Origin of the sequence: Shewanella sp. SM73 (assembly GCF_025653795.1) — a bacterium.
Classification (GTDB): Bacteria; Pseudomonadota; Gammaproteobacteria; order Enterobacterales; family Shewanellaceae; genus Shewanella; species Shewanella oncorhynchi.
Genome location: NZ_JAKKRY010000003.1, coordinates 57,672 through 115,342, shown reverse-complemented (window position 1 = coordinate 115,342; position 57,671 = coordinate 57,672). Strand labels below are relative to the sequence as shown.

The following is a 57,671-nucleotide window of genomic DNA, read 5'->3' as shown; positions in this document are numbered from 1 at the left end:
GTCGGTATGAGAGGATTCAAACCTCAGACCCCTGACACTCTATAACAGTGAACAGCTTAATCATAACCTGCTAAATTTAAACATAAATCATGTAATTTTGCACGTTTTAATTACCTCAAAAATTTATGTACAGTTACACGCAAATGCGATATCAAGGCTACAAGTACAACAAATTAAGCGTATTCAAACAAAATAACATCCCATTAGTTGTAATCAATATCGGATAACAACCAATGGGATCTAGGGAATACCTACAATCCCTGCATTTTCCCGATTCAGCAATGTGCTCTGACGCGGTGGCCATACGTGCAGGAATCACTAAGCACGTCACCTTTCATATAGATAATTCCAGTATCAGGACATAGTTAAGGGGAGCCTAAACTAGCTTTAACAGGCCAAAACAGAACGAATATTGTTCCTCCATGGCCCGATGGCTGGCAGACCACGTGGCCGCCGTGAGCTTCAGCAATTGTTTTAACCACTGCGAGGCCGAGCCCACTGCCACCACTTTTTCGAGAGCGAGACGGATCAACTCGTCGAAATGCCTCGAATATGTAGCTTGCTGCTTCATCAGGAATACCTGGGCCTTCATCTTCTACGGTTAGATAACAGCTTGCCCCCACGCTGTAGAGTCTTACAGTCAAAGTGCCAGGATCAGCATGCTGGCGTGCATTTTCCAACAGCGCCATCAGCGCCTGACGTATTCGTATAGCATCACAGTAAACTTTAAGTCTTGTATCGAGTTCCTGCTTCAGTATGAGTCCCTTAGCGTCTAACACCGCAGCGAAAGTCTCAATCACCGCACTAAGTTCCTCGGCTAAACAGACCTCATCCCGCTGTAATTCTAGATGACCACTGTCATTAAGGCTCAGCACTCGTAAATCTTCGATCAGGTGATTAAGGCCTTCTACCTGCCGTAAGAGTCCCTCGAAGAGCTCACTGCTGGGGCTAAAAACACCTTCCGCTAAGCCCTGCAACCGACCACGCAGAATGGTGACTGGGGTACGGAGTTCGTGAGCGATTGCCGCGTTCCAAAACTCCCGCTCGCGAGTCATATACTCTAGGCGCTCGGCCATAGCATTAAAGTCACTCACCAGTTGCGCCGTCTCCCCCATCGCATGTTGGTCCATTCGCGCACGCGCGTTGAGCTTGCCTTGGGCGACTTCGCGTAGGCTATATGCCACAGAGTTCAGTGGTGTAAGAATGCGCCGTGACAGGCGAATAGCAACAAATAGCGCCATCCCCAATGCGGCTATGATAGTGCAAACTATCCATAGCATTTCCATCTGAGAAGGCATCCAGGTTTCAGATATACTGCCTGGCAGATAGGCCACTGCAATGGCATAGAATACATAGGAGCCAAACACTGACAGGAAAATGATGCCTAACGTCATTACCGCTAGGGACTGGATAATTTGCCTGCGCAAACCCGGTGTTTGCCTCATACTTCACCACCAAAGCGATAGCCAACCCCCCAGACACTGAGCGGCACTCCTTGAATATCGAGGGCTTCAAGCTTTTTACGTAACTTACTGATATGACTATCTACCGTTCGTTCCTGAGTATCGCCCTCAGGCAAGCAATTAATTAACAGCTCCTCACGGCTGAAAACACGTTTCGGTGTACGCATCAAGCAAGCGAGCAGTTTGAACTCGGTCAAGGTCAGATCCAGTGCCTGCTGCTGACCGTTACAGATTACGCTAGCCTCGTGGCTATCTAAGTCGATTTGGAACTGGCCGACGCGCAACATTTGGGTATTTATAGGCGTGTTAGTGCGGGCGCGTCGCAGTACCGCCTGCACCCTAGCCACCACCTCGGCGGGATTGAATGGTTTAACCACGTAGTCGTCAGCACCGAGGCGTAACCCCATTAATTTATCGATATCCTGATCAAGCGCGGTGAGCATGATCACCGGCGTGTCACCACGGGAGCGAATTTCATTCAGTACATTCCAGCCATCGAGATTCGGCATCTGTACATCGAGCAGTAATAGATCTGGCTTAAATGTTTGGTGCATGGCTAGCGCTTGGATACCATCGATAGCATGTTGAGTTCGCAGCCCACTGCGCTGCAAATAAGCGATAAGGATATCGGCAATCTCTGCTTCATCCTCTGCAATTAATACCAGTGCCGAAGTCATAGAACTTACGGGTGCATTGAGATTAGCCATGGATTGCCCCCAACGTTAAAATTGCTGAACTTTATCACCCCCTCCATACATTCTCCACAATGTCTCGAATAATTCGCAATAGTGACTCGTCATAATTCAGCATTAGTTCTCTAGCGTTTGATAAAACGCCATTAGTGAGATCGCTGTACATTGAGGAGAGTAGATTATGTACATCAAACAGCGGCACTTAAGCTTTGTGTTAGTTGTAGGAATTACCGTGTTGGGATTGGTAGGTTGTGATTCAGCGGTACAGGATGAAGAGACAACTGCTCCGGTTCAAGTGTCAGTGATGACATTGAAAAATGAAGAACTATTGGTGACTAAAGATCTGCCCGGTCGTGTCGCTGCGGTTCGCAGCGCTGAGATCCGCGCGCAAATTAGCGGCATAGTGCAAGGTCGTCTCTTCGAACAGGGCGCCGAGATAACATCTGGCACTGTGCTGTTCCAAATAAATCCTGCGCCATTTAAAGCGGATGTCGATATTGCTGCGGCAGCGTTACTGCGTGCCGAAGCGGTATGGGTTCGGGCTCGTCAAGAAGCCGATCGCTTGGCCTCTTTGATACAAACCGAGGCCGTCAGCCAACAAATGTATGACGATGCTATTTCCCAGCGCGATCAGGCTGCCGCGGATGTAGCCCAAACCAAAGCGACGCTGGCACTGCGTCAGTTAGATCTACAGTTTGCCAGCGTCGAGGCACCAATTTCCGGACGTATAGATGAAGCATTAGTGAGTGAAGGTGCATTGGTCTCACCGACCGATACCACACCCATGGCGAGGCTCCAACAAATCGACCAAGTGTACGTTGATGTACGTTTGCCAGCATCAATGCTGGAAGCGATGCGTCAGCAGGCAAGCTCAGGACTCCCAGAGTTAGCGGTTGAGATCCTTAGCAGTAGTGGCGAGCCTCTTGGCATGCAAGGGCATATCTTATTTTCAGGTATTCAGGTAGATGCAGGTACTGGCGATGTACTGCTACGCGTACTGGTAGATAACCCGCAGCATCGTCTGTTACCCGGTCTTTACGTAAAAGCTCGCATTCCACAAACTTACTATCCTACGACGCTGAACGTGCCTCAGCAGGCAGTGACTCGCAAGGATGGTCAACCCCAAGTGTGGGTGCTTGATGAGCAAGCTAAAGTGCAACCTGTGGCCGTTAAGGTCGATGAATTGGTGGCAGGTCACTATCACGTAGTATCCGGCCTAAGCGCTGGTCAGCAGATAGTTGTTGAAGGCATCGAACGCCTAAGCCCTGCAGCACAAGTGATTGCTCGACCTTGGCAACCCTCTGTCGTTCCTCAGCAACTTAGCGCCGTCGTGCGCTAAATTTGGAGAAGTCGCCATGCCGCAGTTTTTCATCAATCGCCCAGTATTTGCTTGGGTGATAGCCTTATTTATCGTACTGATTGGCGTCATAGCCATTCCACAATTACCCATATCCCGCTACCCATCAGTGGCACCTGTGTCGGTGAGCATTTATGCCGCTTATCCAGGAGCCACGCCACAGACACTTAATGACTCTGTAGTAAGCCTAGTCGAGCGCGAATTGTCGGGAGTGAAGAATTTACTGTACTTCGAATCATCGGTGGACAGCTCGGGCAGTGCACAAATAACCGCCACCTTTAAACCGGGCACGAATGCTGAAATGGCCCAAGTGGACGTGCAAAACCGCATTAAGGCTGTCGAACCACGCCTACCTCAAGTTGTACGGCAGAGCGGTCTGCAGGTTGAATCGGCCGCTTCAAGCTTTTTGATGATGATTGGTATGACCTCACCTAACGGCCAATTCGACGAAATCGCGCTAAACGACTATTTGGCGCGCAATATTGTCGAGGAGCTGCGTCGAATCGACGGTGTTGGTCGCGTGCAATTATTCGGTGCCGAGCAAGCCATGCGCGTCTGGGTAGACCCGAATAAACTCACCGCCTATAACCTGACAATGAACGACCTTGCTACAGCTATTGAGCAGCAAAACGCACAAATAGCCCCAGGGCGACTCGGTGATGAACCTGTCTTACAGGGACAACGACTGACGGTCCCCCTAACAGTGCAAGGACAACTCAGCACGCCCGAGGAGTTCGCTGCTATCGTCCTACGTGCCGATGCCGATGGCGCAAAATTGGTTCTCGGTGATGTGGCTCGGGTCGAGCTGGGCGCTCAGTCCTATGGTTTTTCTAACCGTGAGAATGGTGTGGCGGCGACCAGTGCTGCTATCCAGCTCTCGCCAGGAGCCAACGCTGTACGCACAGCTTCTGCGGTACGTGAACGTCTAGCCGAACTGGCGCTGAGTATGCCTGCTGGCATGAACTACTCAGTGCCATTCGATACAGCCCCCTTCGTCAAAGTGTCTATCGAAAAAGTAATCTATACCCTGTTTGAAGCTATGGCGCTGGTATTTATGGTGATGTTTCTGTTCCTGCAGAACCTGCGCTACACACTTATACCAGCAATCGTCGCGCCCATAGCGCTACTCGGTACCTTCGCGGTGATGTTACTGGCTGGCTTCTCAATCAACTCGCTGACCATGTTCGGCATGGTGCTGGCCATTGGCATTATTGTTGACGATGCGATTGTGGTGGTGGAAAACGTTGAGCGACTGATGGCTACCCAAGGACTGTCGCCGCGGGAGGCGACCTCGCAGGCGATGAAGGAAATTACCGGCGCGGTGATCGGTATCACGCTAGTGCTGACCGCCGTATTCATCCCCATGGCCTTCGGCAGCGGCTCGGTGGGAGTGATCTACCAACAATTCACATTGTCGATGGCGGTGTCTATTCTGTTTTCGGCCTTCCTCGCACTGACCCTAACGCCAGCACTATGCGCCACGCTACTGCACCCAGTTAGTGCTAATCACCATCAAAAAGGCGGTTTCTTCGGTGCCTTCAACCGGAGCTTCGAGCGCCTCACCGCAGGTTACAGTGAACGCGTAGCACGATTGGTTGGACGCAGTGGACGTATGATGGCAGCATTTGCCGTACTCTGCATGGTGCTGGTCCTCGCTGCTGGGCAATTGCCGTCGTCCTTCCTGCCAGAAGAGGATCAAGGCTATTTCATGACCTCCATCCAATTACCCACAGGCGCTACCAGCGAGCGCACGCTGGATGTGGTCAAAGCCTACGAGGCGCACGTCGCCTCACGCCCTGCACTGGATGCAAATATGGTAGTGCTGGGCTTTAGCTTTGCAGGCTCCGGTCCCAATGCAGCCATGGCCTTCACTATGCTCAAGGACTGGGATCAACGAAATGGTGCTACGGCTGCCGAAGAAGCGGCACTGGCGCAGCAAGCTATGGCTGATAACGTTGAAGGCACAGTGATGAGCCTGATGCCGCCAGCCATTGACGAGCTGGGCACATCCTCCGGTTTCACTCTGTTCCTGCAGGATAGAGCTAACCGGGGCGAGGCTGCATTGATAGCTGCACAGACACAATTACTGGCACTGGCTGCGCAGAGCGAGGTGGTCAGCGATGTCTACCCAGACGGCCTACCGCCCGGTGAGAGCATTAGCCTGAATATCAATCGGTCAAAAGCCGAGGCTATGGGTCTGTCCTTTGCCACTATAAGCAATACTCTGTCGGCTGCCATGGGCTCACTGTACGTTAACGATTTCCCTAATGCCGGCCGTATGCAGCAAGTCATACTGCAGGCTGATGCCTCGGTGCGAATGCAATTGGATGACGTGCTCGGCCTGCGCGTGCGCAATGCTAGCGGGGGCATGGTGCCTCTACGGGAAGTAGTGACGGCTGAATGGAAAGAGTCGCCGCAGCAAATGATGCGCTTTCAGGGCTTCCCTGCTATGCGTATTTCCGGGGGGGCTGCAGCAGGCGTTTCCAGCGGCGCAGCAATGACCGAGATGGAACGCTTAGTGGCGCAATTGCCGCAAGGGTTCGCGGTAGCTTGGACGGGGGCATCATTGCAGGAGCGCCAATCGGCGGCGCAGGCACCGTTGCTAATGTTGCTGTCCGCTCTGGTAGTATTTCTGGTACTCGCTGCGTTGTACGAAAGCTGGTCGATCCCACTTTCGGTGATGTTGGTCGTGCCGCTGGGTCTGCTGGGCGCGGTAACGGCAGTAATATTGCGTGATATGCCTAACGATGTGTTCTTCAAGGTGGGAATGATCACCATCATCGGTCTATCGGCAAAAAATGCTATCCTCATCGTCGAGTTCGCCCGCCAATTGCATGCCGAGGGCCATACGCTGATAGATGCTGCAGTGACCGCTGCACGCTTGCGTCTGCGTCCAATTTTGATGACCTCATTGGCATTTACTCTCGGAGTAGTACCCTTAATGCTTGCGAGCGGCGCCAGCGCCGAAACTCAGCATGCAATCGGTACTGGCGTATTCGGTGGCATGCTCAGTGGCACCTTGCTGGCAATATTCTTCGTACCGGCGTTTTTTGTCTTTGTCATCGGCACACAAGAGCGCTTGAGTGCCTGGCTTGCGCGGCATAATACTGCCAAATAGCCTCACCCGCTTTGATGCTCTGTAGGAAAGTCTACCAACACAATCCTATTGAGCATTAAAGCTGATCAATATATGTGTAATAATTTTAAACGCTGGAAATGTAGGTTCAGTGATAGTAATCGTTACTGCGTATCCGGCTTAAGGTTCCGACGTTCAAATCTGTAATTGGTTCTCTAAGAAGTGGTGCAATGCTGGACTCGCCTACAGTGTATTATTCGATTCATGGAAAGAGTAAGTACATTTCGCCAATATTCCCGCGCTATTTAAAAAGATGAAGCCATCGAAAAGTGAGCAAAATCCCTGATATCTAATGCTGCCGACAAATAAAAAAGAGAGGCTACATTAGCCTCTCAAAAATAGCAGGGGAGCACTTTAACTCAAGCAATAATTTTATTGCTAATATTTACGATGAATAAAACTTGAGATGTTGTGAGAGACAATAACGAGTCTCTCACTGATTTAGCATTACTTTGTATTTAGAGCATGTTTGGCAGCATTTGTCCCTGCGATTTTACCGAAAATCACAGTATCAGCGACAGCGTTACCACCCAGTCGATTATACCCATGAACACCACCAGTCACCTCTCCCGCCGCAAATAAACCTTTGAGCGGTTGACTTTGTATATCGAGTACTTCAGCTTTAGTGTCAATGGCAACTCCCCCCATAGTATGATGGATGCCAGGAGCAACTTTTACGGCATAATAAGGAGATTTTTCTATTGATAGCGGCATCTGCTCACGGTTAAATGCCTCATCTTTACCCTGTTTGAAATAATGGTTGTAGTTTGTGATAGTTTTGTCTAAAACACTTGGGGTCATTCCTGTTATTTTTGCAAGCTCTTCAACAGTATTGGCCTTTTCAAGCATTTCTAAATGATCATACCCCTGAACCATTTTAGCTTTTTTATATAATTCATTATCAAATACTAGCCAAGCATATTGTTCAGGTTGTTTTAGAATGGCATCGGAGGCTTTATCTCGAGTCGTTAATTCATTGATAAAGCGATTGCCTTCTTTATTAACCATTATGGCCCCGACACCTCGAACCGTTTCTGAAATTAATATACGACTATCTTTTCCTACTGTTGGATGTGTCTGGATCCAATCAATATCAGTCATACTTGCACCGACTGCTTTAGCAAGTTCAATACCATCCCCAGTTGAAGTGATATTATTTGAACTTGTCATGCCTTTAAATGTAGGGCGATAAAAAGCAATCATTTCTTTGTTAAACCCATAACCACCTGTGGCTAAAACAACCGACTTAGCTGCAACCATATAGTGACCAGAGTGTTTACCGTGGATGACAACACCCACAATTTTTTGTTCATCATCAACAACCAATTTAACAACTTTGGAGTTGAGTCTTGTATCAACCCCTTCTTTATCTGATGCTTTTCTTAGTACATCAATAATATGTGGACCAACACTTAAACCACCAGATGGACGATGTGTTCTATCGACTCTAGCGCCGCCAGAGCGTTTTAAATCATCCATATTGGCGCCCAAAGATTCTAACCATTTAATGCCATCAGCAGATTGCTCCGCTAATATTTGCACCAATTTAGGGTCGTTAGCATATCGACCGCCTTTCATTGTATCTTCGACATACCATTCGATTTTATCATCGACTTTATGATCTTTTTGCTGAACTGTACCCACAGCATTATACCCGCCTGCGGCGAGCATAGAGTTACCACCACTAAATGGTGCTTTATCAAGCAATATAACGTTAGCCCCCGCCTTTTTAGCTGCAATCGCAGCATTAAACCCAGCACTACCGGCTCCAACAACAATCACATCCGTTGTTTCTTTAGGACCTGCAGCTATCGCTTTATTTATGGCTTCATTATCCCAACCTTTGTCCCACGGTTCTTTAGATTTGGCTTTATTAAAAGGCATGTCGAGCCCTTTAAATGAATGACATTCATTACAATATAATTTTGGTTGTTCATGTCCTTTATGACAAGACGTACAATTAATATCACCTAAGTGTGAAGAATGTGGGTCAATTTCTAGTTTGGGATTTGCTAGTTTTCCATAATCACCATGACAGGATTTACATTGTTTATTTTCAAATGTCTCGCTATCGCTCACTTTATTGGGTGCTGTATGGCAGGTTTTACAACCATTAACATCTTTATGGAATGATGCTAAATCATTTTTATTATCAGCAGCCCATGATGACGCCGTTAAAATCGAACAGACAATAATACTCAAGTATTTTATCTTCATGCAATTCTCCAGTTTTTATTTTGGTAAGATTTGGCGTGATGATAGTTTCTTAATTTTTTTAAATAGTGATATAGAGCAATAAATTGAAATCATTAAATATAACTTAACACACTTTAAGTTATGCTTAACTCGATGTTTTTGTTGATTAGATGTGATCTAAAGCGGAGATGTGTTTGCTTAAATCTCTAATATGGCATTGCTTTTACATTCTAAAAAGGTGATGTCGATGAAAAATACTAAATATATTGGTTTTAGTTTTATTTTAATTTGTTCAACTCCAGCTTTATCTGAGCCACTAGATTTTTATGGAAGACTGTGGCTTGGTGTGGCCAACTCAAGTAATGGTCTTTCTGGTAACGAGAAAGTTGATGGATTTTCCCTTGAAAATTATGCATCGTATTTAGGCGTTAAAGGTGAGTATAGTGTATATGATAATTTTAGCTTGTTATATAAATTTGAAGCTGGGATAGAAAGCTTTGATAACGATGATTCTAATATTTTCAAACCGAGGAACTCTTACTTAGGTTTTAAAACTAACTATGGCTCGGCTGTTTTCGGAAGAAATGATACCGTTTTTAAAAGTGCTGAAGGTAAAGTGGATTTGTTTAATATTACCTCAAGCGATATGAATATGATCATTGCAGGTAACGATAGATTAGGCGATTCGATAACATTAAATAGCGTTAAGGTCGCTGGTGTTACTATGGGTATCAGTTATGTTTTTGATAAGGATTTTAATCAAAAAAATCCAGAACTTTCTGATAAACAAAACAATTATGCAATTAGTTTTTCCCTAGGCGATGCAGCACTTAAAAAGAATAGTCACTATATTTCAATAGCCTATGCTGATGGATTGAACCAGTTAGAGGCAACAAGACTGGTGGGTGGTGTTGCTATTTCATCCGTAAAATTGGGGGCTATGTACCAGCGCTCTGAGTCAAGTATTTATGATAATATTAAAGGTAACTCCTATCTGTTAAGTATGGTTGTTCCTATTAATAAATATGATATAAAATTTCAATATTTAAAAGATGATGCTGGGCTGGGTAAAGTGACAAAAAATGCCGGAGCAGATCTAAAAACACTAAAAGAGAGTGATGCAAGTCAATATTCAGTAGGCGTTGATTTTAAGGCTCAAAAGGATCTGACTTTTGGGGTAGGTATTTCCTATTTTGATGGTGACTATACTGACGCCAAAGGACATACTGAGTTTGATGACACTCTCATTTTTGTATCTACAAGATATCTATTTTAACCTCTATAGATAAAGCGGCTAAATAGCCGCTTTATAAAAATCAGATATTTATCATGTTAATTATTTATCGTTTTAAACTATTATACTGCTAGTATAACTGATTTTCCCCTCGCGGAGCATTTGATGCGGATAACATTAAGACAATTGATGATCTTTAAAGCCATACATTCTGAGAGGCAGATCTCAAAAGCGGCAAAAGTACTTCATATGTCAACGCCTGCTGTAAGTATGGCACTTAAAGAGTTAGAAAGCTCTTTAGGCTGCAGATTATTTGAGCGAGTGGCGGGAGGTTTGGTTGTAAATGCGCATGGAGAAATAATATTGCCTTATGCTAATGAAATGCTATCCAAGGGAAAAGAGTTAGAAAATATATTTTCATTCCCTGAACATGGCATTAAGGGGACGTTAACCATTGGGAGCAGTAAGACTGCTGGTAACTATGTATTATCTAAAAAAATTCCATTATTTAAGAACCAATATCCCGATGTAAAAATAAAACTAGTCATTGATAATAGTTTAGTGATTGAAAAAATGGTTTCAGAAAAAGAACTAGACTTAGGCTTTATTGATGCTAAACCCGCGAGTAAAAATCTCATTTGTGAGCATTGGTTACAAGATAATCTTTACATTGTGAGTGGCGTAACTCATCCTGCTGCAAATGGTTTAAATACAAAATCTTGGCTTAGTGAACAATTGTGGATATTCGACCATGAATCATCGTTCTCTCGAATTCGTGCAATTCAGTTATTAAAAAGCTTAAATATCCACGTTCGTGATGAAATCTGCATGTCAACCATTGGCTCTATTAAAAGGGCAATTGGAACAGGTATAGGTTTGAGTGTATTACCACTATTAGCGATTGACGCTGAATTAGCAAGAAAAGACCTTATTTTATTACCTGTGGATGGATGGGATTATAAACGAACTTATTGGTCAATTCAGCGTGAAGGAGAAGAATTATCTGCATTAAGCATGAGTTTCCTAGCCTTTAGTAAGCTACTGTAAAATATAACAATGTATACCAGCTATTCTTACTAGGTGAATTAAATTGATATCATCAGATCTTGGAATAGGATTTTTTTTAGTCTTTTTACTATGTAGTTTATTTTATACACACACATCCTCTATTACACTTTTTAAGCAAATTTATCGTATTTTTCCACTGATGCTAATGTGCTACGCCTTACCTGCCATCTTTAGCTCGCTAAATATTATTGATGCAAGTCATAGTCAACTTAGCGAAATGGCAAAAACACACTTAATGCCCGGTTGTTTATTTTTGCTGATTTTAGGCACCGATTTCTTTGCTCTCAGTTTAGTGGGAAAAAAACTTCTCGGTATGTACGTGCTAGGTGCTGTGAGCATCTGTATTGGCGGTCCATTAAGCCTATGGTTAGGCTCTATATTTTTTCCGAACGAACTCGTCTGGCAGGGAGATAATGCTGCTTGGAAAGGCATGTCAACACTGATGGCAAACTGGCTTGGCGGAACCGCCAATCAATTGGCTGTAAAAGAAATCCACAGTGTCGGTGATGCCGTATTTGCGGTAATGATGGCTATTAATATTCTTTTTTCCGGTATATGGATGGTTATATTACTTTTCATTGCAGAACGCCAAGATAAAATCGATGATTTCCTGAAAGCTGATAAAAGCTATAGACCGATATTTTGCACTGACATCAAACGTAAAGTGATAGGAAAACAAACAAGCTATTATTGGATTCTGATATTGAGCTTGACTTTTTTCATTGTAATTCTCTTTAGTGAAAAATTATCATCCTTCCTTGCAACAAGAATCGCTAATAGTTTCCCACACTTATTTAAATACAATCTTACTTCTGATTTTTTTTGGTCAGTATTAATTGCAACTTTTTTAGGATTATTCTTTTCATTAACAAATGCAAGACATGTGTTAGTCAAGGAAACTCAGCAAATAGCTCTTTTTTTAATCTATATCATGATAATGTTGATGGGGTTGAACTTTGATATTAGCGCATTGAGCGCCGCGCCCTATTATGTTTGTATCGCTCTTATTTGGTTCTCTATACACATTATTATCTTATTTATTTTTACTGTATTTTTTCGATTACCTATCATGTACTTCGCGATCGCGAGTCAGTGTAATATTGGTGGTGCGGCTTCTGCACCAGTTATCGCCAGCGCTTTTCACCCAAGGCTGGCTTCCGCTGCTTTATTGATGGCAGTTTGGGGTTATACTTGGGCTTCTTTGTTGGCGTGGTATTTTGGTTTTTTAATGCAGTTTATTCAACCATAAGACGGGAACAAAAAGTGTGTCCAACTAATTTTTTGCTCCCAATAAATGCCACTTCTGAATCTTCAAAGCATTACCCAAAGCTTTCAGAAAATGTCTATTTAACAATACAACTTATACATCCCCCCTATCAATCAAACCTCGAGGTGATTCAACACTGTGATAAAGTCGCAGCTACGCGCAGCCTGCCCATATTTATTATGTTTTTTCATGATTCAAGCTAGGACACTTTACCATGCATATACCTCAGTCTTTTGGCATGCTTAAAAAGAACTTTAAAATTCATAAAAATAAAAAAGCCTGCAAACGATTAAGTTAGCAGGCTTTTTAACTCTTATAAAAAGAGGAATTTGGTCGGTATGAGAGGATTCGAACCTCCGACCCCTGACACCCCATGACAGTGCGCTACCGGGCTGCGCTACATACCGAATTTTTAAGTATATTGCATACCTGTGCTGACTTAGCTAAATATAGTTTAGCGATAATCTTTACGGCTTTTGCTTAATTACTTATCACCTAAGATACTGTTTATGGGGTTTATCTTAAGCGAGCCAGAACTGTAGCAATTGCCTCGCAACTGCGCAAGGGCTTCATTACATCTCTTTGATCAACTGCTTAGTTTATGTTCTGAATGACACAATTTTCGTCGATAATGATTGCTCGATACTGATTACGTCCATACTCAAACAGGATTTAGCTGCAGAACAGACATAATGACACCCGTTTACTAAATCATCATTCAATGCGAGTGCATATGGGCGAGTCGGTACTCATCCATGCGCTCGAGTAGATATGGGAAAAAGGGATTCCATTTCTGTCGTAACATTTCAGATGCTGACACGCTATACAAGCCGCGCTCTCCCCGCGAAGCTGAGGCTCCGATTTGGATCCTATGTAAATCAGGCTGGATCACGGCGCCATAAAGCCCATCATCTATGCCAAAAGGTAGCGCAACATGGGATAAAGAATACACGCCTGCAGGCCAATATAAATCTAATATCCGCACGTTTTCAGTGACCTGAGTGAGCACTTTACCCTGTGCGTCTATATCCTGTGTATCTAAATTCTGTTCATCTAAACCCAGTTCATCTAAACCAAAGTATCGCGCCTGAACCTGCGTGGTTTCATTACTGATATTTTCCACCACAGTGCCACGATAATGTAACTCAGGGTTATTAATGTTCGCCAACAAGCCCGCAAGCGGATCATTGGACACCATCTTGGCATTCACATCGAGTCGGTTCATATCAAACAGCACTAGCTCATGACCTTTTTCAGGCAACGTTTGATACAGATTATTCACCACCGCCGCAGTTGAAACCGTTGCGTCCACCACTGACTGAAAAGTGAGTATCGACGGAACTTGCACCCGTTGCTTCGGCGTTAATCCTGCCAATAAACCTTGGTTACGCAGGGCTAATTGATAAACTACATCGCCCGCATTAACCGCAAAAGAGGTATATTTAAAGGGATCGTACTCTACTTGAATACTGTTCCATTGCAGTTTATCCAGCTCCAACAATCGTCCTATCCAACTCTGCCAGCGTGCGGCCGCCGCAGATGGCGCTAGCCCTATCGCGGGAGAGATAAAAATCATTCCATCATAATCAGGGGCTTTATCATGGCTTATACGTTCTAACTCATGGTTCAGCGCGACGGCGGCACCCGTCGAAAAAGCCACCACAAATAATGGTTTATCTTTCAGAGTTTGCCGCATATGCGCTGTGGCTAAATTCACCGCTGCGGCCAGATCTTGCCAATAAAGCTCAGTCAATCCACTTGGAATCGTGCCATGTCCTGGCAGTCTTAAACCGAGCACATGGGCTTTACCTTTAAAGTGCACTGCCACATTGGATAGAGCATAGGGCGAATCCGACATACCGTGGAGCAGTAATACTCCAAATTCGGCATTAGCCACAGACCATTCATAACTGCGATTCCAATTTTGTGGCCAATGGGCAGGATCAGATAAGCTGTTTTTCACATAGCGATTCACGGGAGATCGTTCAGAGGCAGGAATTTTCTGTACAACTTTGCGCTCAACTTCGGCGAATAGGCGCTCTTCTAGCGATAAGTACTCATTAAAATTAGCGAGTTTAGTATTATAATGGAACTCATTTTCTAGCTCGACCGTATGCCAAAGTGACAGCTCAGGGCGCGCATTAAGAAAATAGATCCCTGTCGCGAGTAACGCCACCACTATGCCAGTACTCGCATACACTGCAGCTAAAAATAGGTGTTTTGTTGAACCTATGATGATGGCCTTCATCGCTGTTCCTACATGAAGATAAAATGTGCAACTAGATTATACGGGTAGATAAAAACATCCTTCAAACGTTTTACCGCGATAAAATCTACTAGTGTAAACAGTACAATTTAATCACTCCAATTTAGTCACTTCAATTTAGTCACCCCAATTTACTCATCTCGCAATTTTATTAGCCGCATAGGCCTTAATCGGGTTAGGATCGAAAATAGTCTTATTCCAACGAAACTTATACACTCTCGATGATAATCGGTAATCCACACGCTAGGTTCGCCTACTATCTTCCTACAGCGCCGCTGGTACCTGAGAGCTGGCATTACACTCAGCCAGATGCTGTCGCGACTCTTATAGCTCTCAATGGCAATCATTGGCGTAAGATCTTCACTATTATGGCAAAAGTCAGCGCGGTTGGAGAAGATTGGCGCAGCTATCGTGACCAAGTGTTACTCAAGCAAAATGAAATGATCTGCATAGGCGCTATAGAGCTGATGGCAAACGCTAAGATTCATCTCATTGCGGGGCAAGTGGCCGCAAATGCTTTAGGGCTCACCATGTCCGTGAACGATTCCGGTGCGCAGCATTTAACTGCCCAAAATAAATCCATAACCGTACTTAAGCTGCCATCTTCGCTAGGACAGCATTGTTTACTCACGCCCTATTTGGATTATCGCCAATACCCAAACCAACTGATCGCCCTGACACGCCAACACTTAGCAACGCCAGAGCCCCACCACAGTGAATAATCCCATTATGATTGTGGTAACGGCTGTCACCACAGCATTAGTCACCAAATAACAAAGGCATAAAAAAGCACTCGTGAACAGAGTTCAAACGAGTGCATATTCAAGGACGATTCAGGGTTAGTCGTAAATAGTTGGAATAGGCTGACGTTTATGCTGCGTCGCCTTATAAATACCAATTAACTTGTCTTCAACCGCCTTGCCAACGTCTTTTCCCTCAAGGAAATCATCGATTTGCGCATAGGTTAGGCCAAGCGCGACTTCATCTTCGAGTAACGGTTTATTATCTTCTAAATCCGCGGTCGGCGCTTTATAGACTAACGATTCTGGCGCGCCAAGATACGCGGCGAGTTGGCGAACTTGGCGTTTGTTAAGACCAAATAATGGCGCTAAATCGCAGGCACCATCGCCCCATTTAGTGTAAAAACCTGTGATATTTTCGGCGCTGTGATCTGTCCCCACCACAAGCCCGCCTACGAGTCCGGCGAGTTCATACTGGGCGATCATCCGCATACGGGCTTTAACGTTACCCTTCACAAAATCCACTTTCGCCACATCGGGCAAAGGCAATCCGGCTTCGGCTAACGCGGCAACGGTAGCGCTGTGCACGCCATCAACCCCTTGATGCACATTCACAGTGACCAACTTAGAGGGCTGAATAAACTGACAGGCTAATTGCGCCTCATGCTCATCTTTTTGGATCTGATAGGGTAATCGCACAGCGATAAACTGGTAACCGCCTTGGCTATTTTCTTGGTTTAAACTGTCCACCGCTAACTGACACAAACGCCCAGCGGTAGAAGAATCCACCCCACCGCTGATCCCTAATACCAATGCCTTGCTACGCGCTTCTTTTAGTTTGGTTTTAATAAACGCGACACGACGTTGCACTTCGAACTCAGGCTCTATAGCCGTGAGTACCTTCATTTCTCTTAAGATTTGCGCTTTCACCGAAAATTCCACCTTAAATTATCGCTGTATTTGGACTACCTGAACCCGACTAACGTTAACATTTATTCGCAACTGCCTGTAGTTAAAATTAATGCTTAGTTAATTGATTATTGATAAACGCCATAAAAATAAGGGCAACAACGGTTTGCCGTTATTGCCCTAACGTAAATCAGTCAGTTTAATACCAATACAGCTACCGACTTATCTTTCCCAGTAGGATTCTTCTAAGCTGTCTTCGCGCTCAGGTAAACCGCGGGATAAACGCGGGCTATGCTGAGCTAAGACTTCATAGGCGACGCGGTTAGCATACTTACACACTTGAGAGAACGAAGAATAACACAGGCCATCGCGCTTATGTTTACTTGAGCCTGGCACGTTAGTCTTGTGGAAAGTATTGGCCGCCAGATCGTGCAATAACGCCGATAATGCGCCATCGCCAGCGCCATTAGTGTTACCGATTTTTTCAGGGCCGCCCATGTAAGGTGAAATGTGGGCAAAGACTTTGATTGGTGTTTCACAGTCACTTTTAAGCTTTGGACGGGAGAATTCATAACGATTAAATTCAGGGATAGCACCCGGCAACAGCGTGTGAGTCGTTTCGCGTTTTTCTGAGTCCTCGGTATAACCCGCAGTATAAAGCCCGATTGGACCCGCTGTGGTTAATACCATGTCGCACCATTCCAAGGCTTTTTCACTGGCAAGCAGAGGATCCCGTGAACCCGTTAAGGCTTCACCTTCGTCTTCATTCATCGCCAAAATGGTGACATGTTCTTTGATGAAGTTTTGCCACCATTGTGGATCTTCTTCAATCAAGAAACGCGTGCCTAAGGTTAATACCACGGGAACTTCGGCGGCTTTTGCATATTCGATAGCGCACATGGCCGCATCGGTAATACGGTCGCCATCACTGGCGCGCATCAAATACGCGGTCAACACTAAGGCTGAACTGCCCTGCACCACGTCTTTATCGATAAATTCAGGTGTGAGTTTATCCATAGCGCCTTTGCTGATCGCAAACGTTCGCTCGCCGCACTCAGAAATCAGGGTAAAACAGCGACCGATAGGACCATCTACAGGTTGTAGAAAGTTAAGGTCGACTTTAGAAGAGGTATTACATAAATAGCGGTAGGCGTAACTGCCCACTTCGATACTCTGACTCATTACCCCAAACAGCACTGAACGGTCATCGGCCAGAATAGAATAGTTGTGCACTGTGTTACCAATAGTGCCACCAGCAAATTCATCGCTAATCAAACCATGAATTTTTAACTCAGTGTAGAGTCTGTGGGCCTGTTCATCATTGATCAAGGTAGAATTGCCTTTGGGCAAGCCATAACGGCTCAGCAATTCGTCTTCCACTTTTGCTTCGATATCCACTAAGGTTTGATCAATACCGCTGATATAGGTCGCAAACGGCTGAGGCTGTTGAGTCAGCTGTTCAAGCAGCGGATCTCGGGTTTTAACCGGAAAATAATGTTTAGATTTACGCTGACCGGGAAACTTCATAGTGGCTCTCTTTTCCTGGCATCCATGCTAATTGGCGTCTGCCGAGGCGGTCAAGCCAAGCAGCATCCTAAAAATATTGAGTCTAGGCTAGCGAGACAAAAAAACCACCCCTTAGCCGGAAGGGCGCAGATTCTATCACAAAATCAGTTCGAAGCCAGTGCTCCTATACCCAAGATACCGCTTGTTCTTGGATTAATTGCCGTAATAATTCAATGTGTAACTCATCGTCGTTCAAACAAGGGATAAACCGATAGTCGCTGCCACCCGCATGTAAAAAGGTTTCCTTAGCACCGATGGAGATTTCTTCTAAGGTTTCGAGGCAATCGGTCGCAAACGCAGGGCAAATCACATCGACACTTTTGATCCCTTGCGCAGGTAACTCGGCCAGTAATTTATCGGCGTAGGGCGTTAACCATTCTTCGCGGCCAAAGCGCGATTGGAAGCACACTTGCCATTGCGACTCGCTCAGCTCAAGTTTTTGCGCCAACAGTTTAGCCGTGACAAAACACTGCTCGCGGTAAGGGTCGCCCTCTTTCACATAACGCAGTGGAATACCGTGAAATGACAAGAGCAACTTGTCGGCCTGCCCATGGGTTTTCCAGTGGCGCGTCACACTGTGTGCCAGCGCAGCAATATAAGCGCTATGGTCAAAATAGTCTTTATTAAAGCGAACCTGCGGCATGTCACGCACAGTTTTAAGATAACGGGCAACAGCATCGAAAACACTTGCCACCGTCGAGCAGGAATATTGGGGATACAAAGGCAGCACAATAATACGCTCTGCTCCTTGATCTTTCAGGCGTTCAAATCCCGCATCGATGGAGGGATTACCGTAACTCATGCCCAGTTCAACCGGAATGGTCTGGTTAAACGTAGCGCTTAAGTCCACCGCCAGTTTTTGTGCTTGGCGTGCACTTATCACCATCAAGGGCGAACCTTCTGGCGTCCACACGCTTTGGTAAAGTTTCGCGACTTTAGCCGGACGGGTGTTGAGGATAATGCCATTCAGCAGCGGTTGCCAAATCCACGGCGATAAATCGACGACACGAGGATCACTTAAAAACTGCCTTAAAAAGCGTTTAACAGCCTTAGGGCTAGGTTGATCAGGCGTGCCGAGGTTAACCAATAACACACCAAAAGCAGGGGAAGGATTCAACGTTAGGCTCATGGTTAATGAAGTTCACTTGGAGGCTAACATTGCGATACCCATAAAAAAAGCCTGCATGGGCAGGCTTTTTCTTAATATGAGAACTTGTTCTCGTAAATTAACCTTTATTCGGTTATTTCAACACCCTAGCTAACTGCTCACTCACGGCCGCAACCGATTGAGTACCGTCAAACTTGTTGTATTGAGTTTGGCCAGCGGCAGCCACTTTACCGTAGTATTCAACCAGCGGCTTAGTTTGCTCGTGATAAATCGCGAGGCGTTTACGCACTGTGCTTTCTTCATCATCTGGACGAATAGCTAAATCTTCGCCCGTCACGTCGTCTTTACCTTCCACTTTAGGTGGATTGAAAACCACATGGTAAACACGGCCAGAACCTGGGTGAACACGGCGACCACTCATGCGCTTAACGATTTCTTCGTCTGGCACGTCGATTTCAATCACGTGATCAATGCTAATACCGTTTGCCGCCATCGCATCCGCCTGTGGGATGGTACGTGGGAAACCGTCTAACAAGAAACCTTTAACACAGTCTTCCTGTGCGATACGCTCTTTAACCAGACCGATGATCAGATCATCAGAAACCAGTTGACCAGCATCCATCACTTTTTTCGCTTCCAAACCCAGTGGAGTACCCGCTTTTACCGCGGCACGTAACATATCACCAGTGGAAATTTGTGGGATACCATACTGTTCCATAATGAACTGGGCCTGGGTACCTTTACCGGCACCTGGGGCGCCCAATAGGATAATGCGCATCTCAAGAGTCCTCTTTTCGCATTGATATTCTTCTTAGGGCGGCGATCTTCGCACATCTGGCCGCCATTGAGAAGGGTTTTAGCTTCGACTTTAGCCTCAGAAACCGCAAATAAACTGCGGTTACTAAGCGATTTTTTTCATTAATAGAGCAAAGTATAGAGCTTACGGCGGTATTGATTGGCTATGGGATTACCTTGGCCAAGTGCCGTTAATACTTCCATAAATACTTGTTTTACTGTGCCATTTTCAGCATCTAAATCTTTACTGAGCACACCGAATAATAGTTCTAATGCTTCATCATCGCGGTGGGCAGCATGCAATGCCTTACTCAGCTCGAGTAATAACACTAAATCTGTTGGATTTTGCTCAAACTTTTGCTGCAAATCGCGAATTTCAGGGGTATCCGCCGCATCTAAGGCAAGTGCGAGCTTAGCTTTTAAACTCTGGTAGTAACCATCTTGGTCAGCAAGCCCTACCTTCTCAAGCATGGCTTGTGCTAACACTAATTCGCCCTGCATCAGATACACATCGGCAAGCACTAGACTCACCTCACCCGCTTGATTTGACCCGACATGTGCTTCTTTAAGCAACACAGCTGCAGTAGCAAGATCTTCTGCACTTACTTGACTCAAGGCGAGCAATGCTTTGGCCTGTGCTAACTGTAACTGCCACATAGGCGGCAAATGTTTATCCAGCATGGCTGTGACTTGCGCCGTATCTTGCAGGCCCGCAAAACCATCGACAGGCTGACCTTTATCCAATACTAACGTGGTCGGTAGACTTTGAATGCGAAAGTAATTGGCAATTTCTAATTCGGCTTCACAGTCAACTTTTGCGAGCACGAATCGACCCGCATTTTGCGCGGCAATTTTCTCTAAGGTGTGCAGCATAGCCACACTTTGTTCCTGCGGCTGAGCCCAAAATGCTAACACCACGATCTGTTGCATCGAGGCGTCAACCACTTGCTGAATATTGTCTTTAGTCAGACTGAGGATATTGTCCATAGTATTCCCTTAACATTTAAGGCCTCTATCATGGGAGGCCTTATTCTTTTAAAACTAAGCGTTAGAACCAAGTCTTAAAATCGAGTCTTACCGCTAACGGATTGAGTGACAGGCTAGGCGCAAACCACTCTTCCTGCACTAGAAACAATATCGGGGCCGTTCAAAGAAGGGCCCCGATAGTCATTTACTTCATGTTAGCCAGTAACATTTGGTTCATCAGCTTGATAAAGGCCGATGGGTCCGCAAGGCTACCTTTTTCAGATAATTGCGCCTGTTGCAGCAGCAGATTTGACCAATCCGCGAAGGCGGCTTCATCTTGAAGATCATTTAAGCGCGATACTAATGGGTGCGCTGGGTTGATCTCAAATGTCGGCTTCACTTCTGGCACAGGTTGACCCGCAGCTTGCATCAGCTTGATCATCTGAGTCGACATTTCGCCTTCACCCGCCACCACGCAGGCAGGAGTGTCGGTTAAGCGTGACGTGACTTTCACATCAGCAACGGTTGAGCCTAATGCCGCTTTAATGCGTTCAACTAAAGCTACCGATTCTTGCTCAAGCTTTTCTTGCGCTTCTTTTTCAGATGCATCTTCCAGCTCGCCAAGTTCTAAATCACCACGGGTCACTGAGTGCAGTTGTTTCTCTTTGTACTCAGTTAAGTGGTTGATTAGCCACTCGTCGATACGCTCTGACATCAGTAAGACTTCAATGCCTTTCTTACGTAACAACTCTAAATGTGGGCTGTTAGCGGCGGCTTCATGGCTGTCGGCAACAATGTAGTAAATCTTAGTTTGACCTTCTTTCATGCGGCTGATGTAGTCATCAAGTGACACAGTCGGCGCAGCACTGCCCGTATGGGTCGAGGCAAAACGCAATAAGCCAGCAATACGCTCACGGTTGGCGAAATCTTCCGCAGGCCCTTCTTTCAGCACTTGACCAAATTCAGCCCAGAACTGTTGATATTTTTCCGCATCGTCTTTCGCTAGTTTTTCCAGCATGCCAAGCACACGTTTGGTGATACCAGTACGCATCGCTTTGGTCACGTGGTTATCCTGCAGAATTTCGCGGGATACGTTCAGCGGCAGATCGTTTGAGTCAATTAAGCCCTGCACGAAGCGCAGATAAGATGGCATAAATTGCTCGGCGTCATCCATGATGAACACACGTTGCACAAACAGTTTTAGGCCGTGTTTACGGTCGCGATTCCACATATCCCAAGGCGCTTTTGCAGGAATATACAATAGGTTAGTGTATTCTTGCTTACCTTCTACCCGATTATGACTCCACAGTAGTGCGTCGGTGTAATCGTGGGAAATGTGTTTGTAAAACTCTTGATACTCTTCATCACTGATGTCAGCTTTATTGCGCATCCACAAAGCCGTGGCTTTGTTCATGACTTTCCATTGACCTTCGGTCGCAGGAATTTTTTCGCCATCAGGACCATCACGCTCTGGCGAGCCTTCTTGCCACATTTCGACTGGCACAGAGATATGATCTGAGTATTTAGTGATGATCGAACGCAGGCGCCAATCATCGGCAAATTCTTTTTCTTCGTCACGCAGGTGCAGCGTAATTTCAGTACCACGGCTCGCCTTGGTGATGGTATCAACGGTGAAGTTACCCTCGCCTTCTGATTCCCACAATACGGCTTCATCGGCCTTATGACCGGCAGCGCGAGTGCGAACAGTGACTTTCTTCGCCACGATAAAGGCTGAATAGAAACCGACACCGAACTGACCGATTAACTGTGAATCCTTTGAGGATTCGCCCGATAGATTCTTAAAGAAATCAGCGGTGCCTGATTTTGCGATTGTGCCTAAATGCTCAATCACGCCGTCGCGGGTCATACCCACACCGTTGTCTTCGATGGTCACAGTGCCTTTTTCTTTATCAGCACTGATACGGACTCGCAGTTCACCGTCGCCTTCATACAGAGCGTCATTGGTCAACGCCAGATAACGCAGCTTGTCCGCCGCATCCGCAGCGTTGGAGACCAGTTCACGCAAGAAAATTTCTTTGTTGGAATACAAAGAATGGATCATCAAATGCAACAGCTGTTTGACTTCTGTTTGAAAACCATGAGTTTCTTGTTGTGACATGAAATTTTCCTTTATTTGTTACGCAATTTGGTAAAAGTAACGCTTAGTGTTTACTAAATGGGGCTCCAAATTTGCTTTTCAAGGGCAAGGGCTAAAACGAGGTTCGAATGGCGAAAAATAAGGCGCTTGATGAATACCAAGCGCCTATATATGTGGACTTTCGTGTGCTTTCAACATCAGCCGGTGTTAGGCGTTAGTCTTGGGCTAATTCTTTTTCTAACTGTTGGGCGATAGCTTCGGGCGATCCGCTGTTGCGGGCAAACAGTCCATAAGCGGCGGGGATCACGAAGATAGTGAATAAGGTTGCCAGTAAAATCCCCGACAACACCACTACACCAATCACAAAACGAGTTTCAGCACCCGCGCCTACCGCCAATACCAATGGCACGGCACCAGCAGCAGTGGTGATCCCTGTCATTAAGATAGGTCGTAACCGCTGCGCTGACGCTTGAATAATAGCCTTATCAAAATCAACGCCTTTATCCCGCAATTGGTTAGCAAACTCGACAATCAAGATGCCATTTTTTGCGGCTAACCCGACCAGCATAATAATGCCTATCTGACTGTAAATATTAAGACTCTGCCCCGTAAGCCACAAACCAATTAAGGCGCCGACGGTAGCCAGCGGCACAGTAAGCATGATCACCACAGGGTGGATATAACTCTCAAACTGCGCCGCGAGCACGAGGAATACAATCCCCAGTGCGAGGATGAATACGAAGTACATAGAGCTACCCGACTCTTGATAATCGAGAGATTGGCCCTTGTAGCTAATCACCGCTTCCGCTGGCAAATAGGTACGCGCCAATTGATTCATATAATCAAGGGCTTCACCTAGACTATAACCATCTTCTAAACTGGCTTCTATGGTGATCGCACGCATACGATTGTAACGGTTCAGCGAACTGGCGTCGGCAAACTCCTCCACAGTCACTAAGTTAGACAGCGGAATAAGCTCCTGACTGCGCTCGGAACGAACATAGATATTTTGCAGATCCGCCGCAGTATTTTGATTATCGCGCTCGCCTTCAACGATCACATCGTATTCTTCACCGTCACGCATAAACGTCGTCACTAAGCGTGAGCCCAACATGGATTCCAACGTACGACCAATGTTTGAAATCGACACCCCAAGGCTCGCCGCTCTGTCTCTGTCGATGACGACACGAAGTTGAGGCTTAGTCTCTTTATAATCGTGATCTAATCCCAATAATTTAGGATTCTGTGCCGCCTTTTGCATCATGATATCGCGCCAGCGGGCAAGCTCTTCGTAGCTAGGTCCACCAATCACAAATTGCACAGGTTTACCTACGCCGCGACCAAAGGCTTGGCGCATTACAGGGAACGCTTGCACTCCGGCGAGATTGGCAAGACGCTTATTAATGTCGACGATAACTTCCTTTACTGGACGACGTTTGCCCCAGTCTTCCAGTACTATGATTGCCATACCGTTAGAGAAATCCGCCGCGCGGCCAAAGCCACGGGGGGCACGAATGAGCAGACGTTTGATATCACCCGTTTCGACCAATGGCATCAAGCGGTTTTCCACTTCATTCATATAGGATTCTATGTATTCGTAACTCGCGCCCTGTGGCCCGTTGACCATCAAGAATAACGAACCACGGTCTTCCTGTGGCGCAAATTCTTGCGGTACTTTTTGGACTAAATAGACACTAGAGCCTAATGCGACTAATACCAGAATCGACACTAATATCGGGTGAGCCATGGCGGATTTTAAGGACAATTGATACCGGTTTGACACTTTTGTCATTATGCCGTCGACCTTACGTACCAACCAAGAATCCTGCGAGCTCGGCTTAAGCAACTTAGAGCACATCATGGGCGTGAGTGTGAGCGCCACTAGGCTAGAGAACAGCACTGCCGCACTCATGGTCACGGCAAACTCTTTAAAGAGTTTACCTAAGTCACCCTCAAGGAAAGTTATTGGCATAAATACCGCGACCAACACGAGTGTGGTCGCGATGACTGCAAAAGCCACTTCACGCGCACCGAGAAAAGCAGCTTTGAGTGGGGAATCTCCTTCTTCGATACGTCTATGAATGTTTTCCAGCATCACAATCGCATCATCCACCACCATACCGATGGCAAGGATCATCGCCAATAAGGTCAAGAGGTTAATGGTATAACCTAGTGCATACAGCACAATAAAGGTGCCGAGCAGAGACACTGGCACAGTGATCGCGGGGATCAACATAGCGCGCACACTGCCAAGGAACAAATAAATCACGATAATTACTAAAATCATCGCTGTGAACAGGGTTTGATACACTTCTTTAATCGAGGCTTCGATAAACACTGAGCTATCGTAGCTGCGTTTAATCGACATCCCCGCTGGCAAGGTCGGGTTGATTTTGTCAACCAGCGCGTTCACTGCGCGCGCCACTTCTAACGTATTGGCGGTTGACTGTTTAGACACGCCTAAACCTATCATTGCCTCTTTGTTGCCACGGAACATAATCCGCTCTTCATCAGAGCCAATTTCCACCCGTGCGACATCGCTCAGTTTGACTAAATAACCGTCTTCTCCTTGGGTGATCACTAAATTTGCGAAATCTTCGGCAGTGCGATAACCCCGCTCCAGTCGCACTGTAAAGTGCCGCTCCTTCGACTCTATCGAACCAGCAGGTAACTCGACGTTCTCAGCTCTGAGCGCGGCCTCAACATCGGCAACCGTTAAACTGCGAGAGGCCAAGGCTTGTCTGTCAAGCCAAACGCGCATGGCGTAAACCTTACCACCACCAATACGCATCCGCGCCACACCATCGACCACCGAAAAGCGGTCCGACAAATAACGGTTGGTGTAATCGGTCAATTCTAGGGTCGTCATTTGATCCGACACAAGATTGAGCCACATGATCACTTCATCACTGCCATTGGCCTTTTGTACTTCTGGGGGATCAGCTTCATCGGGTAAATTGTCGAGTAAACCTGAGATCCTGTCGCGCACATCGTTAGCTGCATCTTCAATATTACGACTAATATCAAACTCTAAGGTAACCGATGAGCGGCCATCACTGCTCGATGAACTCACGTGACGAATGCCTTCGACGCCACTGATCCTGTCTTCGATCAATTGGGTAATGCGGCTTTCCACCACGGCAGCACTGGCACCGCGGTAATTCGTGTCGATAGATACCACTGGCGGATCTATATTCGGGTATTCGCGCAGGGGTAATTTATCAAAGGAGACAAGCCCGAAAGCGACCAGCAACAAGCTGATCACTGAGGCAAATACGGGACGTTTGACCGAGAGATCAGTAAGGATCATACACTTGGCTCCGCGTTCGTATCGGCAAGATAACTAAACTTTTCCGCGAACTCAGTTTGCACTTTATCCCCAGGATGAACTTTCAGTAAGCCGCGGATCACTACGTTTTCGCCCAAGGCTAAACCATCTAAGATCTCCACCCAGCCACGGGTGCGAATACCAATAGTGACTTGTTTACGTTCAATCACCTTGTCAGCATTGACGCTGTAAACATAATGGCTGTTTTGGATCGGGATAATGGCAGATTCAGGCAACATCAAGGCCTCGCGGCTACGCTTGATGAGTTTGACCTTCATCAACATGCCCGGTAATAAACGCAGTTCAGGATTGGGGATTTCGGCGCGAACAATCACTGTGCGCGTGGTTGGATTCACACGGCTATCAATCGATGTCACCACACCTTTGAAAGTCACATCAGGGAAAGCGACCGCTTTGGCTTCAACCTTTTTACCTGGCTCTAAATCTTGAATAAAGCGCTCTGGCACTGAAAAATCGAGCTTAATGGTAGAAATATCATCCAATGTCGTAATCACAGTGCCGGGTGACACTAAGCTGCCCACACTGATTTGACGTAAGCCTAAACGACCATTAAAAGGCGCCAGAATACTGCGATCATTGAGTGATGATTGCGCCTGTTCGAGCTCGGCACGAGTGGTATCAATAAGGGTTTGTAATCTATCGCGTTCTAACTCGGCCACAGTGCGGCTAGTCACCAACGAACTGATCCGAGCTAATTCACGTTGATTATCACTGACTTTGACTTGCGCGGCTTTAACCTTAGCGATCTGCTCAGCATTTTGCAGTTGGACTAATAACTCGCCCTTTTTAACGATATCGCCGTCGTCAAATTTAAGCGCTATCACCATGTCGGTGACTTTAGGCGTTATCGTTACTGATTCTGCGGCTTTATTGCTACCAATAGCTTCAACTTCATCGCGAATGGGCGCCATAGCGGCAGTGGCAATCACCACATTAGGTATGAGTTTAATCTGGGCTGCAGCAATCTCTTGCGGTTGCATGGCTTGGTATCCAAACCATGCCGCGGCCAATATGGCGATTATTAGAATAATTGTTTTCATCGGGCTTCCAAGGAATGACTCGCATTAATGACGGCTAGTTTACTCACTCACATCATCGCATCAATACGTTTTACTTTTTCTTACAAATTACGCTGATAGCGCAAAATATGTATGATTAAGTGTCTTTGGCGATATCAATGGTTGAGTTGTCAGAATGCAGTACGATAACAAGGTTGTTAAGTGATTTATTTCACTCATCACCAGTAACTCAATATTTATCACTAAAACCATTTGAAAAAGATTGGTATATAGATAATTAAACTCTGAAACACAGATCGCCTAGATAATCGACAATCCCCTGCTTAAAACTCAAATCGCAGCCAATAAAAAAGGGCGATAATTCGCCCTTTTCTAGTCAACTGCTGAAATTAACGTATTTGACGTTCTTCTTTCATCAGGTTTGACAGTGACTGGTACACATTGCTAACCACTTCATCGCTTAATGGCTGATCTTCGTTATCGCGAAGGAAGATTTTCGTTTCTTCTGGAGTATCACCATCTTCAAGCAGTAAACGGTAGCTACCTTCTTTCAGTGCTAACTTATCTTCGCCCCACAATGAACTCCAGAAACCAGAGTTATCGTCAAACTTGATAAAGTACAATCCTTTAGCACTATCCATATCGGCAATTTCAAAGCCCATTTCTGGTAGCACTATGCGTAGACGATCCCACACTTGCTTGTAAGAGGCTTTAGCAGACCAGTAAGCCTTACCTTCTTCAGGCGTCACGAGATCAACATTAATACCTAAGGTTTGCTTCAAACGATTCGATTGGATCGCTTGGTCGCGCTTAACGCTGATATACGCAATGGCGCTGTTCAGCATATCAATAGTGTATCTTTGCTTATCTTCACCGCTTAATAAAACTTGTTGCGCTTTATCGTCGTAGAACTCTTCGTGTTCAACTAAGTGAATAACGATATTGGCAGTGCGACCATGTGGACGCGTTTCCACGTCAAAACGATAGCGTTGGCGCAACAGATAAACTTTATCCGAGCCCCACATGCTCGATTCAATCACTTCACGGCTTTCAATCCAATCGGTTTCTATGTTGCCTTTGTCAAAATCACGGCTACGAACAGCAATACCTTTTTGAGCAAAGAAACCATCTAAGTTTGTGAAGATTTCTTGTTTCAAATCCACAGCATTGTCGATGGATTCAACCACGATTTTAATGTTGTCACTGCCCTCTTCCACATGAGTACCTTCCGCCATTGGCAGTACTTGCAGTGGCGGACGGATATCTAAGTTTTTGCCATACAGCGAAGCATTCACTTTAGAACCCAGTGCTGGTACATCGAATTCTTTATTGTAGGGTGGCGTTTTTAATCCCGCGGGGATCTTAAGCAAAGGTGCTTGCTCGGCCTGAACATAGTCGTCGTTACCGTTCGCTTGGCGGCGATCAAGTGGCGAACTACAGGCTGCAACAGCAGCAACTAAGATCAGTGGAGTGACTTTCTTTAACATTAATTATTTAACCTCTATCTGGGCACGAGTCATTGCTTCTATCAACAGACCATGACATTGCTCAGAAAGTTCAGTCAAAGGTAAACGAATATGGCCACATTCAATCAAACCCATACGATGGGCAGCCCATTTTACTGGGATAGGGTTGGCTTCACAAAACAGTGTGCTATACAAACCGCGCAGCGGGGTATCTATGCTCTGAGCCAACTCGCCATTGCCAGCGAGCGCCGCATCACACATAGCTTTAAAAGCCTTTGGTACTATGTTGTTAGCCACAGAAATTACGCCATTTCCACCTAAGAGTAAAAACTCTCTGGCTGTTGCATCATCACCGCTATACAAGAGGAAATCGTCGCCGCACAGTTCGCGCAGACGTTTTACACGGGATAAGTCTCCGGTCGCCTCTTTTACACCAATAATGTTGCTCACGCTAACAAGCTCGGCAACAGTTTCTGGCAGCATATCAACGGCAGTACGACCTGGAACATTATAAAGAATTTGTGGAATATCTGTGCTAGCGGCCACGGCTTTATAATGCGCAATCAATCCCTTAGGCGTTGGCTTATTATAATATGGCGTTACGCCAAGCATAGCGGCAACACCCACCTTAGATAAGGACTTGGTGAGCTCAACGGCTTCAGATGTGGCATTGGCGCCATTGCCACCAATGACAGGAACACGTCCCGCAGCAAATTTAACGGTTTGTGAAACGACCGCTACATGCTCAGGCATAGGCAGAGTCGCTGACTCGCCAGTAGTACCAACGGCCACAATGGCATCTGTGCCTTGGTCAATATGGAATTCGACTAACCTTTCAAGACTTGCAAAATCTACTGAGCCATCACTGTTCATTGGCGTGATTAAGGCTACGATGCTTCCGTTTATCATCTGACTTTCCCCAAGATTTCAGGATTCGCTATGGTACTGATGCCAACCACTAATGACAAGCATTAACGGGGCTCTCAAATTGAATTAGTTATGGTAGCATTATATCCCGCACAAAAACTCAGCTTTAACACTGAGTTTTCGCTCTATGATATCGAAAAAGTGAGGAAAATTCATGACCAATTTCCTGGTCGTAACAGCGATGGGTCTCGACCGTCCTGGACTTGTAAGTAAACTAGCTCGACTTGCCAGTGACTGTGACTGCGATATCGTCGACAGCCGTATGGCATTATTTGGTAACGAATTTACCCTGATTATGATGTTGTCTGGCTCGTGGGCATCAATAACGAAAATTGAAAGTATGTTCCCCAGTCTCAGCGTTGAGTTAGAACTGCTGACGGTGATGAAACGCACCTCTAAACACACACCACAAAACTACCTTTCTCGCCTCGAAGTACGCTTCACGGGTAAGGACCAACGCGGCACCATTAAACGCATTACCCAGTTCCTTGCTGACAGGTCATTAGATCTTGCCGCAGTACGTTCATTTTCTGAGGAACTCCCCGGTGGTGAACAAACGCAAAATGTGTCGCTAACCATTAATATTCCTGAAAAAGTTGAACTAGAAAAGCTCGAACAGAGTATCTATCAGCTCGCCCAAGATATGACCTTAGATTGTACTATTCGTCGTATGGAAGGCACTGCCATCTTAGAGGACAGAGGATAATAGATGAATACCTTAACGGCTGGGGCAAAAGCGCCTCACTTTACACTGCAAGATCAACATGGCAACTCAGTATCGCTGGCAGACAGCCTTAAGCAAGGCCCTGTTTTAGTGTATTTTTACCCGAAAGCATCAACGCCGGGTTGCACAGTTCAAGCCTGCGGCCTACGTGACAGTAAAGCCGAGCTCGATAGTCATAATGTCACTGTATTTGGCATTAGCCCAGATCCTGTGGCTAAACTGGCTAAATTTGCAGAGAAACAAGCACTCAACTTCACTTTACTGAGCGATGAAGACCACAGTGTCGCCGACGCTTTTGGGGTCTGGGGTGAAAAGAAATTCATGGGAAAAACCTATGATGGCATTCATAGATTAAGCTTCCTTATCAATACCGACGGCGCCATCGCCCACGTATTCGATAAGTTTAAAACCAAAGATCACCATGAAGTCGTACTCGCGCAAATCGCGGGTTAATGACTAATATGACGACGAATACAAGGCTTCAAGCTGCTGCTTTAATCGGCACAAAAGTGTAAACGTCGTGAGTTGAACTTGGCAGCCTGAATAAATAATCGGCAATCGATAACGAAAAGGTCCTGAAATCAGGACCTTTTTCATGAAAAATTTTCACTTTCATATCACAAGATGCAGTCAAACCGAGCAAAAAATCCGCAAAAGTATTCAGCTATGCCCGTATTCTATGGCATCCCAACACCGGTTATCCTGCCACATAGGGCCAAATAATCGCAGCGGCAATGCTCCACATGGTTAACCAAATAAAACGGTCGAGGTAACGCCATGCCGCTGGGCGAGTAAAAATGGGCGCTAACAAACGCGCACCAAAACTTAAGCCAAAAAACCAAATAAATGATGCCAGTACAGCACCCGCGCCAAACCAAGGCCGATCGAAATCATCAAATTGAGTGCTAATGCTGCCGAGCAACACCACAGTATCAAGATACAAATGCGGATTAAGCAAACTGATCCCAAGCGTCGTCAGTACGGCTTTCTTAAATGTGTCCGCATTATCGGCCTGATCCATCTCAATGCCCTTAGCCACAAACGACGCCTTTAGCGCATTCGCACCATACCAAAGTAGAAACGCGGCGCCACCGAAACTCGCCACATGCTTAATAGTGGGAAACGACTCAATAATATGTCCTAGCCCCGCGACACCCGCAGTGATCATCAGCGCATCAATGATAGAGCAGAGCAAGGCTATCGGTAATGTGTACGAGCGCTTAATGCCTTGCTTGAGCACAAAGGCATTTTGTGCGCCCACAGCAATAATCAAACTCCCACCAATCCCCATACCCTGTATAAATGCCGCTTGCATAACCACCTCTCATATTCAAAGAAGGCGTTAGCATAGTCAAAACAACAAAATTAATATAACTAATGTTTTTTATGTATCATAAGTAAAATTAATAACCGTCCAAACACACTCATTTGAGGATGACTATGCTGGAATACGCGAATCTCAAAGCGCTCGCCGTTGTGGTCTCGGAAGGTGGCTTCGACCGCGCCGCCAAAGTGCTGCACATCACCCAGTCGGCTGTATCACAGCGCATTCGACAACTTGAAGAAAAAGTCGGTCAGTCACTGCTTATTCGCTCCAATCCTGTGGTCGCAACGCCCACAGGTAAGCGCCTGTTGCGCCACTATTCACAGGTACAATTACTCGAGAGTGAATTAAGAGCCGAGATGGACGCCAACGATCCCAACCATCCAACCACAGTGCGCATCGCTGTAAATGCCGACAGTTTGGCCACGTGGTTTTTACCTGCGCTAGCAGGCATGTTCAGTCGCCACGCTTGGTTATTGGAATTAATTGTCGATGATGAGTCTTACACCCATCATCTATTGAAAAATGGTGAAGCGGTCGGATGTGTCACCACAACCGAAGTGCCGATGGCGGGTTGCAGCAGTGAGTTTTTAGGCACCATGGAATACCTATGTGTGGCCACGCCCGAATTTGCCGCACGCTATTTTAGCGATCTGAGCGATACTCAGTCATTTAGCGGAACCTTACCATTTAGTAACACCTCGTCATTCAACACCATCAACCAAGCTCAGTTAACAAAGGCGCCAGCAGTAGTGTTCTCCACCAAAGATAAGCTTCACGAGAAGTTTCTCGCCCAGTATTTCAATATGACGCCAGGGCAATGGTGGCAACATACGATCCCCTCCTCAGAAAGCTTTTTAGAAGCGATTAACTTGAGTTTAGGTTATGGACTCGTTGGGCATTTACAAGCTAAACCATTAATCGATAAAGGGATACTGATTGAGATCACCCCAGAACGGCGCATGCGCGTGCCGCTGTTTTGGCAGCATTGGAATATCAAAGCGAAGCAAACGACACTGGTTTACCGTGCCCTTGCGGCAACAGCGCAGCATAATTTGCTGCAGGCATAAAAAATCGGGCTCAAACCAAAGTTTGAGCCCGATGTTAAAAGTCTTAAATCTAATATCAAGTGAGTCTTAAGCACTCAGATTTGACATTTAAGAGTTAAGAGTTAACTCACTCTTTTATTAGCTCGCTCTTAACGCAGCAATACGTTTCTCTAATGGAGGATGACTCATCATCATTTCTGCCATTGAACGTTTGCCGTTAATACCGAAGGCTGACATTTGTGCAGGCATTGCCGTACTTTCAGGGCCTTGGCGTAAACGCTCAAGCGCAGCAATCATCTTACCTTTACCCGCTAAACGTGCCGCACCTTCATCGGCTTTATACTCACGAATACGTGAGAAGTAAGCGACGATAATTGAAGCCAAGATACCGAATAACATATCCAGTACGAAAACAACGGCCATGTAAGCAAACATGCCTAAACCTTCGCCTTCTTCATCATTGCTCGATACAAAGTTGTTGATAATGCCAGCAACTACGCGGGCCGCGAAGATCACAAAGGTATTTACCACACCTTGGATCAGTGTCAAGGTCACCATATCACCGTTAGCAACGTGGCTAACTTCGTGGGCTAATACGCCTTCAATTTCATCTTGGCTCATGCCATATAATAGACCCGTACTGACAGCCACTAATGAATTGTCTTTACTTGGACCAGTAGCGAACGCATTCATGTCAGGCGATTGATAAATCGCCACTTCTGGCATTTTAATCCCCGCTTGCTTAGCTTGACGGGCAACCGTCTCCACTAACCAACGTTCGGTACTGTCACGTGGGGTGGTGATGACTTCACAACCCATGGTCTTTTTCGCCATCCATTTTGAAATGGCTAAGCTGATAAAGGCCCCACCGAATCCAAAAATGGCAGCGAACACCAGCAGTCCACCCATAGTAGACGTGTTCACGCCTAGAATAGACATCACAATTGAGGCTACTAGCAACACAGCTAGGTTAGTCGCAATCAATAGAAATATACGCTTCATTTCAGCTCCTTTAGGGCAAGAATAGGCCATTTAACTTTGTTCAAAGACATAATATGTCCAAATCATCGAAATTCAAGTGGTAAAAGAAAAGAGTTTTTAAAATAGGTATCTTTCTCGTATATAGACACTGCCTTTCATGGCCGAGAGTCTAGGGACAGTATATTAATCGAAACTTAAACTTATGCCCAAGCAACCTCAAGATACGAGTTTCATCGCGTTCTAAGAGCTTTAATTCAAGGCGCATCAATCACTGACTTTTGCATTGATGCCACACAGAAGTAGAATCCACCGAACGCTCCATCTTGGTGGGGATCACTATCTTGAAAAACACCGCCGCTAGCCGTGCTAGAGCGCAATTCTGCTTTAACTCTGTATGTTTATCGGAATTAATCTTTGTTAACATACCAATACACTCCGAGATTTCAGGATACAAAATGACAATCAACGCCCTACTACTGAGCAGCTCTCGTGTCGGTGATACGCCTTATCTTGCCCACGCGATCCCTTTTATTAAACCGCTTACCGCCAACGCACAAAAATGGATTTTTATCCCCTATGCAGGGGTTAGCATGAGTTATGACACTTATTTAGCGTCTGTCGTGACAGGACTAGCTGAGCTTGAACTCGATATTAGTGGTATTCATCAGCATCCAGACCCTAAACAAGCAATAAAAGATGCCGATGGAATTTTAATCGGTGGGGGTAACACCTTTCACCTGTTACACCAACTATATCATTATGATCTGGTCGCGCTTATTCGTGAGCAAGTCGCCCTTGGTAAGCCTTATATCGGCTGGAGCGCGGGTTCAAACGTATCGGGACTGAGTATTCGCACCACTAATGATATGCCGATCATCGAACCGCCGTCGTTCAACGCATTAAACTTAGTGCCGTTCCAGCTCAATCCACACTATTCCAATTACCAAGCACCGGGCCACAATGGTGAAACCCGTGCCCAGCGATTATTAGAATTCACTAAAGTCGACCCATTAACCCCAGTGATAGGCATAGTTGAAGGCTCAGCTTTGTGGCGACAAGGAGACACACTATCACTCTTAGGTGACAAACCTGCGTATTTATTCTGTGGTGAGCAGCAAGAGATCCCAATCCCTGTGGGCAGTGACCTATCGCACTTACTCAAGTCCTAATATCCACGTTAGCATATCTAAATGGGCTCACAGTTAACACCGTGAGCCTGAAACACTCATTAGCAATAGTCAACATTAACCATTTGATATTGTAAGTTTTTAATTAACACTCTCGATTCAACTGCGCCAATTTTGTGTAAAAACGCCACTGAATTCAATGAAAACAGTGTTAGCTCAGCCAAGACAGTTTTTACTGCAGTACCAATTGCGATTACTTATCGTAAAATCACACCGCAAAATATTGAGAACGGCACCTAAAATAGCGCCAAGCATAATTTATGTTACAAATCTCTAGCTACGCAGGTAAAATTATCCCTCACCTCAGCTACTCGAATCCCACGACTGAGGATTTTATAGCAGACAAGTTATTAATATTTAGGGATTAGATAGACTGAAGCATATATTGTGCCTATGAATCAGCGTCATTTTAGTAAGGAGTTTCCATTTTGCGAATGAATCTTATGATGAATTACCCTACCGGTTATCCGGCATTACTCAAAAAACTACCTTTTGTCATCTTGACCGCCATCGTCTATGTCGTCGGCATAAACAACGTCAATGCCGCAGCGGCAGAGACAACACCAACGCCTGCACCAGAGAAGAAATCTAAAAAATTCTCCCAAGACACAGTTATTGAACTCGCTCAACAACTGTCGCAAAAGCCATTTAAAGAAGCGAAAAAAGCACCTAAAGAACTGGTTGATCTCGATTTCGCTACCTATGGCAAAATCAATTACCAAGAAAATGCCGCGATTTGGGGCGGAACACCGACCAAATTTTCGGTACAACTTTTTGCTCCAGGCTTTCTCTATAAAAACCTTGTCGATATCGACGTGGTCGAAAACAGCAAAGCTATTCCAATTGAGCTAACAGAAGCTTCGTTCGATGTCCCTAACGACACCATTGAAAAACTCATCACCCAAGTGGGCCAATATGCGGGTGTGCGTTTACATTACCCTATCAATGATGATGAAATAAAAGATGAATTCATCATGTTTCAAGGTGCGAGCTATTTTCGCGTGCTCTCTAAAGGGCAAACCTATGGCTTGTCTAATCGTGGTCTAGCGATTGATGTCGCTCAGCCAAAAGGTGAAGAATATCCCCTGTTTAAGCGTTTCTGGGTCGAGCGCCCATCTAAATATCAGACGGCAATTGTGGTTCATGCTCTGCTAGATAGCCAAAGTGTCACTGGCGCCTATCGTTTTGGTATTTATCCCGGTGCACCATCACGTGTCGAAGTGGATGTAACCTTATTCCCACGTAAAGATATCCAGCATGTGGGTCTTGCACCGCTGACCTCTATGTTCCTCTTTGGCGGACTCGATAACTCAGATAAACCCGATTACCGCCCACAAGTACATAACTCCGACGGCCTACAAATCGATCGCGGTAATGGCGAGCGCCTATGGCGCCCATTAAATAATCCTAACAAACTGCAGATCAGTGCTTTTGGCGATGAAGATATAAAGGGGTTTGGTCTTATCCAGCGCCATCGTAAATTTGAAGACTATCAAGATCTGAGTGCAAACTATCAACTTCGACCTTCAGCATGGATTGAACCCCTCAATGATTGGGGCAAAGGCCAACTGGTGTTGCTTGAAATTCCCTCTAATGCTGAAACCAACGACAACATAGTTGCCTATTGGGAGCCGCAAGGCGGACTGAAAAAGGATCAGCCCTATAAATACTCCTATCGCATAACAGCCTCAAACGACAGCCCTTCTACGGCGTCAAAAGCACGTGTTGTCCGCAGTACTAAGGGGCAAGTGTTAGCAAAAGGCAAAGAATTACTTATCGATTTCAGTAACATCAAGCCGCAAGATATTGATAAAATTATCATCGATGCCAGCATCAGCAAAGGTAAAATCCTGTCGTCTCGGATTGTCGCCCACCCAGACATCAATGGCGCTCGAGTATTTATCAGCTTCGAACCAGAAAGTACCAATGTAGCCGAACTGAGAATACAGCTTAAGAAAGACGATAAACCACTTGCAGCGACTTGGCTGTACCGCTGGAATAGCGATGATTGGCAATAAGCTGATATTCACTAGTATCACTGTCTAACAAGCATAAACTGACCGAGTAAATGAATAAAAGCGCCAGTTTTTACTGGCGCTTTTTTATACCTAGGGTTTTATTTATAGGCTTACTATTTATAGGTTTTATCTCTAGCATAAATAGAACAAGCCAAGGCTAAAAACTCATGACCTGCTTTTCAGCAAACATAATCCCACACTTTATCGTTCGACTTCTGCCAGCATAACTACAGGCTTACTTCAAAATGACACTATCAGCTTAAAACGTAGCACTATTGTGTGATTTTAGGGTTATTAGCCTCTCCTGATGTGCGTCGCCGCAAGGACCTCTGCGAACTAAAGTAAGCAGTACGTTAAGTGTGTCAGTCAAGTTTGACCTTAAACCCCTCACGAAGAATGCCGACTAAAAGTAGAAATCTAAATACAAAAAAGCCTCGATATAAATATCGAGGCTTTTTCTTTTTTGGTACCCGAGGCCAGACTTGAACTGGCACGCTGTTACCAGCGAGGGATTTTAAATCCCTTGTGTCTACCGATTCCACCACTCGGGCAAACGCTGAATATTAATGACGGGAATCATGTCAAAAATATTATTAACTCTAAATCATTAACGCTTAACACTAATAAATCTATTTAATAAAGCCTATTGAATATTCGGACTTTATTTTTACCATCACTATCAAAATAATGGTACCCGAGGCCAGACTTGAACTGGCACGCTGTTACCAGCGAGGGATTTTAAATCCCTTGTGTCTACCGATTCCACCACTCGGGCAAACTCTTGATATTAACGACGGGAATCGTGTCATTAATACTTTAATCTATGGAGGCGCGACCCGGAGTCGAACCGAGATCGACGGATTTGCAATCCGCAGCATAGCCATTCTGCCATCGCGCCATAGTTGCTAACTCATGTTGAGTAGAATTAGACTTTAAAAATATTGGAGCGACATATCGGGTTCGAACCGATGACCTATACCTTGGCAAGGTATCGCTCTACCAACTGAGCTAATGTCGCATCTTGTTTTACTATTCACTAAGATAAACAAAGCATTTCACTTTATTACCTAGCAAATATCAAACATCAATATTTGGTAACGTTAAGACTTTGTTTACACATTGCCTCTTGTCTACGGGGTGGCATTCTACCGATTTACCACCCAGTGTCAACCGCTGTTTTATCGATAACTTACTGCTTGCACACTAAATAATCTCTTTGATTTTTTATTGCACTATTCAGCGGTAAGATCTTTCCAAGCGGCTAAAATGTAACTCATCATTGACCAAAACGTTAATACAGCGGCGATATATAACAGTACAAATGCGGCATTCGTCATTAAAGGATTGTATTGCCAAATCAGCCCAATAATTGCCACCATTTGCGCAGCCGTCTTATATTTACCAATCCAAGACACGGCGACAGTACCACGTTTACCAATTTCAGCCATCCATTCCCTCAACGCTGAAATGACAATCTCACGACCAATCATAAACAGGGCGGGCAATGTCAGCCAGATATTCGCGTATTGATCGACCAACAAAACTAAAGCTGTAATCACCATCAACTTATCAGCGACTGGGTCAAGAAAAGCGCCAAAACGAGTTAATTGTTTCAATTTACGGGCAGCATAACCATCTAATGCATCTGTTAACGCCGCGAGCCAAAAGGTAAATGCGGCAACAAAAGGGGTCCAGTCATAGGGTAAATAAAACAGCACCACAAAAATGGGCAGTAAAAAAAGCCTGAAAAGAGTTAATGCTATAGGTAAGTTAAACGGCATGATCAAACCAGTTAGTCAAAAGCAGCGCCAATCTTGCCTTAATTTTATCACCCTCGCAATGCATCATGAATGGTTTGTGCCATTTCTATGCTGATCCCTGGTACTTTGACTAATTCCGCCACACTTGCCCCTTTCACTTCCTGCAAGCCTCCTAAATGCTGTAACAAAGCTTTACGACGTTTAGGACCAATACCAGGGATCGATTCCAGTGTTGAAGTATTACGGGTTTTCTGACGACGGTTACGGTGGCCAGTGATTGCAAATCGATGGGATTCATCACGAATATGTTGGATAAGGTGCAGTGCTGGCGAATCCCCTTCGAGGGAAAAGCTGGTTTCGGTATCCCCTAAGATCAAGGTTTCAAGCCCAGGTTTACGGCCCTCACCTTTCGCCACCCCAATAAGCTGCGGCGCTTTATCCAAATGAACAAACTTTTCATCCACTATCTTTTGGGCAATACGCAACTGCCCTAGTCCGCCATCGATAAACAGAATGTCAGGGATTTTACCGCCTGCCTCAATCTTATCGAAACGGCGGCTTACCGCTTGCTTCATTGCCGCGTAATCATCGCCCGGCGTAATACCCTCGATGTTATAACGACGATACTCGCCTTTATGCGGCCCTTCTCGATTAAACACCACACAGGAGGCAACGGTGCTCTCCCCCATGGTATGACTGATATCGAAACATTCCATCCGCTGGATAGGCCCACTCAACTCTAAGATTTCTTCGAGTAACACAAAACGCTGTTCGACGGTGTTCTTATGGGACAGGCGCGTAACTACTGCATTCGTCGCATTGGTCACGGCTAAACGTAAGAAGCTCGCCCTGTCGGCGCGAACATTGGTCTTAATCGAAAACTTTTTATCTAGCGCCTCTGAAATTGCCGCTTCAAGTTCATGTAATTCTTCAAAATTATGGCTAATCACCACTTCTTTTGGAATAGTGCGTTGAATATCTGCATTTAAATAAAACTGTAGGATAAAGGAGCGTAGCACCTCATCCATATCAGTTTGGGCTGGCACTGAAGGATAATAACTACGACTGCCAAAAATTTTACCTTCGCGGATAAATAGCAGGTGGAAACAGGCGATGCCTGACGCATAATGCACCCCAATAACATCCATATCGCCTTTATTATTAGAGACTTCCTGTTGCTCGGCAACTTTACGCAGCGCCATGATCTGATCGCGAAATCGTGCAGCCTGTTCATAGGCTTGCTGCTCAGCCGCAAGTTCCATTTTATCAACCAAGGCGCTGATCACTTGCTGATCTTTCCCCTTTAAAAACAGGCTGGCTAATTTCACTTGCTCATCATAATCAGCGTTACTGACTTTGCCCACGCAGGGCGCGCTACAGCGAGACAGTTGATATTGCAAACAAGGGCGTGAGCGCGATTTGTAGTAAAGATCGTCACATTGACGAATAGGAAACAGCTTCTGCATCAAATGCAGGCTTTCACGCACAGCACCGCCATTGGGATAAGGACCAAAATAGTGGCCTTTTTCCCGCTGCGGACCACGATGATAGGCAAGCCTTGGGTGCTCATGCTGGCTTAATAAGATGTAAGGGTAAGATTTGTCATCACGCAACAACACATTGTATTTTGGCATGTATTGCTTGATGTAATCATTCTCAAGCAACAGAGCATCCGTTTCACTGTGGGTCAGCGTCACATCAATATGGTGAATATGTGAAACTAAGGCTTGGGTCTTAACATTACCGAGGTTTTTACGAAAATACGAGGTGAGCCGTTTTTTAAGATCTTTGGCTTTACCAACATAAATGACGTCATTTTTGACGTCATACATGCGATAAACCCCAGCGGAGGATGAAACAGTACGTAAGAAACTTTGGGCGTTAAATTCATTAGACATCATTCACACCCACAGTTTTGGAGACTTAACACAAACAACATAGGAACATATAACCCAAGAACTCGCTAGATTAAAGTCATCGACCAACGCAATCCACTTTCCATTAAAAATGGCCAGCATCCAACATCTTATAGCGAATAGCTAACCGCGTTAGTTCGACATCACCACTGATCCCCAGCTTAGCAAATAAACGATAACGGTAACTGTTAACGGTTTTAGGACTTAAGTTCAGTTGCTCAGAAATATCGTTAACCTTCTCGCCATTGGTGATCATCAACATGATCTGTAACTCACGCTCGGACAAAGACTTAAACGGGTTTTCATCGGCAGGATTAAACTGACTCAGCGCCATCTGTTGGGCAATTTCTGGGGACAAATAACGTTGTCCGCGAGAGACCTGACGTATCGCTTGCAATACTTCCGGCGGCGTCGCTCCTTTTGTTAAATAGCCCGAAGCACCAGCCTGCATCACCTTACTTGGGAACGGATCTTCCGTGTGTACAGTTAATACAATAATTTTTGCATGGGGTTGATATCGTAAAATTTTTCGAGTGGCTTCCAATCCGCCCATCCCAGGCATATTCATATCCATTAAGATCACATCCGCTTCATTCTGGCGAGCCCACTGCACCGCAGTCTCACCATCAGGGGCTTCGCCCACGACTTTGATCCCACGTTCATCTTCCAAGATGCGGCGGATCCCAGTTCTCACAAGCTCATGATCGTCAACCAAATATATCGAAATCAACTTAACCCACCTTTTACAATTTACAGCTCGATCCGTGTGTTAGAAAAAGCAACATGGCAAACGGATAACGAGTTCATAGGGCTAATTTAGCCCAACAACCCCATTTCGCAAAGCATAAATTCAACATTGTTAACTAGATGATATTTAAAGGAAGGATTCCAGAATAGCATACCAATAAAAAGCGTTTAAAAACGAAGCAATAACCCCAGAATGACCAGCCTAAAATCCCTGTTAAATCGATATCAAAGTATCCAGCAAATATAGGCAATTTTTCAGTTCAAGAAAAACAAAAAGGCCATCATTACTGTTAGCCTTTCACGTGAATATAGCAGAAGAGATACGCTTAGAATCAGGAACCTAAGGTTTTTAAATAGCTTAAATGCAAAAAGGCGTAAGAACTGCGCTTAGAATGGAGAACCCTAGCTCAAATTTCACACACAAAAAAGGCCATGAATAAACATGGCCTTTTTTGTAAAAATATGGCGGAGGAGCAGGGATTTGAACCCTGGGTGGGCTATAAACCCACGCCGGTTTTCAAGACCGGTGCATTAAACCACTCTGCCACCCCTCCGAACGAGCGAGATAATAGCTATCTCTGTCGCCACTGTAAACTTAAATTTATGGTTAATCGTGTTGATTGACTATTTCATATTCACTTAAATCGAAAGCCGTGAATAACAAAGGGATTAGAATGAGAAAACTGAAATGAAAATTGCACAAACAAAAAAGGCCATCATTACTGATGACCTTTCCCGTGAATATGGCGCAGGAGCTGCGCTTCAAATCAGGAACCCAAGGGTTCAAACGGTATGAATGCAAAATGCCGCTAATTGCTTAGCGGCATTTTGACTAAATATGTCGCAGGAGCTGAATTTAGAATGAGGAACCTTGGTTCAAATTGCACAAACAAAAAAGGCCATCATTACTGATGGCCTTTTCCGTGAATATAGCGGAGGAGCTGCGCTTCAAATCAGGAACCCAAGGGTTCAAACTATATGAATGCAAAATGCCGCTAATTGCTTAGCGGCATTTTGACTAAATATGGCGGAGGAGCTGAACTTAGAATGAGGAACCTTGGTTCAAATTGCACAAACAAAAAAGGCCATCATTACTGATGGCCTTTTCCGTGAATATAGCGGAGGAGCTGCGCTTCAAATCAGGAACCCAAGGGTTCAAACGATATGAATGCAAAATGCCGCTAATTGCTTAGCAACATTTTGACTAAATATGCCGCAGGAGCTGAACTTAGAATGAGGAACCTTGGTTCAAATTGCACAAACAAAAAAGGCCATCATTACTGATGGCCTTTCTCGTAAATATGGCGGAGGAGCAGGGATTTGAACCCTGGGTGGGCTATAAACCCACGCCGGTTTTCAAGACCGGTGCATTAAACCACTCTGCCACCCCTCCGAACGAGCGAGATAATAGCTATCTACTACTCTGCTGTAAACCCTTAATTTAAAGAAGCAATCTACATGGTCAATCTACATCCAATCCGCTTAAAAATATCGCGTTATTCAACTTATCTTTGAATCCCTTATCAGTTGAAGCGCCATTTTAAGGTGGCATACTTCACACTATATTAAGACTAAGCTCGATTGATATTGATTAAACGGTCAGATAGTTTCTGCATCTCAAGGCTTAACACATCAAGCGCCGTTGCATCGAGGGAGTTATCTTCACTGATGCTATTTATTCGCACCGCCAACTCATTAATCTCTTGAGTGACTTGGCTTTGCTGCTGAGCAGCTAACGCGATTTGTTGGGCACGCTGTGAAATATCATCGAAACTTTGTACGGTACTCGATAGAGAATCGGCAGCGCCCTCAGCCTCCGCAACCGCATGGACAGTGCGGGACTCCCCAGCTTGCATTGCTTGCACAGCGAGCCGCGAAGCCGATTGCAAAGCGTTAATCATGGTACTAATTTCATTAGCCGAATCTTGAGTTCGCCCCGCAAGGGTTCGAACTTCATCAGCAACGACTGCAAAACCACGACCCTGATCGCCCGCTCTAGCCGCCTCAATTGCCGCATTGAGAGCGAGCAAATTAGTCTGCTCAGAAATCGCCTTAATCACATCTAATACAGCGCCCACCTTTTGACTGTCTTGGGCCAATTGGGATATCACCTTAGTTGCGTTGGCAATTTCTCCTGATAATGCCTCAATAGAAGTATTGCTGGCTGCAACACGGGTTTGCCCTTCCCGCACTACAATCAAAGACGATTGCGCAGTTGCAGCACAGTCATTGGTATTATTCGCGACTTCCATGGCGCTTGAAGACATTTGCGTTATCGCAGCGGCTAATTGTGCACTCTCCAGCCGCTGTTGCTCTGCGCGCTGAGCTAACTTACGGCTAAGTCCGCTTAATTGCGTTGCCTCAAATTGAATTTTCTTCGCTTCTTGAGTGATCAGATCTAACATTGCCCTTAACGTCCCTGCATAGGTGTTTACGGCTCGGCGCAAAGCGCCAATCTCATCATCCCGCTGAATTTGCAGTTCAACATTCGCCCCCAAACTACCGTTCCCAAGGGAAGCAATTTGATCTGTGGTTTCCTCAAGTTGCGCCAACAGTTTTTTACCCGATAACCAAGCCAGAGAAAGTAAAATGGCGAGTAATGGTAATAAAAACAATAAAATATCAAATGTTAGCTCACGGGCAAGCCCTGTGACTCGCGTTTTAGGCGTCACAAGGCCAATCACCCATCCGGTATCAGGCATCACAAAAAGACTCACCTCACTCGCCTGATTAAGTCTTCCATCCTTATTTAAGCTTACAGACACCACTTTGTTGATTGAGGTTTGCTTAAGTGCAGCTTCAACGGGGGAGAGCCAAGGTAACTGCCCGACGAGATCCGTAAAACGCAACATAGTGTCGGACTTATTCGTTTCAGGAAAATGTAAGATATTACCCGCTTGGTCTAAAGCAAAAGCATAACCGTCAGTCACATTGCCATGTTCTGTTAAAAATTTGGCTAAATCATCAAGTTTTAAATCTATCGTTGCGACCCCTGCAAATGTACCCGTGAGACGATATGGCACACTGCATGTCACCATAGCCACCTTTGTAACCGGATCTTGATAAGCCTCTGACCATAAACATTGAGATACTGAGCTAGTCCGCGCGCCCGTATACCAAGGATCATTATGATACCCAGGGCCAGATGGCGCATTATAGTCATCCGAATATGCCAGTAGATTATCGCTACCACGGGCCCAGAAAAAACTGTGGCGGATACTCCCAGCGACGAATTTATCTGGCTCAGGCCAGATCCCGCCCCCAGCGATAGTGAGATCGCCATTGTTATCAATCAAATTAGGTAAGGAGTTAAGATATAGAGCTTGCTCATGGGGTAGCACTTCTGCGAGGTGTGCAAGGCTTAAAGTAATCCCCTCAATGCTTGCCAACTTAAGTGCGAGTTGCCTTACGATACTGCTCCCCGTTTGCTCAATTAACTCTTGACTCGCCGCCACCACTCGAGGCTGCCCTCGAAGTGACATCACACCAAAAACCGCGAGCCCAGTCAGTAGAAGCAGCACTACGCTGCCCATTGTGAGCCGCTGCGAAATACGTGTAGGTAACAACATAGCTTTCTCTACTTAAAATAAGTCACCCTGATGGGAGAATTGTTCGGCCGTATGATCCAAGACTGTCGAGAATCATACGTCGCACCATCCTAGTGCAAATTTTAAAGACCATAAAAACCATTAACTTGGCCACAAACTTAGTGTAGACCATAAACGAGAAGCGCGGATAAAAAAGCCCATTAATCAGTAGCAGTCACTGATATCAGAATGAAGAATCTAGGGTTAACACAATGAACAATCATGACAGATAGTCTTTCCCTAAAGCATGGCACTGACGCCACGTTTAGGGTCAAAACCTAAGAGCGGAAATAGCACAAATGCAAAACGCCGCTAATTGCTTAGCGGCATTTTAACTAAATATGGCGCAAGAGCAGAACTTAGAATGAGGAACCTTGGTTCAAATTGCATAAACAAAAAAGGCCATTATTACTGATGGCCTTTCTCGTGAATATGGCGCAGGAGCTGCGCTTCAAATCAGGAACCCAAGGGTTCAAACTGTATAAATGCAAAAAGCCGCTAATTGCTTAGCGGCTTTTTGACTAAAAATGGCGGAGGAGCAGGGATTTGAACCCTGGGTGGGCTATAAACCCACGCCGGTTTTCAAGACCGGTGCATTAAACCACTCTGCCACCCCTCCGAACGCCGAAAATAATATAAGTATACCGCTAACTTGTAAACCTCAATTTTTAAATATCGAGTCAAATGCTCAACTTATGTTCACCCCGATGTTTTTTACAACAAATACATGGCCAGTTTCAACGAATAATCGAGTAAACAGAGGTAAAAACACCTATACAGTGAGAGACTTGTCGTCTTGGTATGGTAAAATCACTGCAACTTTTCACGGTAAATGCTTATATGAATTCACTCTTGATACCCACGTCTTCACTCGCACCTGAATTTAGCCTGCCAACCCTTCCCGAAACGGCTGACAATCTAAGCGCATTACTCTTAGGACAAGAGCGTGCTGTGGATGCGTTTAAACTCCACCAAGCTATTGTCGATCAGCACTTGTATCTGGCTGATTTCCCGAGCATTGACCGCCAATTAATGATCCAAGCCTGTATTGATAGCCTAGCGCCGTTATCTCCAGCTTATTTAGTGGCAACACGCCCGACTGACAAAGCGGCAACATTTCAGTGGCAATCAGAGAAACCACAGGAAAATCAGGTCAGTATTGCCGAAAAAACGACTCGCTATCGCTACCTCAGTGGTAATATTCGCCGTGTAGACCTCATTGGCCGTATGGCACAAACAGGAACAACAAGCCAGTATCAAGCTGGTGCTCTGGCCGAATGTCATTATGTATTTATTTGCGCCGAGTCACTTTGGAAACGTGAAGGTTTATGGGAATTAGTGATGCAAATCCTCACCCATAAAGCGTATCAGATTAGCAATAACCTAAGTCCTATCCCGCTCAATTGTAAAATTGTCCTTATCGGTGCAGGAATGATTTATAGCCAAGTCAGAACTGAGGATTGGCAATTTCAACGTCACTTTACCCTACTAGCAGAACTCGCTAGCGAAATCGACTTGGTCCGTTATACAGAGTCACAATACGTCGCATGGTTACAAGCGGTTGCACAAAGTGTCGAGGTCACTCTAGAACAATCAAGCCTAGCGCCACTTTTTCGTTATAGTGCACGGCTAACCGAACATCAGCGCCGCCTCAGTTTGTCTATGCTCGAGTTTGCCCAACTGATGGTACAAGCTAAAGCCTATTGTGGTAAACCGAGTATCAATGCGAGCAGTATTGAGCTCGCGTTAGCCCAAGCCAACTATCGTCATAACAGCTCGGAAGAGTATTCAGGTCAAAGCTTCGATGACAACTTCATAAATCTGCCAACTTCGGGTGCTATGGTTGGTCAGATCAATGGTTTAACTGTCATTGATGCCATCGATTACAGTTATGGTGAGCCTGCGCGGATCACGGCATCTGTTCACTATGGTGATGGTGAAGTCGCCGATATCGAAAGAAAATCTGAACTTGGTGGCAATATACATGCCAAAGGAATGATGATCCTTTCTGCCTGCTTGTACCGTATCTTTGGGCGAGATGCACCATTACACCTAAATGCCAATATCGTTTTCGAGCAATCCTATCAAGAAATTGATGGTGATAGCGCATCACTCGCCGAATACTGCTGTTTGATGTCAGCGATTGCTGAACAACCCATTATTCAGTCACTGGCAATAACTGGTGCATTGGATCAATTTGGTAATGTGCAAGCGATTGGTGGCATCAACGAGAAAATTGAAGGCTTTTTTAATCTGTGTGAACGTCGTGGTCTCACGGGAGAACAAGGCGTTATTATGCCCAAGTCGAACGTGTTACAGCTTAACCTCAATCCCAAAGTGATTACAGCTGTAGGCAAAGGCTTATTTCACCTCTATGCAATCGAGCATATGGACCAAGCTGTTGAGCTATTAATGCAAATGCCTGCGGGTGTAGCCGATGAAGATAATGATTTTCCACATGATTCATTATACGGCCTTGTACAGGAACGATTAGACAAGCTCGCAGGAAATGGCGAGGAGGAAATCGGCATAATCACGAGATTACTCGCAAAATTGGGATTTTTTCGCCGCTAATTAGCTGATCGGAGTTGTTTAGCTTACACGTGTTCGCTAATCTTGGCGGCTCTTATTGCTGGAGTAGTAAAACAATGAACAAAGCAAACAGTTTCAATAAAGAAGAACTCATCGCCTGTGGCCATGGGAAATTATTTAGTCCAAACTCACCTCGTCTGCCTGTCGATAACATGCTGATGATAGATAGAATCGTTACTATCAATGATAATGGCGGTGAGTTTGGCAAAGGTGAAATTGTCGCTGAACTCGATATTAATCCAGACTTATGGTTTTTTGACTGCCACTTTATTACCGACCCGGTAATGCCTGGTTGTTTAGGGCTAGATGCCATGTGGCAACTCGTTGGCTTCTATTTAGGCTGGGAAGGCGCGGAAGGCAAAGGACGTGCTCTGGGTGTAGGTGAAGTGAAGTTTACGGGTCAAGTATTACCAGGCGCTAAGAAAGTCACTTATAAACTCAATATTAAACGTACTATTCACCGTAAACTGGTGATGGGTATTGCCGATGCAATCCTTGAAGTTGATGGCCGTCAAATCTACAGTGCAACCGATCTTAAAGTCGGTGTCTTTAGCGATACGTCTACATTCTGATCAGTCTTACTCCAATACACTGAAGATATAAAAATGCCCTCATCTGAGGGCAATATGCTGCATTACTTTGCTTGTTCTGGGCTATTTAATTAATGAGTAAAACTCAATTATTTATTAAATAGCCCATTAACTCGGCCATCCACACCTTCACGCCAACCGCCTAACCACTGCGATCGCGAATCAAGATTTGCATATGGACAGAGCTCCTTAGAGCGTCCACCAACCCCAGCTTGGAATCCTTTTGAAAAAGCTCTGTCTAAACGATCTCGTTTTTGTCTTTTCATGCAAGCGTCCTCTGTTCTACATAAAATAGAAGCAAAAGCTTCACCCATAGAAATAGTGCTTTTTGACGCCAAGATCAATCAAAAAATCGGCTATTATACTGACTATTTATTAAACTATTGAGATCTTAGCGAAAAAAAATCGAGGCATTTCGCCTCGATTTTTTTAGTCTGAATTGAAGCTTAAAACTTAACGAATTCGACGACGGAACCACACCAATGGCAAGGCAAATAACCAAGCTAACGTTGCTGCACCAGAACGCTCAAAATTACCGGTATCGGTACTATCTTCAACAGTACAAGCTTCACCACTGGTAGCCGGTTTAAGTACAACCATACGTGGAACATAAGCCGTTACAGGCTCGCCACTACCACTCAGCTCAAATAGCGGTAAGCCATTTTCACCAATAACTATGTTGCCATCTTTATCAAATTGATAAGAAGGTTTACGAATAAAAGCCGTACCTACGATAGTGCCATCTTCATTGATACTCGTACCTTCAACCACTAAAATATCAGCGTTATATTGAAGAATTTTACCCGAGCCATCCTGAACTTCGACCTGATGACGTGCCCAGCTACCATCGTTTGATTTTTCATACCCCTTAGACTCGCAGGTCAGCAATTTATTGATATTGCTAAACTCACCCGTCGACTTCTCATACAGGAAACCCGCTTTGGGGCGTGGCTTCTCTTTATCGTAAGTCGTTTCAACGTAACCAACTACTTGACCTTTATTGTTAATATCCTTGGGTTTACTCGAAAGATCCGTTGCCGTTGAGGCAAAATCATTAGGGGTTACATAGCCAACATCGGGTGTATTAGTATCAAAATAGAAAAACTTGTCGCGTAAATAACCTTGAATATAGCTACGATAACTACCGACAAGAATACCACTATCATTGATGTCATAGGCAATGGAACTTGAAATCGATTCGCCCATTGGGATCCAGTGGTATTTATAATTACCTTCGGCATCCTTAGCCCAATAAGCCGCATCTTGGTGCAACTTATCTGTATTGTTGTTACGATAAACGTGCGAACGACCAACAACCACGCCGTTATCATTCACGCCGAGCGCCTGAGCAGTAAAGGTTAAGGTGTTATCAGCTTTAGGCGTTAACCCTAAAGGCAACTCAATTCCCGTAGCGATATTATTGTCGATTTGCCATACATAGGCACGCGTCTGGTACTGAATGTTACGCGTACCCGTAGAGTTCGGATATTGCTCACGTTGTACACAAACATCCAATGGCAAAGTATTATCCGAGCCTAAACAATAATTAACACGATCACTACCATATTTACTGATAGCAGTACTGGCATAACCAGCCACTAAGTTATTATTATTAATAGCTGTAGCAGCAGACCATCCACCTAACTCTGCGGTTTTAGTCTTATCAGCATTAACAAATTGCGTGTAGGGAGGAACTAATGGAATTTCAGTGCTCCCCACTTTTACAACACCGCGGAACTCATAGTCGCGGTAATACCAATAATCATCGGTAACATCAGTAGTTGCAGTGTTCTCTGTTTTCTTTTCAGGCGCAGTCATGCTGCCCACTTTAATACCGGCATCATTAATACCGTAATAAAAGGTATCAACAGAGTTAATCACAGCAGTATCATTTGGCGGTGTAGTACCATTAATGCTGTCGAATGTCGGTAACCAAGCCCCAGCTGCACCATTTTCTGCAGCAATAAAAGCAAAGTTATTTGCAACAATGGCAGCGGTAATAGAATAAGTAATGGTTTCTTCTGGTGCGATACCGTCGGCAACATCAATCACGCCGCCTTCGACATCTGAACTGCTGAGTTTTTTCTTACCCTTTGAAATACCGACTAATTCACCACTAGCATTCACACCTAAAGCATAACCGTTACGAGTGCCTTCAAGCGTGCCCTGCAGGTCATAATTATCGATGTTAACGATTTCATAGACAGGTGCAGCATGGGCACTGTTTAATACACCAAGGACACCTAAGGCAACCAAGGAAAGGGCTTTATCCAACTTTGACTTCATTAATTCTATTCCCATTTTTATTATTGGTTTACTTCAGTGACTCAAGCTCTTCCCAACGCTCGAAGCAAACTTCCAATTGCTTTTCTTTATCAGCCAACTGACTCAATACCTGATTGACTTTATCCTGCGCCTGACTATAAAAGTCTGAATGTCCAATAGTGGTCTGCAATGCGAGAATTTCTGCCTCCAATTGCTCCATCACATTAGGTAGCGACTCTAACTCACGCTGTAGCTTATACGACAGTTTTTTTACCGCTTTCACAGGTTCTGCAGTTTTAACTTCAACGGGTTTAGTTTCAACCGCAGGAGCTTCGACCGCCTTTTGCGAACTAGGTTCCTCAGAATAAAACTTTGCCCCTTGGTTCACGGCATCTTGATAACCACCTACATACTCGCTCCAATGGCCATTACCCGCATACCACCAGCTACTGGTCACAGTATTGTCGATAAATGCCCTATCATGGCTCACTAGCAACAACGTACCTTGGTATTCAGTGAGCAACGACTCTAGCAATTCTAAGGTCTCAATATCAAGATCGTTAGTTGGCTCATCGAGAATGATTAAGTTTGCAGGGCGAATTAATAACTTAGCCAATAACAAACGGTTCTTTTCACCACCCGACAGCGCTTTCACTGGCGTTCTGGCGCGCATAGGCGAGAACAAGAAGTCCTGCAAATAACTTAATATGTGGCGGTCTTGACCATTGATCGTGATGGTCTTCTTACCTTCACCAACGTTATCTTCAACGGTTTGCTCAGGATCTAACGCTTCGCGATATTGGTCGAAATAGGCGATTTCTAACTTAGTACCAACTTTAATTTCGCCCGATTGCGGTTGCAGTTTCTCGATTAACAGCTTGATCAAGGTTGATTTACCACAACCGTTTGGCCCAATCAGCGCAATACGGTCACCACGGATAACCGTCGTATTAAAGTTTTTAACCAGATTTTTATCGGGCAGATTGAAGTTAAGATCGGTCACATCAAAGACTAACTTACCAGAACGTTCAGTATCCGATACTGCCATTTTAGCATTGCCTTGACGATTCAGACGTTCACTTCGCTCTTCACGTAAAGCCTTAAGTGCGCGAACTCGACCTTCGTTACGGGTACGTCTGGCTTTAACACCTTGACGGATCCATACTTCTTCATCGGCGAGACGCTTGTCAAACAAGGCATTTTTCTCGGCTTCGACGCGCAACCATTCTTGCTTACCATCAAGATACATTTGATAGTTGCCCGGCCATGAGGTCACCACACCACGGTCTAAATCGACAATCCGCGTCGCCATACGGGCAATAAAGCCCCTATCGTGGCTGATAAAGACGATAGCGCCTTGATAATCGAGTAAAAACTTTTCAAGCCACTCGATAGTGTCTATGTCTAAATGGTTGGTCGGTTCATCAAGTAACAACAGATCTGGCTCGCTCACCAGTGCTCTGGCTAACGCCACTTTACGCTGCCAACCACCCGATAACTCGCTCAAGGATTTGTCAGGATCGAGTCCTAATAATTCGCAGTTTTGTTGGATGCGAGAATCTAGCTGCCATCCATTATAGTGGTCTAAGGTTTCTTGCAGACCTTGCATTTCATTCAGCATACGATCCATTTGCTCAGGATCGGCATGGGCCACATCGTGGGACAGTTGATGATAACGCTCAAGCGCCTCGCCCACTTCCTTTAATCCCGCAGCAATATAAGCGTATACCGTGCCTTGCTCAGCCTTTGGCGGATCTTGTTGTAGACGGCTAACGGTCACATTACCAGCGATGTTGAATTCGCCTTCATCCAGCAGTACATCACCAGATAACACTTTTAATAAACTCGACTTGCCAGCACCATTACGGCCAACAATACACACGCGCTCACCGCGTTGAATAGTAAAATCCGCTTTTTGTAACAACGGAGTGTAACCATAGGCTAAAGAGCCACTATTGATACGAACCAGACTCAAACTAAGCTCCTGTAAACTCTTGTAATTGCGTTGCGTTAAATGGCCAATGTAATTCTCTACCATCCCAAGCTTTAAGCACAGGGATCGATACGCCATAACGCTGCGCGAGGTATTCATCGTCACATATATCTATGGCTCGATAGCCAATGTCAGCCGCGGCCAGTAACGCCGCGGCCAGTTCACACAGATGGCAGCCATCGGTGTGATATAGCAGATAAGACCTATTATCCCGCTCTGCTTGAGTCAACTCAGGCATGGGTGATAAGCCAGGTATTATGGATATGTGGATTACGTTTGTAGTCCATAGGCAAAGTCACATCATCAATGTTCGTCACATTAATGTTCATCTTTGTCAGCGTCTCTATGTCCATCTTAAACTTACGTTTATTGTTAGAGAACACTAGCTCACCCGTTGGGCTGAGCAGTTTTACTAAGGATGCCAGTAAGTTCACATGATCCCGTTGCACATCAAACGAATCTTCCATGCGCTTAGAGTTTGAGAAAGTCGGCGGATCGATAAAAATCAGATCGTACTGTTCATTACAATCCCTAATCCACTGCATGCAGTCAGATTGAACAAACTCATACTGCTTACCTTGCAAGCCATTGAGCGCAAAGTTGTCCTTCGCCCAAGCGATATAGGTATTGGACATATCGACCGTCGTCACCGACTTAGCACCGCCAAGCGCTGCATGCACAGAAGCAGAACCTGTATAAGAGAACAAGTTCAGTACGCGGCGACCTTTAGATTTTTGACCGACTAAACGACGTGTCAATCTGTGATCGAGGAACAAACCTGTATCCAAATAACCGGTTAAGTTCAACTTGAACTTAGCGCCATATTCGGTAGTGATAAGCTCTAACTTACGCTCATCCAGCTTTTGATATTGACTCGTGCCCTTTTGACGCTCACGCGTCTTCATGATCATCTTGTTAGGGTTGATGCCAATGGCCGATGGCAGTGCTAATAACACATCACTTAAACGACGTTTAGTCACGGCTTCAGGTATGGTCGCTGGCGCCATATACTCTTGAATAATCACGTAATCTAAATACTTATCTACTGCGACGTTATATTCAGGAATATCGGCATCGTAAATACGATAGCTGTCGATGCCTTCTTTCTTCGCCCATTTCTCTAATAACTTGGCATTCTTCTTAATGCGGTTAGCAAAAGCTGGGGCAATATCAGCAATGTCGACGCCGTCTGGCAGCACTGGTGTATCACGACGCGTACTGGTCGCATGCAAGGTATAAATGTTAAAGGCACATTCTAAGGCACCGTTGAACATCTTCATCTGTTTGTCGGCTTTAAGCTTAAGTGATGATACCAGCTCGATATCACTACACAGCATGGCCACTTTCCAGCCGCCAAACTCTTTCTTAAACTTGTCGCCTAGCTGATAGTAAAGCTGCAATAACTCAGACACATTGCCTAAACGTTCACCATAAGGTGGGTTAGTGATCAAATATCCACTTTCTGCAGGCGGCGTTATCGTCAACGCATCTGCAACTTGAAACTCAATTAACTCGAGTACACCGGCATTTTCGGCGTTACGTTTGGCTAACGCGACTAAGCGCGAATCGATATCTGAGCCGTAGAATTTAATCTCACAACGTTTCACGCCTAATGAGGCACGCGCTTTTGCTTCTTCAACGATTTCTTGCCACACAGCTTTATCATGACGACGCCAATGTTCAAACCCAAAACGGCTACGCTGTAAGCCTGGGGCAATATCAGCCGCCATTAAAGCCGCTTCAATCAGCACAGTACCGCTACCACAGAAAGGATCGAGCAAGGTCGAAGGCGCTGCTTGCCAGCCACTGCGTACTAACATGTTGGCGGCTAAGTTTTCCTTCAGAGGCGCTTCGCCAGTAGTAGAACGATAGCCACGTTGATGCAATGATGGACCAGAGAAGTTCATCGCAATCGTGATTACGCCATTACGAAAATGGGCATCAACTTTAAAGTCAGCATCGACGCGTGACACATTGGGGCGCTCAACGTCATCGTCCCGAAATCTATCCACAACCGCGTCTTTAATCTTGAGTGCGCCGAACTGGGTGTTATTGATAAAACCACCCGTACCATGAAAATCGATACTAAAAGTGCTTTTATTGGAAAAATGCGCCGGCCAATCGACGCAATAGGCGGCATTATAAAGTTGCTCTGCCGACTCGCAGCTGCCTTTATAGATAACCAACACGATACGGCTGGCTAAACGTGTCCATAAAGTAATCCGATACGCTAAAGCTAAGGGGGCAGTGAAATACACACCAGCAACACTCTCTTTTACTTCAGTCGCACCAAATTCTGTCAGCTCTTGGGCTAAGCTATATTCAAAGCCCTTAGGGGCGGCGGCAAAAAAATTAAGCATGGGATAATCAGTACGCAGTCAAAATCAAAGCGACATTATACCTGCTCGAATACATAAAAGATAAACAGTTATTAGCCGAAACCCCATTTAGTCTCATCCTCGACCTAAGATAATCAACGAAAAATCCCTAACTTATGTTTAAATTGTATGAAAGCCCCCCACTCCGCTTTATATTTAAGCGTTCACCATCTTTTTCGATCTTCGTCCTTGCAATGCCAAGGCGCTGCCGTTATAGTCTGCCCCGCTTTGAAGACGGACGCGGGATGGAGCAGCATGGTAGCTCGTCGGGCTCATAACCCGAAGGTCGTAGGTTCAAATCCTGCTCCCGCAACCATTTAAAAGCAAAATAGTGAAGTAATACAGATAGATATAGGACGCGGGATGGAGCAGCATGGTAGCTCGTCGGGCTCATAACCCGAAGGTCGTCGGTTCAAATCCGGCTCCCGCAACCACTTTCTATATGTGTTTATAACGAGAAACAGCTTATCGGGCCCAACTCCTTATAAACAACAGGCGAAGGTCGTCAGTTCAAATGCGACTCCTGCAACCAATTCTTAGATGACAGAATTAAAATAGTTATTAACAGCAACAATCGGACGCGGGATGGAGCAGCATGGTAGCTCGTCGGGCTCATAACCCGAAGGTCGTCGGTTCAAATCCGGCTCCCGCAACCACTTTCTATATGTGTTTATAACGAGAAACAGCTTATCGGGCTCAACTCCTTATAAACAACAGGCGAAGGTAGTCGCTGATTTAACATTAGCAATCCTGCTTCCGCAACCAATTCTTAAATGACAGAATTAAACAGTTATTAACAGCAACAATCGGACGCGGGATGGAGCAGCATGGTAGCTCGTCGGGCTCATAACCCGAAGGTCGTCGGTTCAAATCCGGCTCCCGCAACCACTTTCTATATGTGTTAATAAAGAGAAACAGCTTATTGGGCTCAATTCCTTATAAACAACAGGCGAAGGTAGTCGCTGATTTAACATTAGCAATCCGGCTACTGCAACCAATTCTTAGATGACAGAATTAAAACAGTTATTAACAGCAATAATCGGACGCGGGATGGAGCAGCATGGTAGCTCGTCGGGCTCATAACCCGAAGGTCGTCGGTTCAAATCCGGCTCCCGCAACCACTTCTCTTCATGAAAGAGAAAAATAACCAGCACAAGCTGGTTTTTTTGTATCTAAAATTCGTAATAACCCTCTGTAAAATCCTAACCAGATCACCATGGTAGCTCATCGGATTCAACGACCTATAAACAACCGATGAAAGCCATCAGTTCAAATCATCTTCAACAACAGCGTCCAAAATAAGATTTAAACTGATTAGCTGACATCAATGCATTTTTTGGATGTCAAATTTCGCCATAAAAGTGTCGGACAATATGACTCCTGCCATAGCACCAAAGGAAACGGTGAAAATCATGACGAAAGGTAGAGGTTTCAAATAAGCGGAAGTCAGAACACCTTGACCAAACCAGTGCAGTATTAGACCAAGCATCATGATGCCAAAAGCGAACTTATTCGCGGCAAAAAACATCGAGGTTTCGAATGCCCACAACTCTTTATTTTCCTTAAATTGGGCAAAACCAAAGTAGAGATAGAGCAGTAATGCCACTAAGGCGATAGCGCAGACACTGAGTGTATAAGTTAACTCCGATGCCCCGACCAACACTTGATAGCCGATACGAATGGCATAAATACCGACACCCAACCAAAGTATCAGCAGCGGCAATAAAATGAGTCCCATTTTTATCCTTAAAAGTTGAGATAAACATACACTTAGCACCTAAAGCGAGCTCTAAAAATGAGCGCTTAATGCTATTCCAAGACCTCGGTCCGTAAAGTGAGCTCTTGAAGTAAGTTCTTAAATTGAGCGCTTAGAGCAAATTCTTAAAGTTAGTACTTAGAGTGAGTATTTAAAGTTCGTTCTTAGATTAAGAGCCTTAAAAGCAACAGATAAAATACATAGAGATCAGAATGTTATTTTAACCGCGCCATATGATACACACTGACAAACTCACCATTTCTAAAAGCAAAATCCTTCGACTCACCTTCCATTACAAAGCCAAACTTTTTATATAGACCAATGGCGGCATGATTATCGGTATAAACCGTTAATTCAATTCGTTTTATATTCATCCATTTATCGGTAAGCTCAAGCATCGCGTTAATCAAGGCACTGCCTATACCGCGGCCTTGCCAACTGTCTTTTACACCCATACCAAAGGAGGCAACATGCCTACGGCGGGGTTGCTCATACACTTCAAAACCCAACTCACCGACAATTTCACCTTCAATCTCTGCGACATAACGATGAACATGATTCGATGTTGCAGCAAGACGCGCCTCCCATTTATCGGTCGATGGCAAAGGTAATTGCAAGGTGCCGGCATAGGCATTTGGACAGGCATATACTGCTTGAATGGCTGCAGCGTCACTCTTCTCTGCATGCCTAATCGTAATATTTCCCAATGAGTCCCCTCCCTGGTTTTCAAATAAAAAAGACGTGACCAATTCAACGTACACAAAGCTAAGCACACAGGTCTAAGCCCAACGAATTGACTTAGGCATGCTGTGGATCACTGTGATTAAGCAACTCAACCCGATTATTATTAAACTGACTTTACGGATGAAGCTCACATAAGACAAGTATGAAATTCAAAAACTATTGATAAACATGGCTTTTATATAGATAGATATCAATCAATATAGGAATTGAATCAACCACCGCCTATCTCCATAACCCAGCCTCAACACCTAGGTTGCAACTCTGGGCAAATAAAAACCCGCTCAAGATAGGAACTTGGCGGGTTTATAAGATTCAGGCACTAAGGTGATAATCGAGTTGAATACTTCAACCTTTAATTAATCCAATACAATCAATAGTATGGTTCTAATATAAACTGTTTATTAAAGTGGTAAACGACCATTAAAGGACAGCGCCAAC

The 57,671-nt window shown here is 45.1% G+C and carries 41 protein-coding genes and 13 tRNA genes (1 of these 54 only partly in view); 18 read left to right on the top strand and 36 right to left on the bottom strand.

What is annotated here, in order from left to right; all coding sequences use genetic code 11:
* Positions 1–365: 365 nt before the first annotated feature.
* Together L5M51_RS05875 and L5M51_RS05870 are read right to left on the bottom strand one after the other, a co-directional pair.
* Positions 366–1,445, bottom strand: a complete 1,080-nt coding sequence (locus L5M51_RS05875) for an ATP-binding protein (protein ID WP_263171962.1) — start codon at positions 1,443–1,445, stop codon at positions 366–368.
* A complete protein-coding gene (locus L5M51_RS05870; RefSeq protein WP_263171961.1) occupies positions 1,442–2,170 on the bottom strand; it encodes a response regulator in 729 nt (242 codons plus the stop codon). Before L5M51_RS05870 ends, L5M51_RS05875 begins: the two co-directional genes overlap by 4 nt.
* Before the next feature lie 166 nt (positions 2,171–2,336).
* Here L5M51_RS05870 and L5M51_RS05865 point away from each other — a divergent pair, with 166 nt between their 5' ends.
* Complete coding sequence (locus L5M51_RS05865) at positions 2,337–3,494, top strand: efflux RND transporter periplasmic adaptor subunit (RefSeq protein ID WP_263171960.1); 1,158 nt, start codon at positions 2,337–2,339, stop codon at positions 3,492–3,494.
* Between the two features lie 16 nt (positions 3,495–3,510).
* A complete protein-coding gene (locus tag L5M51_RS05860; RefSeq protein WP_263171959.1) occupies positions 3,511–6,630 on the top strand; it encodes a multidrug efflux RND transporter permease subunit in 3,120 nt (1,039 codons plus the stop codon).
* A gap of 465 nt (positions 6,631–7,095) precedes the next feature.
* On the opposite strand, the gene L5M51_RS05855 is transcribed toward L5M51_RS05860, so the two are convergent.
* Positions 7,096–8,865 carry a flavocytochrome c gene (locus tag L5M51_RS05855; protein WP_263171958.1) on the bottom strand — a complete coding sequence of 590 codons (1,770 nt, stop codon included), beginning with the start codon at positions 8,863–8,865 and terminating at the stop codon, positions 7,096–7,098.
* A 226-nt stretch (positions 8,866–9,091) separates the two neighbouring features.
* On the opposite strand from L5M51_RS05855, the gene L5M51_RS05850 reads away from it, so the two are divergent.
* The 3 genes from L5M51_RS05850 (at position 9,092) to L5M51_RS05840 (ending at position 12,395) form a co-directional block, all read left to right on the top strand.
* On the top strand, positions 9,092–10,120 hold the full coding sequence (locus L5M51_RS05850) for a porin (RefSeq protein ID WP_263171957.1): 1,029 nt from the start codon (positions 9,092–9,094) through the stop codon (positions 10,118–10,120).
* A gap of 123 nt (positions 10,121–10,243) precedes the next feature.
* A complete protein-coding gene (locus tag L5M51_RS05845) occupies positions 10,244–11,125 on the top strand; it encodes a LysR family transcriptional regulator (protein ID WP_263171955.1) in 882 nt (293 codons plus the stop codon).
* Positions 11,126–11,168: 43 nt separating this feature from the next.
* Positions 11,169–12,395, top strand: coding sequence for a DUF819 domain-containing protein (locus tag L5M51_RS05840; protein WP_263171954.1), 1,227 nt, complete (start codon positions 11,169–11,171; stop codon positions 12,393–12,395).
* Between the two features lie 348 nt (positions 12,396–12,743).
* Here the strand turns inward: L5M51_RS05840 and L5M51_RS05835 are convergent.
* Together L5M51_RS05835 and L5M51_RS05830 are read right to left on the bottom strand one after the other, a co-directional pair.
* Positions 12,744–12,820: transfer RNA gene (locus L5M51_RS05835), tRNA-Pro, on the bottom strand.
* Between the two features lie 311 nt (positions 12,821–13,131).
* Entirely contained in the window at positions 13,132–14,661 is a 1,530-nt protein-coding gene (locus tag L5M51_RS05830; RefSeq protein WP_263171952.1) for an alpha/beta hydrolase, read from the bottom strand.
* Between the two features lie 239 nt (positions 14,662–14,900).
* Between L5M51_RS05830 and L5M51_RS05825 the strand changes: the two genes are divergently transcribed.
* Positions 14,901–15,401, top strand: coding sequence for a DUF6942 family protein (locus L5M51_RS05825; RefSeq protein WP_263171950.1), 501 nt, complete (start codon positions 14,901–14,903; stop codon positions 15,399–15,401).
* 117 nt (positions 15,402–15,518) lie between these two features.
* Here the strand turns inward: L5M51_RS05825 and nadE are convergent, their stop codons facing one another.
* From nadE to dapA, 10 genes are all read right to left on the bottom strand, one after another.
* Complete coding sequence (gene nadE, locus L5M51_RS05820; protein ID WP_263171948.1) at positions 15,519–16,349, bottom strand: ammonia-dependent NAD(+) synthetase; 831 nt, start codon at positions 16,347–16,349, stop codon at positions 15,519–15,521.
* Between the two features lie 201 nt (positions 16,350–16,550).
* Positions 16,551–17,855, bottom strand: coding sequence for an inosine/guanosine kinase (locus L5M51_RS05815; RefSeq protein ID WP_263171947.1), 1,305 nt, complete (start codon positions 17,853–17,855; stop codon positions 16,551–16,553).
* Between the two features lie 163 nt (positions 17,856–18,018).
* Positions 18,019–19,023, bottom strand: coding sequence for a ferrochelatase (gene hemH, locus L5M51_RS05810; RefSeq protein ID WP_263171946.1), 1,005 nt, complete (start codon positions 19,021–19,023; stop codon positions 18,019–18,021).
* A gap of 112 nt (positions 19,024–19,135) precedes the next feature.
* The gene (gene adk / locus L5M51_RS05805) at positions 19,136–19,780 is read right to left on the bottom strand and encodes an adenylate kinase (protein WP_028759655.1); all 645 of its coding nucleotides are present in this window, start codon (positions 19,778–19,780) and stop codon (positions 19,136–19,138) included.
* 140 nt (positions 19,781–19,920) lie between these two features.
* Positions 19,921–20,784, bottom strand: coding sequence for a co-chaperone YbbN (locus tag L5M51_RS05800; RefSeq protein WP_263171945.1), 864 nt, complete (start codon positions 20,782–20,784; stop codon positions 19,921–19,923).
* A 184-nt stretch (positions 20,785–20,968) separates the two neighbouring features.
* Positions 20,969–22,882 carry a molecular chaperone HtpG gene (gene htpG, locus L5M51_RS05795; RefSeq protein WP_028759653.1) on the bottom strand — a complete coding sequence of 638 codons (1,914 nt, stop codon included), beginning with the start codon at positions 22,880–22,882 and terminating at the stop codon, positions 20,969–20,971.
* Positions 22,883–23,075: 193 nt separating this feature from the next.
* The gene (locus L5M51_RS05790) at positions 23,076–26,171 is read right to left on the bottom strand and encodes an efflux RND transporter permease subunit (protein WP_131523289.1); all 3,096 of its coding nucleotides are present in this window, start codon (positions 26,169–26,171) and stop codon (positions 23,076–23,078) included.
* Positions 26,168–27,250, bottom strand: coding sequence for an efflux RND transporter periplasmic adaptor subunit (locus L5M51_RS05785; RefSeq protein WP_263171943.1), 1,083 nt, complete (start codon positions 27,248–27,250; stop codon positions 26,168–26,170). Before L5M51_RS05785 ends, L5M51_RS05790 begins: the two co-directional genes overlap by 4 nt.
* Before the next feature lie 368 nt (positions 27,251–27,618).
* Entirely contained in the window at positions 27,619–28,716 is a 1,098-nt protein-coding gene (bamC, locus tag L5M51_RS05780) for an outer membrane protein assembly factor BamC (RefSeq protein WP_219235331.1), read from the bottom strand.
* 3 nt (positions 28,717–28,719) lie between these two features.
* Positions 28,720–29,604 (bottom strand): 4-hydroxy-tetrahydrodipicolinate synthase, encoded by an 885-nt coding sequence (dapA, locus tag L5M51_RS05775; RefSeq protein WP_113940880.1) that lies wholly within the window; start codon positions 29,602–29,604, stop codon positions 28,720–28,722.
* Positions 29,605–29,776: 172 nt separating this feature from the next.
* On the opposite strand from dapA, the gene L5M51_RS05770 reads away from it, so the two are divergent.
* Complete coding sequence (locus L5M51_RS05770; RefSeq protein ID WP_028759648.1) at positions 29,777–30,328, top strand: glycine cleavage system protein R; 552 nt, start codon at positions 29,777–29,779, stop codon at positions 30,326–30,328.
* Between the two features lie 3 nt (positions 30,329–30,331).
* Positions 30,332–30,799, top strand: coding sequence for a thioredoxin-dependent thiol peroxidase (gene bcp, locus L5M51_RS05765; RefSeq protein ID WP_028759647.1), 468 nt, complete (start codon positions 30,332–30,334; stop codon positions 30,797–30,799).
* Positions 30,800–31,043: 244 nt separating this feature from the next.
* Here the strand turns inward: bcp and L5M51_RS05760 are convergent, their stop codons facing one another.
* Positions 31,044–31,661 (bottom strand): LysE/ArgO family amino acid transporter, encoded by a 618-nt coding sequence (locus L5M51_RS05760; RefSeq protein WP_113940882.1) that lies wholly within the window; start codon positions 31,659–31,661, stop codon positions 31,044–31,046.
* 125 nt (positions 31,662–31,786) lie between these two features.
* Between L5M51_RS05760 and L5M51_RS05755 the strand changes: the two genes are divergently transcribed.
* A complete protein-coding gene (locus L5M51_RS05755; RefSeq protein WP_263171939.1) occupies positions 31,787–32,740 on the top strand; it encodes a LysR family transcriptional regulator ArgP in 954 nt (317 codons plus the stop codon).
* A gap of 117 nt (positions 32,741–32,857) precedes the next feature.
* Here L5M51_RS05755 and htpX read toward each other — a convergent pair whose 3' ends face one another.
* Entirely contained in the window at positions 32,858–33,721 is an 864-nt protein-coding gene (htpX, locus tag L5M51_RS05750) for a protease HtpX (RefSeq protein ID WP_006082065.1), read from the bottom strand.
* Between the two features lie 434 nt (positions 33,722–34,155).
* On the opposite strand from htpX, the gene pepE reads away from it, so the two are divergent.
* Positions 34,156–34,869 (top strand): dipeptidase PepE, encoded by a 714-nt coding sequence (pepE, locus tag L5M51_RS05745; RefSeq protein WP_263171938.1) that lies wholly within the window; start codon positions 34,156–34,158, stop codon positions 34,867–34,869.
* A gap of 452 nt (positions 34,870–35,321) precedes the next feature.
* Positions 35,322–36,905, top strand: a complete 1,584-nt coding sequence (locus L5M51_RS05740) for a glucan biosynthesis protein G (protein ID WP_249195627.1) — start codon at positions 35,322–35,324, stop codon at positions 36,903–36,905.
* A gap of 464 nt (positions 36,906–37,369) precedes the next feature.
* Here the strand turns inward: L5M51_RS05740 and L5M51_RS05735 are convergent.
* The 11 genes from L5M51_RS05735 to L5M51_RS05685 all read right to left on the bottom strand — a co-directional run bounded on the left by L5M51_RS05735 (position 37,370) and on the right by L5M51_RS05685 (position 45,534).
* Positions 37,370–37,456: transfer RNA gene (locus L5M51_RS05735), tRNA-Leu, on the bottom strand.
* A 137-nt stretch (positions 37,457–37,593) separates the two neighbouring features.
* Positions 37,594–37,680 (bottom strand) — tRNA-Leu (locus L5M51_RS05730).
* A 49-nt stretch (positions 37,681–37,729) separates the two neighbouring features.
* Positions 37,730–37,803 (bottom strand) — tRNA-Cys (locus tag L5M51_RS05725).
* 44 nt (positions 37,804–37,847) lie between these two features.
* A tRNA-Gly gene (locus L5M51_RS05720) sits at positions 37,848–37,923 on the bottom strand.
* Between the two features lie 214 nt (positions 37,924–38,137).
* Positions 38,138–38,686: a CDP-diacylglycerol--glycerol-3-phosphate 3-phosphatidyltransferase gene (gene pgsA / locus L5M51_RS05715; RefSeq protein WP_028759642.1), complete on the bottom strand. Its 549-nt coding sequence runs from the start codon at positions 38,684–38,686 to the stop codon at positions 38,138–38,140.
* 47 nt (positions 38,687–38,733) lie between these two features.
* Positions 38,734–40,563 (bottom strand): excinuclease ABC subunit UvrC, encoded by a 1,830-nt coding sequence (gene uvrC / locus L5M51_RS05710; RefSeq protein ID WP_263142449.1) that lies wholly within the window; start codon positions 40,561–40,563, stop codon positions 38,734–38,736.
* Positions 40,564–40,666: 103 nt separating this feature from the next.
* Positions 40,667–41,311, bottom strand: coding sequence for a UvrY/SirA/GacA family response regulator transcription factor (gene uvrY / locus L5M51_RS05705; protein ID WP_006082070.1), 645 nt, complete (start codon positions 41,309–41,311; stop codon positions 40,667–40,669).
* Positions 41,312–41,791: 480 nt separating this feature from the next.
* Positions 41,792–41,882: transfer RNA gene (locus L5M51_RS05700), tRNA-Ser, on the bottom strand.
* Positions 41,883–42,630: 748 nt separating this feature from the next.
* A tRNA-Ser gene (locus tag L5M51_RS05695) sits at positions 42,631–42,721 on the bottom strand.
* 178 nt (positions 42,722–42,899) lie between these two features.
* On the bottom strand, positions 42,900–44,897 hold the full coding sequence (locus L5M51_RS05690) for a methyl-accepting chemotaxis protein (RefSeq protein WP_263171937.1): 1,998 nt from the start codon (positions 44,895–44,897) through the stop codon (positions 42,900–42,902).
* A gap of 546 nt (positions 44,898–45,443) precedes the next feature.
* Positions 45,444–45,534, bottom strand: a tRNA-Ser gene (locus tag L5M51_RS05685).
* Between the two features lie 221 nt (positions 45,535–45,755).
* Here L5M51_RS05685 and L5M51_RS05680 point away from each other — a divergent pair.
* Together L5M51_RS05680 and fabA are read left to right on the top strand one after the other, a co-directional pair.
* A complete protein-coding gene (locus tag L5M51_RS05680) occupies positions 45,756–47,489 on the top strand; it encodes an AAA family ATPase (RefSeq protein ID WP_113940941.1) in 1,734 nt (577 codons plus the stop codon).
* A gap of 74 nt (positions 47,490–47,563) precedes the next feature.
* Positions 47,564–48,079, top strand: a complete 516-nt coding sequence (gene fabA, locus L5M51_RS05675; RefSeq protein WP_198574003.1) for a bifunctional 3-hydroxydecanoyl-ACP dehydratase/trans-2-decenoyl-ACP isomerase — start codon at positions 47,564–47,566, stop codon at positions 48,077–48,079.
* A 107-nt stretch (positions 48,080–48,186) separates the two neighbouring features.
* Here the strand turns inward: fabA and rmf are convergent, their stop codons facing one another.
* The 5 genes from rmf to rlmKL form a co-directional block, all read right to left on the bottom strand.
* Complete coding sequence (gene rmf / locus L5M51_RS05670) at positions 48,187–48,363, bottom strand: ribosome modulation factor (RefSeq protein WP_006082074.1); 177 nt, start codon at positions 48,361–48,363, stop codon at positions 48,187–48,189.
* Positions 48,364–48,550: 187 nt separating this feature from the next.
* Positions 48,551–50,383 (bottom strand): DUF3466 family protein, encoded by a 1,833-nt coding sequence (locus L5M51_RS05665; RefSeq protein ID WP_173497385.1) that lies wholly within the window; start codon positions 50,381–50,383, stop codon positions 48,551–48,553.
* Between the two features lie 28 nt (positions 50,384–50,411).
* Entirely contained in the window at positions 50,412–52,337 is a 1,926-nt protein-coding gene (locus L5M51_RS05660; protein WP_173497384.1) for an ABC transporter ATP-binding protein, read from the bottom strand.
* 1 nt (position 52,338) lies between these two features.
* Positions 52,339–52,593, bottom strand: coding sequence for a glutaredoxin family protein (locus tag L5M51_RS05655; protein ID WP_263171935.1), 255 nt, complete (start codon positions 52,591–52,593; stop codon positions 52,339–52,341).
* Entirely contained in the window at positions 52,586–54,715 is a 2,130-nt protein-coding gene (gene rlmKL, locus L5M51_RS05650; RefSeq protein WP_263171933.1) for a bifunctional 23S rRNA (guanine(2069)-N(7))-methyltransferase RlmK/23S rRNA (guanine(2445)-N(2))-methyltransferase RlmL, read from the bottom strand. Before rlmKL ends, L5M51_RS05655 begins: the two co-directional genes overlap by 8 nt.
* A 257-nt stretch (positions 54,716–54,972) precedes the next feature.
* Between rlmKL and L5M51_RS05645 the strand changes: the two genes are divergently transcribed.
* The 5 genes from L5M51_RS05645 to L5M51_RS05625 all read left to right on the top strand — a co-directional run bounded on the left by L5M51_RS05645 (position 54,973) and on the right by L5M51_RS05625 (position 55,854).
* Positions 54,973–55,049: transfer RNA gene (locus L5M51_RS05645), tRNA-Met, on the top strand.
* Between the two features lie 41 nt (positions 55,050–55,090).
* A tRNA-Met gene (locus L5M51_RS05640) sits at positions 55,091–55,167 on the top strand.
* A gap of 145 nt (positions 55,168–55,312) precedes the next feature.
* A tRNA-Met gene (locus L5M51_RS05635) sits at positions 55,313–55,389 on the top strand.
* 155 nt (positions 55,390–55,544) lie between these two features.
* Positions 55,545–55,621: transfer RNA gene (locus tag L5M51_RS05630), tRNA-Met, on the top strand.
* A 156-nt stretch (positions 55,622–55,777) separates the two neighbouring features.
* Positions 55,778–55,854 (top strand) — tRNA-Met (locus L5M51_RS05625).
* Positions 55,855–56,057: 203 nt separating this feature from the next.
* On the opposite strand, the gene L5M51_RS05620 is transcribed toward L5M51_RS05625, so the two are convergent.
* From L5M51_RS05620 to recR, 3 genes are all read right to left on the bottom strand, one after another.
* On the bottom strand, positions 56,058–56,471 hold the full coding sequence (locus L5M51_RS05620) for a hypothetical protein (protein WP_263171931.1): 414 nt from the start codon (positions 56,469–56,471) through the stop codon (positions 56,058–56,060).
* Between the two features lie 233 nt (positions 56,472–56,704).
* A complete protein-coding gene (locus L5M51_RS05615; protein WP_028759632.1) occupies positions 56,705–57,196 on the bottom strand; it encodes a GNAT family N-acetyltransferase in 492 nt (163 codons plus the stop codon).
* A gap of 438 nt (positions 57,197–57,634) precedes the next feature.
* Positions 57,635–57,671 carry the 3' end of a recombination mediator RecR gene (recR, locus tag L5M51_RS05610; RefSeq protein ID WP_028759631.1) on the bottom strand. 563 nt of this gene lie beyond the right edge of the window, so 37 of the gene's 600 nt are visible here — the last part of the coding sequence; the start codon falls outside the window, past its right edge; it ends in the stop codon at positions 57,635–57,637.

Bases quoted from the DNA above. Each gene is read 5' to 3' on its own strand.
- L5M51_RS05875 (WP_263171962.1), bottom strand. From the start codon at position 1,445: ATGAGGCAAACACCGGGTTTGCGCAGGCAAATTATCCAGTCCCTAGCG.
- L5M51_RS05870 (WP_263171961.1), bottom strand. From the start codon at position 2,170: ATGGCTAATCTCAATGCACCCGTAAGTTCTATGACTTCGGCACTGGTA.
- L5M51_RS05865 (WP_263171960.1), top strand. From the start codon at position 2,337: ATGTACATCAAACAGCGGCACTTAAGCTTTGTGTTAGTTGTAGGAATT.
- L5M51_RS05860 (WP_263171959.1), top strand. From the start codon at position 3,511: ATGCCGCAGTTTTTCATCAATCGCCCAGTATTTGCTTGGGTGATAGCC.
- L5M51_RS05855 (WP_263171958.1), bottom strand. From the start codon at position 8,865: ATGAAGATAAAATACTTGAGTATTATTGTCTGTTCGATTTTAACGGCG.
- L5M51_RS05850 (WP_263171957.1), top strand. From the start codon at position 9,092: ATGAAAAATACTAAATATATTGGTTTTAGTTTTATTTTAATTTGTTCA.
- L5M51_RS05845 (WP_263171955.1), top strand. From the start codon at position 10,244: ATGCGGATAACATTAAGACAATTGATGATCTTTAAAGCCATACATTCT.
- L5M51_RS05830 (WP_263171952.1), bottom strand. From the start codon at position 14,661: ATGAAGGCCATCATCATAGGTTCAACAAAACACCTATTTTTAGCTGCA.
- L5M51_RS05825 (WP_263171950.1), top strand. From the start codon at position 14,901: ATGATAATCGGTAATCCACACGCTAGGTTCGCCTACTATCTTCCTACA.
- L5M51_RS05815 (WP_263171947.1), bottom strand. From the start codon at position 17,855: ATGAAGTTTCCCGGTCAGCGTAAATCTAAACATTATTTTCCGGTTAAA.
- hemH (WP_263171946.1), bottom strand. From the start codon at position 19,023: ATGAGCCTAACGTTGAATCCTTCCCCTGCTTTTGGTGTGTTATTGGTT.
- adk (WP_028759655.1), bottom strand. From the start codon at position 19,780: ATGCGCATTATCCTATTGGGCGCCCCAGGTGCCGGTAAAGGTACCCAG.
- L5M51_RS05800 (WP_263171945.1), bottom strand. From the start codon at position 20,784: ATGGACAATATCCTCAGTCTGACTAAAGACAATATTCAGCAAGTGGTT.
- htpG (WP_028759653.1), bottom strand. From the start codon at position 22,882: ATGTCACAACAAGAAACTCATGGTTTTCAAACAGAAGTCAAACAGCTG.
- L5M51_RS05790 (WP_131523289.1), bottom strand. From the start codon at position 26,171: ATGATCCTTACTGATCTCTCGGTCAAACGTCCCGTATTTGCCTCAGTG.
- L5M51_RS05785 (WP_263171943.1), bottom strand. From the start codon at position 27,250: ATGAAAACAATTATTCTAATAATCGCCATATTGGCCGCGGCATGGTTT.
- bamC (WP_219235331.1), bottom strand. From the start codon at position 28,716: ATGTTAAAGAAAGTCACTCCACTGATCTTAGTTGCTGCTGTTGCAGCC.
- dapA (WP_113940880.1), bottom strand. From the start codon at position 29,604: ATGATAAACGGAAGCATCGTAGCCTTAATCACGCCAATGAACAGTGAT.
- L5M51_RS05770 (WP_028759648.1), top strand. From the start codon at position 29,777: ATGACCAATTTCCTGGTCGTAACAGCGATGGGTCTCGACCGTCCTGGA.
- bcp (WP_028759647.1), top strand. From the start codon at position 30,332: ATGAATACCTTAACGGCTGGGGCAAAAGCGCCTCACTTTACACTGCAA.
- L5M51_RS05760 (WP_113940882.1), bottom strand. From the start codon at position 31,661: ATGCAAGCGGCATTTATACAGGGTATGGGGATTGGTGGGAGTTTGATT.
- L5M51_RS05755 (WP_263171939.1), top strand. From the start codon at position 31,787: ATGCTGGAATACGCGAATCTCAAAGCGCTCGCCGTTGTGGTCTCGGAA.
- htpX (WP_006082065.1), bottom strand. From the start codon at position 33,721: ATGAAGCGTATATTTCTATTGATTGCGACTAACCTAGCTGTGTTGCTA.
- pepE (WP_263171938.1), top strand. From the start codon at position 34,156: ATGACAATCAACGCCCTACTACTGAGCAGCTCTCGTGTCGGTGATACG.
- L5M51_RS05740 (WP_249195627.1), top strand. From the start codon at position 35,322: ATGAATCTTATGATGAATTACCCTACCGGTTATCCGGCATTACTCAAA.
- pgsA (WP_028759642.1), bottom strand. From the start codon at position 38,686: ATGCCGTTTAACTTACCTATAGCATTAACTCTTTTCAGGCTTTTTTTA.
- uvrC (WP_263142449.1), bottom strand. From the start codon at position 40,563: ATGTCTAATGAATTTAACGCCCAAAGTTTCTTACGTACTGTTTCATCC.
- L5M51_RS05690 (WP_263171937.1), bottom strand. From the start codon at position 44,897: ATGTTGTTACCTACACGTATTTCGCAGCGGCTCACAATGGGCAGCGTA.
- L5M51_RS05680 (WP_113940941.1), top strand. From the start codon at position 45,756: ATGAATTCACTCTTGATACCCACGTCTTCACTCGCACCTGAATTTAGC.
- fabA (WP_198574003.1), top strand. From the start codon at position 47,564: ATGAACAAAGCAAACAGTTTCAATAAAGAAGAACTCATCGCCTGTGGC.
- rmf (WP_006082074.1), bottom strand. From the start codon at position 48,363: ATGAAAAGACAAAAACGAGATCGTTTAGACAGAGCTTTTTCAAAAGGA.
- L5M51_RS05665 (WP_173497385.1), bottom strand. From the start codon at position 50,383: ATGAAGTCAAAGTTGGATAAAGCCCTTTCCTTGGTTGCCTTAGGTGTC.
- L5M51_RS05655 (WP_263171935.1), bottom strand. From the start codon at position 52,593: ATGCCTGAGTTGACTCAAGCAGAGCGGGATAATAGGTCTTATCTGCTA.
- rlmKL (WP_263171933.1), bottom strand. From the start codon at position 54,715: ATGCTTAATTTTTTTGCCGCCGCCCCTAAGGGCTTTGAATATAGCTTA.
- L5M51_RS05620 (WP_263171931.1), bottom strand. From the start codon at position 56,471: ATGGGACTCATTTTATTGCCGCTGCTGATACTTTGGTTGGGTGTCGGT.